This window comes from bacterium, assembly GCA_024742285.1.
GTDB lineage: Bacteria > Myxococcota_A > UBA9160 > UBA9160 > UBA4427 > UBA4427.
In genome coordinates this window covers 1-57,671 of sequence record JANSYR010000010.1, presented here as the reverse complement: position 1 = coordinate 57,671, position 57,671 = coordinate 1, and the positions used below count along the sequence as shown (strand labels likewise).

At 69.2% G+C, this 57,671-nt stretch carries 48 protein-coding genes (1 of these 48 running past the window's edge); 29 read left to right on the top strand and 19 right to left on the bottom strand.

Features of this window, described 5'->3' with window-relative positions; genetic code table 11:
- Positions 1–724 carry the beginning of a GMC family oxidoreductase gene (locus NXI30_18030; protein MCR9096128.1) on the bottom strand. Its footprint begins 932 nt before the window's first position, so the window shows 724 of its 1,656 coding nt (coding positions 1–724); it begins with the start codon at positions 722–724; the stop codon falls past the left edge of the window.
- 132 nt (positions 725–856) lie between these two features.
- On the opposite strand from NXI30_18030, the gene NXI30_18025 reads away from it, so the two are divergent.
- The gene (locus NXI30_18025; protein ID MCR9096127.1) at positions 857–2,818 is read left to right on the top strand and encodes a DUF3604 domain-containing protein; all 1,962 of its coding nucleotides are present in this window, start codon (positions 857–859) and stop codon (positions 2,816–2,818) included.
- Positions 2,819–2,831: 13 nt separating this feature from the next.
- Here the strand turns inward: NXI30_18025 and NXI30_18020 are convergent, their stop codons facing one another.
- Entirely contained in the window at positions 2,832–3,335 is a 504-nt protein-coding gene (locus tag NXI30_18020; protein MCR9096126.1) for a nuclear transport factor 2 family protein, read from the bottom strand.
- Between the two features lie 149 nt (positions 3,336–3,484).
- Between NXI30_18020 and NXI30_18015 the strand changes: the two genes are divergently transcribed.
- The 7 genes from NXI30_18015 to NXI30_17985 all read left to right on the top strand — a co-directional run bounded on the left by NXI30_18015 (position 3,485) and on the right by NXI30_17985 (position 11,529).
- A complete protein-coding gene (locus tag NXI30_18015; GenBank protein ID MCR9096125.1) occupies positions 3,485–4,297 on the top strand; it encodes an SDR family oxidoreductase in 813 nt (270 codons plus the stop codon).
- Positions 4,298–4,321: 24 nt separating this feature from the next.
- On the top strand, positions 4,322–5,032 hold the full coding sequence (locus tag NXI30_18010) for an SGNH/GDSL hydrolase family protein (GenBank protein MCR9096124.1): 711 nt from the start codon (positions 4,322–4,324) through the stop codon (positions 5,030–5,032).
- A gap of 256 nt (positions 5,033–5,288) precedes the next feature.
- Complete coding sequence (locus NXI30_18005) at positions 5,289–7,514, top strand: NADP-dependent isocitrate dehydrogenase (protein MCR9096123.1); 2,226 nt, start codon at positions 5,289–5,291, stop codon at positions 7,512–7,514.
- 46 nt (positions 7,515–7,560) lie between these two features.
- Positions 7,561–7,746, top strand: a complete 186-nt coding sequence (locus NXI30_18000; GenBank protein MCR9096122.1) for a LysR family transcriptional regulator — start codon at positions 7,561–7,563, stop codon at positions 7,744–7,746.
- 87 nt (positions 7,747–7,833) lie between these two features.
- Positions 7,834–8,493 carry a LysR substrate-binding domain-containing protein gene (locus NXI30_17995; protein ID MCR9096121.1) on the top strand — a complete coding sequence of 220 codons (660 nt, stop codon included), beginning with the start codon at positions 7,834–7,836 and terminating at the stop codon, positions 8,491–8,493.
- A 135-nt stretch (positions 8,494–8,628) separates the two neighbouring features.
- Entirely contained in the window at positions 8,629–9,684 is a 1,056-nt protein-coding gene (locus NXI30_17990; GenBank protein ID MCR9096120.1) for an alcohol dehydrogenase catalytic domain-containing protein, read from the top strand.
- Positions 9,685–9,846: 162 nt separating this feature from the next.
- Positions 9,847–11,529, top strand: coding sequence for a DEAD/DEAH box helicase family protein (locus tag NXI30_17985; protein ID MCR9096119.1), 1,683 nt, complete (start codon positions 9,847–9,849; stop codon positions 11,527–11,529).
- A 75-nt stretch (positions 11,530–11,604) separates the two neighbouring features.
- On the opposite strand, the gene NXI30_17980 is transcribed toward NXI30_17985, so the two are convergent.
- Entirely contained in the window at positions 11,605–12,783 is a 1,179-nt protein-coding gene (locus NXI30_17980) for an amidohydrolase (protein ID MCR9096118.1), read from the bottom strand.
- 145 nt (positions 12,784–12,928) lie between these two features.
- On the opposite strand from NXI30_17980, the gene NXI30_17975 reads away from it, so the two are divergent.
- Entirely contained in the window at positions 12,929–13,567 is a 639-nt protein-coding gene (locus NXI30_17975; GenBank protein ID MCR9096117.1) for a TetR/AcrR family transcriptional regulator, read from the top strand.
- A gap of 22 nt (positions 13,568–13,589) precedes the next feature.
- Here the strand turns inward: NXI30_17975 and NXI30_17970 are convergent, their stop codons facing one another.
- Positions 13,590–14,150 carry a CHRD domain-containing protein gene (locus tag NXI30_17970; protein ID MCR9096116.1) on the bottom strand — a complete coding sequence of 187 codons (561 nt, stop codon included), beginning with the start codon at positions 14,148–14,150 and terminating at the stop codon, positions 13,590–13,592.
- Positions 14,151–14,262: 112 nt separating this feature from the next.
- On the opposite strand from NXI30_17970, the gene NXI30_17965 reads away from it, so the two are divergent.
- The 3 genes from NXI30_17965 (at position 14,263) to NXI30_17955 (ending at position 17,311) form a co-directional block, all read left to right on the top strand.
- Positions 14,263–15,357, top strand: coding sequence for an aminoglycoside phosphotransferase family protein (locus tag NXI30_17965; protein ID MCR9096115.1), 1,095 nt, complete (start codon positions 14,263–14,265; stop codon positions 15,355–15,357).
- 52 nt (positions 15,358–15,409) lie between these two features.
- Complete coding sequence (locus tag NXI30_17960; protein ID MCR9096114.1) at positions 15,410–16,369, top strand: Rieske 2Fe-2S domain-containing protein; 960 nt, start codon at positions 15,410–15,412, stop codon at positions 16,367–16,369.
- A 129-nt stretch (positions 16,370–16,498) separates the two neighbouring features.
- Positions 16,499–17,311 carry a carboxymuconolactone decarboxylase family protein gene (locus tag NXI30_17955; protein MCR9096113.1) on the top strand — a complete coding sequence of 271 codons (813 nt, stop codon included), beginning with the start codon at positions 16,499–16,501 and terminating at the stop codon, positions 17,309–17,311.
- Between the two features lie 29 nt (positions 17,312–17,340).
- Here the strand turns inward: NXI30_17955 and NXI30_17950 are convergent, their stop codons facing one another.
- Both NXI30_17950 and NXI30_17945 read right to left on the bottom strand, forming a co-directional pair.
- Positions 17,341–18,687, bottom strand: coding sequence for a TIGR00366 family protein (locus NXI30_17950; protein MCR9096112.1), 1,347 nt, complete (start codon positions 18,685–18,687; stop codon positions 17,341–17,343).
- 63 nt (positions 18,688–18,750) lie between these two features.
- Complete coding sequence (locus NXI30_17945; protein ID MCR9096111.1) at positions 18,751–18,969, bottom strand: hypothetical protein; 219 nt, start codon at positions 18,967–18,969, stop codon at positions 18,751–18,753.
- A 151-nt stretch (positions 18,970–19,120) separates the two neighbouring features.
- On the opposite strand from NXI30_17945, the gene NXI30_17940 reads away from it, so the two are divergent.
- Positions 19,121–22,234, top strand: coding sequence for an AAA family ATPase (locus NXI30_17940; GenBank protein ID MCR9096110.1), 3,114 nt, complete (start codon positions 19,121–19,123; stop codon positions 22,232–22,234).
- A 10-nt stretch (positions 22,235–22,244) separates the two neighbouring features.
- Here the strand turns inward: NXI30_17940 and NXI30_17935 are convergent, their stop codons facing one another.
- Positions 22,245–26,363: a hypothetical protein gene (locus tag NXI30_17935; GenBank protein ID MCR9096109.1), complete on the bottom strand. Its 4,119-nt coding sequence runs from the start codon at positions 26,361–26,363 to the stop codon at positions 22,245–22,247.
- Between the two features lie 199 nt (positions 26,364–26,562).
- Between NXI30_17935 and NXI30_17930 the strand changes: the two genes are divergently transcribed.
- Positions 26,563–27,435 carry a DUF1295 domain-containing protein gene (locus NXI30_17930; GenBank protein MCR9096108.1) on the top strand — a complete coding sequence of 291 codons (873 nt, stop codon included), beginning with the start codon at positions 26,563–26,565 and terminating at the stop codon, positions 27,433–27,435.
- Positions 27,436–27,444: 9 nt separating this feature from the next.
- Here the strand turns inward: NXI30_17930 and NXI30_17925 are convergent, their stop codons facing one another.
- On the bottom strand, positions 27,445–28,320 hold the full coding sequence (locus NXI30_17925; GenBank protein ID MCR9096107.1) for an SDR family NAD(P)-dependent oxidoreductase: 876 nt from the start codon (positions 28,318–28,320) through the stop codon (positions 27,445–27,447).
- 143 nt (positions 28,321–28,463) lie between these two features.
- Here NXI30_17925 and NXI30_17920 point away from each other — a divergent pair, with 143 nt between their 5' ends.
- From NXI30_17920 to NXI30_17910, 3 genes are all read left to right on the top strand, one after another.
- Entirely contained in the window at positions 28,464–29,579 is a 1,116-nt protein-coding gene (locus NXI30_17920) for a MarR family transcriptional regulator (protein ID MCR9096106.1), read from the top strand.
- An 88-nt stretch (positions 29,580–29,667) separates the two neighbouring features.
- Positions 29,668–30,396, top strand: coding sequence for a sterol desaturase family protein (locus tag NXI30_17915; GenBank protein ID MCR9096105.1), 729 nt, complete (start codon positions 29,668–29,670; stop codon positions 30,394–30,396).
- 95 nt (positions 30,397–30,491) lie between these two features.
- Positions 30,492–31,421, top strand: a complete 930-nt coding sequence (locus NXI30_17910; protein ID MCR9096104.1) for an SDR family NAD(P)-dependent oxidoreductase — start codon at positions 30,492–30,494, stop codon at positions 31,419–31,421.
- A gap of 9 nt (positions 31,422–31,430) precedes the next feature.
- Here NXI30_17910 and NXI30_17905 read toward each other — a convergent pair whose 3' ends face one another.
- Both NXI30_17905 and NXI30_17900 read right to left on the bottom strand, forming a co-directional pair.
- On the bottom strand, positions 31,431–31,952 hold the full coding sequence (locus NXI30_17905; protein MCR9096103.1) for a nuclear transport factor 2 family protein: 522 nt from the start codon (positions 31,950–31,952) through the stop codon (positions 31,431–31,433).
- Positions 31,953–31,975: 23 nt separating this feature from the next.
- Positions 31,976–32,812, bottom strand: a complete 837-nt coding sequence (locus NXI30_17900; GenBank protein MCR9096102.1) for an SDR family oxidoreductase — start codon at positions 32,810–32,812, stop codon at positions 31,976–31,978.
- A 192-nt stretch (positions 32,813–33,004) separates the two neighbouring features.
- On the opposite strand from NXI30_17900, the gene NXI30_17895 reads away from it, so the two are divergent.
- From NXI30_17895 to NXI30_17885, 3 genes are all read left to right on the top strand, one after another.
- Positions 33,005–33,859 carry an SDR family NAD(P)-dependent oxidoreductase gene (locus tag NXI30_17895; protein MCR9096101.1) on the top strand — a complete coding sequence of 285 codons (855 nt, stop codon included), beginning with the start codon at positions 33,005–33,007 and terminating at the stop codon, positions 33,857–33,859.
- Positions 33,860–33,948: 89 nt separating this feature from the next.
- Positions 33,949–34,329, top strand: a complete 381-nt coding sequence (locus NXI30_17890; protein ID MCR9096100.1) for a hypothetical protein — start codon at positions 33,949–33,951, stop codon at positions 34,327–34,329.
- Positions 34,330–34,404: 75 nt separating this feature from the next.
- Positions 34,405–35,646 carry a putative sulfate exporter family transporter gene (locus NXI30_17885; protein MCR9096099.1) on the top strand — a complete coding sequence of 414 codons (1,242 nt, stop codon included), beginning with the start codon at positions 34,405–34,407 and terminating at the stop codon, positions 35,644–35,646.
- A 136-nt stretch (positions 35,647–35,782) separates the two neighbouring features.
- On the opposite strand, the gene NXI30_17880 is transcribed toward NXI30_17885, so the two are convergent.
- From NXI30_17880 to NXI30_17840, 9 genes are all read right to left on the bottom strand, one after another.
- Positions 35,783–37,264 (bottom strand): DEAD/DEAH box helicase, encoded by a 1,482-nt coding sequence (locus tag NXI30_17880; GenBank protein ID MCR9096098.1) that lies wholly within the window; start codon positions 37,262–37,264, stop codon positions 35,783–35,785.
- 343 nt (positions 37,265–37,607) lie between these two features.
- Positions 37,608–38,081, bottom strand: coding sequence for a hemerythrin domain-containing protein (locus NXI30_17875; protein ID MCR9096097.1), 474 nt, complete (start codon positions 38,079–38,081; stop codon positions 37,608–37,610).
- Positions 38,082–38,141: 60 nt separating this feature from the next.
- The gene (locus NXI30_17870; GenBank protein ID MCR9096096.1) at positions 38,142–39,302 is read right to left on the bottom strand and encodes a universal stress protein; all 1,161 of its coding nucleotides are present in this window, start codon (positions 39,300–39,302) and stop codon (positions 38,142–38,144) included.
- Positions 39,303–39,551: 249 nt separating this feature from the next.
- The gene (locus NXI30_17865) at positions 39,552–40,649 is read right to left on the bottom strand and encodes a PAS domain S-box protein (GenBank protein ID MCR9096095.1); all 1,098 of its coding nucleotides are present in this window, start codon (positions 40,647–40,649) and stop codon (positions 39,552–39,554) included.
- Between the two features lie 84 nt (positions 40,650–40,733).
- Positions 40,734–42,125: a sigma-54 dependent transcriptional regulator gene (locus tag NXI30_17860; GenBank protein MCR9096094.1), complete on the bottom strand. Its 1,392-nt coding sequence runs from the start codon at positions 42,123–42,125 to the stop codon at positions 40,734–40,736.
- A 280-nt stretch (positions 42,126–42,405) separates the two neighbouring features.
- Positions 42,406–43,662 (bottom strand): cytochrome P450, encoded by a 1,257-nt coding sequence (locus NXI30_17855; protein ID MCR9096093.1) that lies wholly within the window; start codon positions 43,660–43,662, stop codon positions 42,406–42,408.
- Positions 43,663–43,808: 146 nt separating this feature from the next.
- Positions 43,809–45,812: a DUF3604 domain-containing protein gene (locus NXI30_17850; protein ID MCR9096092.1), complete on the bottom strand. Its 2,004-nt coding sequence runs from the start codon at positions 45,810–45,812 to the stop codon at positions 43,809–43,811.
- A gap of 162 nt (positions 45,813–45,974) precedes the next feature.
- Positions 45,975–47,504, bottom strand: a complete 1,530-nt coding sequence (locus tag NXI30_17845) for a BCCT family transporter (GenBank protein MCR9096091.1) — start codon at positions 47,502–47,504, stop codon at positions 45,975–45,977.
- A gap of 35 nt (positions 47,505–47,539) precedes the next feature.
- Complete coding sequence (locus NXI30_17840) at positions 47,540–48,376, bottom strand: TIGR03619 family F420-dependent LLM class oxidoreductase (GenBank protein ID MCR9096090.1); 837 nt, start codon at positions 48,374–48,376, stop codon at positions 47,540–47,542.
- 205 nt (positions 48,377–48,581) lie between these two features.
- Here NXI30_17840 and NXI30_17835 point away from each other — a divergent pair, with 205 nt between their 5' ends.
- The 9 genes from NXI30_17835 to NXI30_17795 form a co-directional block, all read left to right on the top strand.
- A complete protein-coding gene (locus tag NXI30_17835; GenBank protein ID MCR9096089.1) occupies positions 48,582–50,405 on the top strand; it encodes an NAD(P)/FAD-dependent oxidoreductase in 1,824 nt (607 codons plus the stop codon).
- A gap of 37 nt (positions 50,406–50,442) precedes the next feature.
- Complete coding sequence (locus tag NXI30_17830) at positions 50,443–50,871, top strand: nuclear transport factor 2 family protein (GenBank protein MCR9096088.1); 429 nt, start codon at positions 50,443–50,445, stop codon at positions 50,869–50,871.
- The gene (locus NXI30_17825; protein ID MCR9096087.1) at positions 50,868–52,289 is read left to right on the top strand and encodes a VCBS repeat-containing protein; all 1,422 of its coding nucleotides are present in this window, start codon (positions 50,868–50,870) and stop codon (positions 52,287–52,289) included. Before NXI30_17830 ends, NXI30_17825 begins: the two co-directional genes overlap by 4 nt.
- A gap of 43 nt (positions 52,290–52,332) precedes the next feature.
- Positions 52,333–54,483, top strand: coding sequence for a PQQ-dependent dehydrogenase, methanol/ethanol family (locus NXI30_17820; GenBank protein MCR9096086.1), 2,151 nt, complete (start codon positions 52,333–52,335; stop codon positions 54,481–54,483).
- Complete coding sequence (locus NXI30_17815; GenBank protein ID MCR9096085.1) at positions 54,480–55,250, top strand: CoA pyrophosphatase; 771 nt, start codon at positions 54,480–54,482, stop codon at positions 55,248–55,250. Before NXI30_17820 ends, NXI30_17815 begins: the two co-directional genes overlap by 4 nt.
- Before the next feature lie 31 nt (positions 55,251–55,281).
- On the top strand, positions 55,282–55,491 hold the full coding sequence (locus NXI30_17810; protein MCR9096084.1) for a hypothetical protein: 210 nt from the start codon (positions 55,282–55,284) through the stop codon (positions 55,489–55,491).
- A 197-nt stretch (positions 55,492–55,688) separates the two neighbouring features.
- On the top strand, positions 55,689–56,123 hold the full coding sequence (locus NXI30_17805; GenBank protein ID MCR9096083.1) for an NfeD family protein: 435 nt from the start codon (positions 55,689–55,691) through the stop codon (positions 56,121–56,123).
- Positions 56,124–56,207: 84 nt separating this feature from the next.
- Entirely contained in the window at positions 56,208–57,185 is a 978-nt protein-coding gene (locus NXI30_17800; GenBank protein MCR9096082.1) for a paraslipin, read from the top strand.
- Between the two features lie 38 nt (positions 57,186–57,223).
- Positions 57,224–57,671: hypothetical protein (locus NXI30_17795; GenBank protein MCR9096081.1), on the top strand; the 448-nt coding region annotated here is incomplete at its 3' end.

The window sequence follows — 57,671 nt, the reverse complement described above, 5'->3', positions numbered from 1 at the left end:
TCGCCTCGATCCGCAGGTCGAGCTTCTTCGTTCGCTCCGCCCGAGGAAGGGAGACCGAGAGCGTCGTCGCCTTCGCGTGGATCGGGCAGCCGTAGGCCCGACACGCCCCGCCGTACATGCAACGCGGCCGGCCGCCGTAGGGCCGCGAATTGATCGCCTTCGGAACGGGGAAGGGGTGGTAGCCGAGCTTCTTCGCGCCCGCCGCGAACTTCTTCGCGGAGACCCGCTCGGGATGGCGCGGATTGGGGAGCGGCGTCTTCTGCGGCGCGCCGAAGGGGTTCATCGTGTGATCCCCGGCGACGCCGAAGTCCTGCTCCGCCTTCGTGTAGAAGGGCTCGAGCTCGTCGTAGCTGATCGGCCAGTCGGCGAGGTTGGCGCCGGCGAGCGGCCCTTCCTTCGAGAGCACCTCGAAATCGTCGGGTCGGAAACGCCAGGACCAGGCCGCCCAATGGGTCATCGTTCCGCCCACGCAGTGGGCGAGATGGCTGAATCGGCCGGTGATCGAATCGCTCTCCGCGTCGAACCGATAGGTCTCGAGCTGATGGGGCGAGAAGACCTGATCACGGATCACGTTCTTGAGCTCGTCGTCGTCGAAGTCGAGGGGGCCGACGCGCCCCCCTCGCTCCAGCGCGACCACCCGGAACCCGGCCGCCGTCAGCTGGTCGATCATGACCCCGCCCCCGGCGCCGGTCCCGATCACGCAGACATCGTATTCCTCGGCCACGCATTCCCTCCCGCCGGCACCCGCGGTGGCGCCGCGCCTCCGATCATCCCACGTCGATGGCACCGTGAAAAGTCGACGAATCCCCTACCATCGCGACCGCGCGTCGCCGCTGGCGCGCCTGGAGGCCCTCGCGTGCGAATCGTTTCCCCGATCCCTCTGGACGCCGTCGCGCGCGCCCTCCTGCTGGCCCTCGCCTGCGCCGCGCCGCCCGCCGCCGCGGACGACCCCGCCGTCCCGGACGAAGCCACCGCCCGATCCGCCGCCCCCGCGCCGCTGGCGCCGTACTCGACGCCTGCCCATGCGCCGATCCCCCGGACGCCGCTCTGGGGCGATACCCACCTCCACACCCGCCTCTCCCAGGATGCCTACAGCTTCGGTGTGACCCTCGACTCCGACGACGCCTACCGCTTCGCGAAGGGGGAGACCCTCGTCGCGACCCACGGCCAGAAGGCCCGCCTGGACCGACCGCTCGACTTCCTCGTGATCGCCGATCACGCCAACGGCCTGGGCTCGATGGACGCACTCGTCGCCGGCAACGAGAAGCTCCTCGCCAACGACCGGCTGAAGGAGTGGCGCCGCCTGCTGGTCGAGGTCGGCGGCGCGAAGGCGGGCCTCGCGATCTCCGAGGAGGGCCGAATGCAGGGCTGGCCCACCGAGCTGAACGATCCCGAGATCGTCGCTCCCGCCTGGAGCCAGGTCGTCGAGGCCGCCGAACGCCACAACGCGCCGGGCCGCTTCACCGCGTTCATCGGGTACGAGTGGACGTCCTGGCCCGGCGGCAGCAACCTGCACCGCGTCGTCGTCTATCGCGACGGCGCCGATCGTCTGAAGGACCGCCTCCCCTTCTCGGCGTTCATGAGCGACGACCCCGAGGACCTCTGGGCCGCGCTCGGGCGCTACGAGGCGGAGACCGGTGGGAAGGTCCTGGCGATTCCGCACAACGGCAACCTCTCGAACGGCCTGATGTTCCTCCCCGAAACCCGGGCGGGCGAGCCGATCGATGCCGACTACGCGAAGCGACGCGCGCGCTGGGAGCCGCTCGTCGAGGTCACCCAGATCAAGGGCGACGGCGAGACCCACCCCTTCCTCTCGCCGGACGACGAGTTCGCCGACTACGAGAGCTGGGACCTCGCGAACTTCGCCGGCGTGCCGAAGACCGACGACATGTTCCAGTACGAATACGCGCGCTCGGCGCTCCGGGTCGGCCTGCGACTCTACGGCGAGCTCGGCGTGAACCCCTTCCGCTTCGGCATGATCGGCTCGACGGATTCCCATACTGCGCTCGCAACCGCCGACGAAGCCAACTTCTTCGGCAAGCACAGCGCGGGGCAGGAGCCGAGCGCACGGCGCCCCACGAGCCCCGTCGGCCACTCCGGGGACATCACGATCATGGGCTGGCAGCAGGCCGCCTCGGGCTATGCCGCGGTCTGGGCGACGGAGAACACGCGCGAGGCGATCTGGGACGCGATGGCCCGGCGCGAGGTCTACGCGACCACGGGGCCGCGAATCACGCTGCGTTTCTTCGGGGGCTGGGCCTTCGGCGACGAGGACGCCGACGCCTCGGACCCCGCGCGGCTCGGCTACGCGAAGGGCGTGCCGATGGGCGGGGCGCTCGGCGAGAGGCCCCGCGGCAGCGTGCCCTCCTTCCTGATCGCCGCCCAGCGCGACCCGATCGGCGCGAACCTCGATCGTCTCCAGGTCGTGAAGGGATGGCGAGACGCGTCCGGCGAGACCCACGAGCGGGTCTACGACATCGACTGGTCGAAGAACGATCCGAATCGACGGGACCGTCGCCGCATCCGCCGAAACGGGAAGCTCGATCCGGTCGGCGACACCCGTGATCTCGCGAACGCGAGCTACACCAACGCCATCGGAGCGGCGGAGCTGTCGACGGTCTGGCGCGACCCGGACTTCGATCCCGCCGAGGCGGCCTTCTACTACGTCCGTGTCCTCGAGATTCCGACGCCGCGCTGGAGCGACTACGACGCAGCGGCCTTCGGCGCGGCGCTCCCCGACGAGGCGAAGGCGATCGTCAACCAGGACCGCGCCTACTCGTCGCCGATCTGGTACACGCCGCCGACCGAAGGCGGCTAGACGCGAGCCGGGGCTACCACGAGACGGGCGCGTCGTAGCCGACGACGCCGTCGAAGTGGACGGTGCCCTCGACGCCCACGTCCGAGAGCGTTCGCGCGAGAATCTTCCACTCGCCGTCGATGCGCCGCCATTCGTCGCGGTAGATCGCCGAGTGCTTCATCACGCTCTTCTCGCCGCTCGTCGTCTCCTGCATGTGCATCAGGTAGCCGTAGGTCGTCGACCAGGCTCGGTCGCCGCTCTCGTCGAAGCGCACCATCGGGTTGCACATGTTGTGTTGCGTACAGCGAAAGACCGACAGCTTGGTGAGCCAGGGCTTCATCTCGGTCCAGGGGCCCTTGCTGCCGCCGTCGGTGTCGTAGTGGATGACGGAGTCGGGCAGGAAGACGCCGTCGAGATCGTCGAAGCGGCGGTGGTCGATGCACCAGCCGTAGAAGAAGATCCGTTGCTGGATCTCGGCGAGATCGGCGGCCTGCTGCGGGGTGAAGCGGCCGGGGAGCTGAACGTCGGGGTGGCTCATGGCGAGGGGCGCCTCCTTTGCGATGCGTGGTCGAGCGAGGGTAACGGATCCGAGGGGCCACTCGGGAGGTCCCGGGCGACTCGCGCGAGCGAGGGCTAGTCTGGTTCGCCCGTCGGCGTCGCTCCGACGCCCCTCCGGAGGAGACCCCCATGAAGACGATCGCGATCACCGGCGCCGCCAGCGGGATCGGCGCGGCCACGGCCGCTCTGCTCGCCCGCGAAGGCCACAAGACCATCGGCATCGACCTGAACCCCGCCGAGGGCTGCAGCGAGTCCTTCACCGCCGATCTCGCGAGCCCGGATGGCCGTCAGGCCGCGATCGCCGGGATCCTCGAGCGATGCGACGGAAAGCTCGACGGCCTGGTGCCCTGCGCCGGACTCTCGGGCCTTCCGGATCGCCCGGGCAGCCTCCTCGTGAGCCTCAACTTCTTCGGCACGATCCAGCTGATCGAGGGCCTCCACGACGCCCTCGCCGCGAGCGGAGAGGCGTCGGTCGTCGGCCTCTGCTCGAACTCGACGACCACCGCGCCCAACCCGCCGATCGAGCTCGTCGAAGCGCTGATCGCGGGAGACGAGACGGCGGCCCGCGCGGTCGGCGACAAGACCGGCTCGATCGCGGCCTACCCGGCGACGAAGATGGCGCTGGCCCGCTGGCTGCGCGCCCGTGCGGTCAAGGAGGAGTGGATCGGGCGGGGCATCAACCTGAACGCGGTCGCGCCGGGCAAGACGATGACGGCGATGGTCGAAGAAGGAATGAACGACCCCATCCTGGGCCAACACATGGACAAGTTCCCGATGCCGATCGGTCGGAACGGGAAGCCGGAGGAGATCGCGGAGCTGATCGGCTTCCTGCTCTCCGACAAGGCACGCTTCATCGTGGGCTCGATCTTCTTCGTCGATGGCGGGACCGACGCCCTGCTCCGCGCCGACGACTTCCCGTCGCCCTGGATCATCCAGGGCTAGGCCGCGCGGTCGCGGAATCCTCCGATGCTCAAGAAGATCCTGCTCGCCGTGCTCGCGCTCGCTGTCCTCGTGGTCGGGGGTGGCGCCCTCTATCTCTTCGTGCGCGGCGACGCGATGAACGAGCCGGACTTCTGGGCGTCCGAGATCGAGGCCTTCGAAGCCGCGGATGCGACCGCCCCGCCCGAGCCCGGACGGATCCTCTTCACCGGCAGCTCGAGCATCCGTCTCTGGAAGACCCTCGAGCGGGACATGGCGCCGATGCAGGTCCTCAATCGAGGCTTCGGCGGCGCGCACATGTCCCACGTCGTCCACTTCGCCGACCGCGTGATCACGCCCTACGCGCCCCGCGCCCTCGTGATCTACGTCGGCGACAACGACATCGGCGCCGGCAAGACACCGGAGACGGTCGTCTCCGACTTCCAGGCGCTGGTCGCCCACGTCCGCGCCGACCAGCCCGCGCTGCCGATCTACTACATCACCATCAAACCCTCGCGGCTGCGCTGGGACCTGTGGCCTCTGATGGACGAGACGAACGATCGGATCGCGCGGATCGCGGACGCCGACCCGCGGATGACCGTGCTGGACATCGGCGCGCCGATGCTCGACGTCGGCGATGGAGACGCTCCGCCCGCCGATCTCTTCTGGATCGACGGGCTCCACCTCACCGAGAAGGGCTACGCCCTCTGGACCGAGGTCGTTCAGCCGCGGCTGCTCGCCGATCTCGGCGCCGGCTGACGCCGCGAGCCCGTCGGGCGCGGGTCTGGGCCGGTCCTCGCCCGGATGGTCCCGCGCCGCCAAGTGTTGTAGACACTCGGCGCCCGTTGCGGCGAGCCCCGCCCCGATCGCGCCGTCGATCGGATCGAGCGGAAGCAAAACGCCGTTCCAATCCTGATTCCATTCTTGAATCCGTGTCGACCCGACCAGCTGCAAGGCGGCGATTTCCCAGGGACTTTCCGATCCCCGGGGCGTCCGCCCGAGAGAGAGACCGAGCATGAGCCAGTCCCCGCCGATCATCTACACCTGGACCGACGAGGCCCCCGCCCTCGCGACCTACGCCTTCCTGCCCGTGATTCGGGCCTTCGCCGGCGCGACCGGGGTGCCCGTCGAGACCCGGGACATCTCCCTCGCCGGTCGGATCCTGGCGGTCTTCCCCGAGGCCCTCACCCCCGAGCAGCGCGAAGCGGACGGCCTCGCCGAACTCGGGGAGCTCGTGAAGACGCCCGAAGCCAACGTGATCAAGCTGCCGAACATCTCGGCCTCGATCCCGCAGATGAAGGCCGCGATCGCCGAGCTGCAGGGCAAGGGATACGCCCTCCCCGACTACCCGGACGAGCCGGCGAACGCCGACGAAGAGAAGATCAAGGCGACCTACGACTCCGTGAAGGGCTCCGCCGTGAACCCGGTCCTTCGCGAAGGCAACTCGGATCGCCGCGCGCCGAACGCGGTCAAGGAGTACGCCCGCCAGAACCCGCACCGCATGGGTGCCTGGGCCGCCGACTCCAAGACCCACGTGTCCACCATGAGCGACGGCGACTTCCGTCACAACGAGCAGTCCGTCACGATCGACGCGGCGACGAGCGTCTCGATCGTACACACCAGCTCCGACGGAGAGAAGACGGTACTCAAGGAGAACATCGAGCTGCTTCCCGGCGAGATCATGGACTCGACCCGGATGAGCAAGAAGGCGCTGGTCGCCTTTCTCGGCGAGCAGATCGACGACGCGAAGGCGAAGGGGATCCTCTTCTCGCTCCACATGAAGGCGACGATGATGAAGGTCTCCGACCCGATCATCTTCGGCCACGCCGTCAGGGCGTTCTACGCGCCGGTCTTCGCAAAGCACGGCGCGACCTTCGAGAAGCTCGGCGTCGACCCGAACCAGGGCTTCGGTGACGTCGAGTCGAAGATCGCGACGCTCCCGGATGCCGAGCGCGAGGCGATCGAAGCGGACATCAAGGCGTGTTATGCGGAGCGCCCCGCGATGGCGATGGTCAACTCCGACAAGGGGATCACGAACCTGCACGTCCCGTCGGACATCATCATCGACGCGTCGATGCCGCCGATGATCCGCGACTCGGGCGGTATGTGGAACCCGGACGGCGATCTGCAGGACTGCAAGGCCGTGATCCCGGACTCGAGCTACGCGGGCGTCTACCAGGCGGTCGTCGAGGACTGCCAGGCGAACGGCGCCTACGACCCGACGACGATGGGGACGGTTCCGAACGTCGGCCTGATGGCCCAGAAGGCCCAGGAATACGGCTCCCACGACAAGACCTTCGAGGTCGCGGCCGACGGCAAGATCGAGATCATCGACGCCGGCGGAGACGTCCTCATGTCCCACGACGTCGAGGAAGGCGACATCTGGCGTGCCTGCCAGGTGAAGGACGCCGCCGTCAAGGACTGGGTGAAGCTCGCCGTGACCCGCGCGCGCGCCACCGGCTGGCCGGCCGTTTTCTGGCTCGACGCGACGCGCGCCCACGACGCCCAGCTGATCAAGAAGATCGAGCAGTACCTGCCCGAGCACGACACGAGCGGGCTGCAGATCGAGATCATGACGCCGATCGACGCCACGCGATTCTCCGTCGAGCGCATCCGCCGCGGCGAGAACACGATCTCCGTCACGGGCAACGTCCTTCGCGACTACCTGACCGACCTCTTCCCGATCCTCGAGATCGGCACGTCGGCCAAGATGCTCTCGATCGTGCCCCTGATGAACGGCGGCGGCCTCTTCGAGACCGGCGCCGGCGGCTCGGCCCCGAAGCACGTGCAGCAGTTCGAGGAGGAGGGACACCTCCGCTGGGACTCGCTCGGCGAGTTCCTCGCGCTCGCGGCCTCGCTCGACCACCTCGGCGAGCACTTCGACAACGGCGCGGCGCGGCTGCTCGGCAAGACCCTCGACGCGGCCACGGCCCAGCTGCTCCTCAACGCGAAGGCCCCGTCCCGGAAGGTCCACGAGATCGACAACCGCGGCAGCCAGTTCTACCTCGCGATGTACTGGGCCCAGGCGGTCGCGGGACAGACCGAGGATCCGGAGCTCGCTACGCGCTTCGAGCCGATCGCGAAGGCCCTGGCCGACGCCGAGGACACGATCATGGGCGAGCTCAACGGTGCCCAGGGTCCGCCCCAGGACGTCGGCGGGTACTACCGCCCGGACTTCGACACGGCGACGGCGGCCATGCGACCGAGCGCGACGTTCAACGGGATCATCGACGGGATCTGACGCGGATCCACGAGCGACCCGGCGCCGGAGGGAGTATTCCTCCGGCATGCCGGAATCGTCCCGTAGCGAGGCGCCCTCCGACCGTGCTGCGGCGCCGACCGCGGAACTGGCGTCGCCGCAGGCGCTGCGCGCGTTCCTGGAGACCGCCGAGCGCGGCAGCTTCAAGGCGGCGTCGGGGGCCCTCGGCCTCTCGCCCTCGGCCCTGAGTCGACAGATCCAGTCCCTCGAATAACTGCTCGGCGAGCCCCTCTTCGAGCGGCTGAATCCTGGCCTCGCCCTCACCGCCGCGGGCGCGCGCATCCGACCGCGGGCGACCCGGATCCTCGCTGACCTCGCCGCGCTCGGACGCGCCGCCAGCGGTCGCGAGGGGCCGCTCCGTCTGAGCACCCTCGAATCGTTCAGCGCGAACTGGCTGGTCCCGAACCTCCCGGACTTTCACGCGCGCCATCCCGAGATCGAGATCGAGCTCGAAGCGACACTTCGCTATGCGGATCTCGAACGCGACGAGGCCGACGTCGCGATCCGCTTCGGCGTCGGTCCCTGGGGCGACCTCCACGCGGAACCGATCGTCGACCTCGCCTTCTTCCCGGTCTGCGCCCCGACCCTGCTCGAGGCCGATCCACCCTTCCGAACGGCTGGCGACGTGGCCCGTTTTCCCTGGATCCACGTCGAGCAGGTCCCGAACGCGTGGCGGGACTGGTGTCGACACGCCGGCTGCCGCGACCTGGCGCCTCCGAGCGAGCTCCACTTCGATCACGTGGGCATCGCCCTGAGCGCCGCCGCCTCCGGCCAGGGGATCGCCCTCTCGTCCCCCGTGCTCGCGGGCCCGGCCCTTGCTCGCGGGGAGCTCGTCGCCCCCCTCGACCTCGCCTGTCCGTCCCGCGCGACCTACTGCCTCGTGTGCAAGACGGAGGCCCTCGACGACCCTCGGATCACCGCCCTCCGCGACTGGCTGGTCGACGCGCTCGAGGCGGGCTGAGCCGGCACGCGCCGCGCTCTCCCCCCGCTTGCGCCGAACGCACGCGCCACGTTCCTCCCCCCGCTTGCGTCCCATGCACGCGCGCGTGCAGACTTCGCGTTTGCTCCCGGGCCGACTTCGCCGAAGACTGCCGGCATGCGACAGCTCTTCTGTACCGGACATCGACGACTCGAATGGCGCGAGCTTCCCGACCCCGCGCTCCGCACCGACGAGGACGCGATCGTGCGCCCGATCGCGGTGGCGCGCTGCGAGATCGACCTGCCCCTCGTTCATGGCGCCTTCGGCCTCGAGCGGCCCTTCACGCTCGGTCACGAGGCGATCGGCGAGATCGTCGAGCTGGGCGGCGCCGTCCAGGGCCTCGAGATCGGCGACCGGGTCGCCATCTCGTTCCAGGTCTCCTGCGGCCGCTGCGGCCCCTGCGTTCGGGGCCGCTCCGCGCTCTGCGACACGTACCCGACCCTCTCGGACTACGGAATGGAGCCGCTCTCGGGCCACGAGTACGGCGGCATGCTCGCGAGCCTCGCGTACGTGCCGCACGCCGAGGCGATGCTCACGCGGATCCCGTCGGACTGCGCTCCCGCCGCGCTGGCCAGCCTCCCGGACAACGTCCTCGACGGCTACCGGACCGTTCGCGACGGACTGACGCTCCAGCCGGAGGGCGACGTGCTCGTGGTGGAACACGGCTCCCCCGCGATCGCGCTCTACGCGGTCCAGTCGGCCTTCGCCCTCGGCGCGAAACGCGTGGTCCTGGCGGGACGCGACCCGGCGGCGATCGCCCTCGCGGAACGGCTCGGCGCGGAGGGCTGCGCCTGGTCCCCCGGCCAGCGGATCGGCCGCTTCCCGACGGTCTCCGACTGCGGCAACTCGCCGGAGGGCTTCGCCTACGCCGTCGATGCCGCGGCGCCGGGCGCAACACTCCATAGCGCGTCCTACATCCTGGGAGAGGCGAGTCCGCTGCCGCTCGGCAAGCTCTATACCCTCGGGCTCCGGCTCGAGATCGGTCGCGCCGACTCGGCCGCTCTCCTCCCCGAAGTGATGCGTCTCGTTTCCGCGGGGACGCTCTCGCCCGAGGAGGTCACGACGATCGAGGTGCCCTGGGAAGAGGCGGCGGACGCCTGGCTCGAGCCTGCGATCAAGCTCGTCGTGACCGACGACGAGGGCCGGACCCTTCGCGCGCCGACGGCGCGATGAGAGGACGCGCAGACACGGGCATGCCGCGTAGCCCTTCGCGCTCTTCCTCGACGATCGCCGCTGATCCGAAACGCGGATCGGTGCTAGGATGCGCGCCCCCGGATCGATGCGCGCGCTCGTCCCCCCCACGAAGGCGCTGCGCGAAGCGACTGAGCGAGAGAAGTGGCGGCGAAGATCCGCTTTCGCGCCTGGCAGAAAGAGGCGCTCGCCAAGCTCGAATCCCGTGTGCATTCGAGCTTCCTCGCCGTCGCGACCCCGGGTGCGGGCAAAACGACGTTCGCCCTCGGCGCCATTCGCCGGGCGCTCGTCCGACGCGAAGTCCGGCGCTGCGTCGTCGTCGTGCCGACCCAGCACCTGAAGCTGCAGTGGGCGCTCGCGGCCGAACGCTTCGACATCCATCTCGACCCCGAGTGGTCGTCGTCCGACGGGACCTTGCCCTCGGATGTCCATGGGGTGGCGGTGACCTACCAGCAGGTCGCAGCGAACCCGCTCGCGCTGCGACGGCTGGTCTCGCAGGCCTTCATCGTCCTCGACGAGGTCCACCACGCCGCCGATGCCCGCTCCTGGGGCGACGGCATCCGGCACGCCTTCGAAGGCGCCCCCGTCCGGCTCTGCCTCTCGGGCACCCCCTTCCGCTCCGACCAGAGCGCGATTCCCTTCGTCCGGTACGTCGGCGAGGAGGCCCACGCCGACTATGAATACGGCTATGGCGAGGCGCTACGCGACCGGAAGGTCGTTCGGCCCGTCTACTTTCCGCGGATCAACGGCCAGATGGAGTGGACGGCCCCGGACGGGTCGACCCACGCCGCGAGCTTCGACGATCCCGTCGGCCGGACCCGCGCGAGCCAGCGGCTGCGGGCGGCCCTCGACGTCGAGGGCGAATGGCTCCCCGCCGTCCTCGTGAAGGCCCACCGCCAGGTCATGCACCTGCGCCAGTCCGATCCCCGCGCCGCCGGCCTCGTGATCGCGATCGACCAGGATCACGCGCGCGGGATCGCGAAGCTGCTCACGGATCGCTGCGGCGTCCGCGCGACGATCGCGACCTCCGACGACCCTTCCGCCTCCCGGAAGATCGCCGACTTCACCGACGGGAGCGATCCCTGGATCGTGGCCGTGCGGATGGTCTCCGAGGGCGTCGACATCCCGCGCCTCAAGGTCGGGGTCTACGCGACCAACACGATCACCGACCTCTTCTTCCGACAGGCCGTCGGGCGCCTCGTTCGCACGACCGCGTCTGCGCGGCAACAACGCGCCTACATGTTCATCCCCGACGATCCACGCCTGCGCGCCTTCGCCGGGGGAATCGCCGAGCAGCGCCGCCACTCGCTCCGCAAGCCGGAGCGCCCCGACGACGAGCTCTTCGACGAGCCGCCCGAGGAACGGGCCGCGCCCGAGATGGACCAGATGTCGCTGTTCACGGTGATCAAGGCGGTGCCCCTCGACGAGCACGGCAACCCCCTCGACGAGAAGCCCCTGGAAGACCCGGAGGCAGAGGCGGCCCCCGCCCCGATCGACGAAGAGGAGTCGATCCCCGGCCTCGTGGGCGAGGACGACGACGCGCCGACGCCCGCTCCCTTCACCCTGACGGCCCAGGAGTTCGACGATCCGGTTCCGACCCCGGAGCCCAGCCCGATCGTGGCCCAGTCGCCGCGCTCGAAGAAGCGGCGGCTGCGGGAGCAGAACAGCGCGATCGTCCGCGCCCTCGTTCACAAGACACGGCTCGGTCACGCGCAGGTGAATGCCGAGCTGAACAAGCGCGTCGGGCTGAAGCGCGTGACGGAGGCGACCGTCGTGCAGCTGGAGAAGCGCCTCGAAGCGGCGCGACGCTGGCTCGAGCGGAGCTAGAACACGAAGAGGCCAGCCCCGTCGCCCTCGGAGGCGTCGGAGCTGGCCTCTGGTGTCAGGCGCGAATCGTCTGGATCAGACGACTGCCGGCTGGAGCAGCCCCATCGCGTTGTCCCGCATCACGAGCTGGACCTCGGCGTCGGAGTAGCCCTCGCAGTCGTGGATGAAGTCCGTCGGCTCCGCGAGCCCTTCGGCGTGGGGATAGTCCGAGCCGAAGAGCACGTGTTCCGCACCGATCAGCTGCTTCAGCTCGTCCAGGTCGTCCTCGTAGTAGGGCGCCACCCAGACGTTCCGCTTGAACTGCTCGACGGGATCGTTCTTGAAGAACATCGGCATCTGGCCGTAGACCTTCTTGAGACGCTTGATCAGTCCGCGAACCCACTGGCTGCCACACTCGACGGTCGCGACGCGCAGCTGCGGGTGGCGCGTGAACACGCCGTGGCAGGCCATCGCGGCCAGCTTGTCGGCGACCGGCTCCGCCGACATGGCGATCCGCAGCGGGTCGAAGTCGAAGGCCTTGAACGTGCCACCGACGCCGAACTGATCCGCGAACGCGTTGTAGCTCGCGTCACCCGAGTGGATGCCCAGCGTGAGGTTCGCCTCGGCCATGCGCGCCCAGAACCCGTCGTAGATCGGGTCGCCCGGCGAGCCGTGCTTCGTGCCGCGCACGCGGCCCGGCGTCTGCGAGATCATCTTGGCGCCGTTCGCGATCGCCCACTCGAGCTCTTCCTCGGCCCAGGCGGGATCGGCGAGCGGAATGTACGGCGCGGCGAAGATCCGGCCCTGGTAGTCGAAGCCCCAGTCCTCGAGCATCCAGCGATTGAACGCACGGAACGCGGCGCACATCGCCTCCGGATCGTCCTCGAGCGCGGCCTCCATCCCGACGGCCAGGGTCGGGAACAGCCAGCAGCCCTCGAGGCCCTGGGTATCGAGGAGCTTGATCCGCGCGTCGCGATCGCGATAGGCGGGGTTGATCGGGTCGAGCTCGCCGAAGAGCTCCACGATCCCCTTCCCTTCCGGGTTCCGACCGCGGAAGTACTCGTCGAGGATCCCCGGCTTCGCGACGGGATCGAAAGTCGGGTTCGGGATGAAGCTGTTGATCTTCCCGCCGACGAGCAGGCGCTTCCTTCCGTTGACGACCGCCCAGTCCATGCAGCGTCGCTTCATGCGGGGGTCGATGTGGCGGATGAACGCGTCTTCGTGCTCGTAGTAGTGATGGTCGGCGTCGAAGGCCTTGAAACTCAGGTCGGCCATGGGTCTGAATCCTCCAGAGGGTGGGTCCGGGCCCTCGGGTCCCGGCGAGCCCTATTCTGAACAATCACGCTTCAATATTCAATGAACTTCGGGTAGATTTTCTTCAAAGAGTATCTCGCGGCTCTCAGCCGCCGGAGAGGCCGCGATGTCCGCCCACCTGACGCAATCCCCGACCGACCCCGCCACACCCGCCCCGAGCCGGCGCCGGGAGGAGAGCGAACGCAAGCGTGCGCGGATCCTGGAGGCGGCCCAGGAATGCCTCGGCGAGCTCGGCTACGCCGGGGCGACGGTGACCGAGATCGCCCGACGCGCGGGAGTCTCGAACGGCCTTCTCTACCAGTTCTTCAAGAACAAGGAGGCGCTGATCGAGCAGGTCCTCGGGGCGATCGTGCGCGACTGGGTCCGGGCGATGGTTCCGCGGACGGAGGAGTCCGCGGCAGAGGCGCTCGAGGGCATGTTCCGACGCTCCGTGGAGTTCTGCCGGAGTCACCCGTTGCTGCCCGCGCTCTTGCGCGGCGACCCGGCGCTCCAGCTCGCCCGCATGGGATCCGCTGGACGCGACCGCGTGGGCCCGCACCGGGACCTCGTCGCTTCGATCCTCGTACGCGGAATCGAGGCCGCCGAGTTCCGGCGCGATCTCGACGTCTCTTCGACCGCCGACGTGATCTGCCAGCTGCAGTCGGACTATTCCGGCCGCGCCTATCGCAACGACGCCGACTTCCCGGACGATCCGCGCATCATCGACACGGCGATCGGGATGATCGTCTCCGCCGTTCGACGCTGAGCGGCGTCCACACCGCCGTCGGTCAGACTTCCCTCGCCCGCCGTCGCAACGCGAGCGAGCCGAGTCCGGTCAGCCCGATCGTGAAGACCAGCGCAGCCGGCCATCCGATCGAAGGCACCGCCGTCGGCGCGTCGACGAGCAGCTGTCCACGCAGCTCGCCGCCAGTGCACGTCGAGGAGTGCACGTTCAGATACCAGAGTTCGGAGAGCAGCTCCGTGCCGAAGCCCGCCGAGATCGTCGTCGAGTCCGTGTTCGGATTGACCGTCGTCGTTCCGACACGCACGCCCGCGCCGACGCCCGGCGCCGCCGGACCGTGGAAGTGCGCGGAGCTCGGGGATCCGAGCAGGTCACCATCGTCGTAGGCGGGCGCGTTGTCTCCGTACGTGTAGCTCCAGCTGAAGACGCCCGTGACGTCGTCGTAGGCCCACGTCCCCACGATTCGGGAGACGCTGCCGGCGCTACACGTCGCGGCCTGCGCCTCGTCGCCGTCGATCGTGCCGGTATGGACCGCGGCCGAGGCCGCCGAGGCTCCGAAAGCCAGGGCTGCGAGTACGCGAATCGAGATTCCTAGGGTTGTCCGCATGATGGGCCTCCACGGGTTCGATTCATCCTATCACCACAGAGCGCCAGGCTGGGCGAAAATCGCGAGCGCCCGACGCCTGATTCCCGTCGCGACACCTCGCTAGTCTTCTTCCATGTCTGCCCAAGCCCGCCTGCCCGAGACCCCCGCGGACGTGACCCCCGAGTGGCTCTCCGAGGCGCTCTCGGAGCGCTTCCCCGGAACGCGCGTGTGTTCCGTCGACGTGCTCGAGATCCATCACGGCACGAACTCGAACGCGAAGCTCGGCGTTCGCTACGACCAGGCCGAGGACCTGCCCGAGACGTTCTTCCTCAAGATGCTCCCCCTCGATCCCGAGCGCCGGAAGACGATCGTCGACACCGGGATGGGACGCCGTGAGGCGCTCTTCTACCGCCACCTCGCGGACACCGTCCCGATGCGCGTCCCGCGCCCCTACGTCGCGCGCCTCGACGAGCGCGACGGCAGCTTCGTGCTGCTGCTCGAGGATCTCGGACCGACGGCGTGCACCCTCGCCGACGTGACGACGGGGATCGAGGTCGATCAGGCGGCGGCGGCGATGGACGACTATGCGGCGCTCCACGTGCGCTTCGCCGACGAGGCGACGCGTCGCGCGAATGTGCCCTGGGTGGCGCCGATGGGCGGCGACAGCGACATGGGCATCTGGATGCTCCAGTACGGCCTCGACCACCACCGGGACAAGCTCCGCGACCCTTACGCCGAGATGGCGCACCTCTACATCGATCACCGATCGACCCTGGACGAGATCTGGATGCGCGGCCCGATCACCGTCCTCCAGGGCGACAGCCACATCGGCAATCTCTTCCTCGATCCGAACGGACGGGCAGGCGGGCGCGTGGGCTTCCTCGACTGGGGATTGATCCAACTCGGCACGCCGATGCGCGACGTCGGCTACTTCATCACGATGGCCCTCTCCCCCGAGAACCGGCGGGCGCACGAGCGGGACCTGATCCAGCGCTATCTCGACGCCCGCGCCGCCCTCGGCGCCGAGACCGGGTCCTTCGACGAGGCCTGGCTGCTCCACCGCGTCCACGCCGCCTACGCGGCGCCGGCTTCGTGCCCCCTGGTGATGTTCCCGGAGGACGAGCCGGAAGAGAACAAGCCGCTCTCCCGGAGCTTCCTCGAACGCTCCCAGTGCGTGATCGAAGACCTCGACCCGCGCGCCGCGCTCCGCGAATTCGCCGGTTTCTGATTCGTCCGGGCGCTACGTTTCCGGGACCCGAGACATCGACGAGGATTTCCCGATGGAGAACAAGGACCGAGGCGCGCCCGGCTTTCCCAACGGCTGGTACGCCGTCGCCTGGAGCAAGGACCTGGGCGTCGGCGACGTCCAGCGCATCCGCTACTTCGACAACGAGATGGTGCTCTTCCGCACGCGCTCCGGGAAGGCACGCGTCCTCGACGCCTACTGCCCCCATCTCGGGGCCCATCTCGCGGAAGGCGGGCGCGTCCAGGGCGAGTCGGTTCGCTGCCCCTTCCACGCCTGGGAGTTCGACGGCGAATCCGGCGCGTGCTCGAAGATCCCCTACTGCGCCCGGATCCCGGCCCGCGCGCGCGTTCGCGCCTGGGAGGTCCGCGAGCTCAATCACATGATCTACGTCTGGCACCACGCCGAAGGCAAGGCGCCCGACTGGGAAGTGCCGAAGTCGCCCCACTACGACGATCCGGACTGGTCCCCGGTCCGAACCTTCGAGATCGAGGTCCCGGTCCATCTCCAGGACATGGCCGAGAACAACCTCGACCCGGTCCACTTCCAGTACGTCCACAAGATGAGCGGCACCCCGGACACCGAGATCTCCTTCGAAGACGAGGGCCGCGTCCTCCACGCGGTCAGCTACAGCCAGCAGGAGACGCCGGTCGGGACCTTCGACATGCAGCTCGTTCGCGAGACCTATGGCCTGGGTCTCGGGACCGTCGAGAGCTCGGGCATCCCTGGTGTCGGCCTCTACATGTTCACGTCGACGAGCCCGATCGATCGCGACACGACGGTTTCGCGCTGGGCGCTCACGACGACGAACAACGCCGTCGACGTCGCAGGCGAAGAGTGGATGGACAACATCACGAAGGGCGTGTTCGACGACATGCGGATCTGGTCGAACAAGATCCACCGCGCCGAGCCCGTCCTCTGCGAAGCGGACACGCTCCTCGCCGAGTTCCGCCGCTGGGCGAAGCAGTTCTACTCGCCCGACCAGCTCGCCGGATAGCGTCTCGCGGGGCGAACGCCATTCACGCGATCTTGCGGGGACGACCGGCCGCGATAGCGTGACTCGCGTGACGAGCAAGCCTCGCTTCGACCGACGATCATGCCGGACGCGCGAGGCCGAGGAGGCCTCATGAGCGACCCCAAGACGCGAGCCGAACGCGGGCTCGATGCCCTCTCGACGATCGCCGGCTCGCCGGAAGCCGGGCAGGAGATCGCCGACTACTTCGAGAGCCGCGGCGCCCTCGGCAGCATCGCCCTGCGCACCGCGGCAGGCGAGGTCTGGATCCGCGACGCGATCTCCCGCCGCGACCGGAGCGCGATCGTGATCTCGGCCCTGACGGCGATGGCGCGCGAGTCCGAGCTGCGACAGCACGTCCACGGCGGCTTGAACCATGGTCTCCGCTACGACGAGGTCGACGAGATCCTGGTCCAGCTGAGCGCCTACGTCGGCATGCCCTGCTGTCTCTCCGCACAGAACGTCGTCGACGAGGTGATCGCCGAACGCGAGGACACCGAGCACCGCGAGGTGCCTCGCTCCCCCGCCTCTCTGATGGACGATGGCGAGCGGCGCGCCGCCGCGCTCGACGTCCTGACCACGATCGTCGGCGACCCGGACCTCGACAAGAAAGCGACGGAGCAGTCCATCCTCGACGGCTACGGCGACCTCGGGGACATCATGATGAACTACGCGTTCGGCGACGTCTGGTCCCGCCCCCAGCTCTCCCGCCGCGACCGCAGCCTCGTCGTGATCTCGGCGCTGACCGCGCTGAACATGAAGCACGAGCTCGAGATCCACATCGGCGTCGGCCTGAACCACGGTCTCACCCCCGCCGAGATCGAAGAGATCATGATCTCGCTGATCCCCTACGGCGGCTTTCCGCGCGTGATCGACGGGATGATCCTCGCCCGCAAGGTCTTCGGCGAACGCGGCGTCTCGGCCTAGCGCGCGCGGGCGATGGATGCGCCGGCTTCCTATCCGGCGCCCAGCAGGAGCAATCCACCGCCCAGACAAGCGAACGACGTCAGGAAGATGACGAAGCAGTATCCCATGATCGCGCGGGCATCGAGTCCGACGATCGCGAGGAGCGGCAGGGCCCAGAAGGGCTGGATCATGTTCGTCCACTGATCGCCGTACGCGACGCCCATCACCACGACGGCGTCCGCGACCCCGAGGCTCCGAGCCGCCTCGAGGAAGATGGGTCCCTGGACCGCCCACTGCCCGCCGCCCGACGGCACGAAGAAGTTCAGCACGCCGCCCGACACGAAGGCCCAGAAGCCGAGGGTCCGCTCCGTCGAGATCGCCACGAAGCCGTCCGAGAAGAGTCCGACCAGCTCGGTCTGCGTGATCAGGGCGACGACGGCGGCGTAGAGCGGGTATTGCAGGACGACGGGACCGAGGGTCCGACTCGCGTTCTCGATCAGACGCAGGTAGTGGATCGGGGACCGGGCGAGCAGGAGCCCCACCGCGACGAAGGACCAGTTCACCAGGTTCAGCGTGAGCGCGAAGCCCCGGTCCCGGAACCAGGTGTAGAGGAAGGCCGCGAAGAGCAGGCCGAGGGCGATCGACAGGCCCCGCGCGTGATCGAGCCGGTCACCGAGCGTCGGCGACGTGACTTCTTCCGGCGTCTCGAGGCCGGGCGCCTCCGCAGGGTCGAGTGCAACGATCGCGTCGTCGCCCGGTCCGAGGCGGCTGCAGACGAGCGCGACGGCCGTGAGGGTGAACGCGGCGAGCCCGAGGTTCCAGACCGTGAAGGTCGTCTCCGTCACGGGCAGCAGCCCCATGACGGATTCGAGAGTGTGGCCGGGCGTGGCGACCGCGAGGGGGGCCGTCCCCGAATAGCCCATGTGCCAGATCACGAACCCGCCGTAGGCGCTCGCGACGAGAAGCGGGAAGTGGAGCGCGAGTCCGCGCGCGGCGCCCTCCCGCGCGATCGAGACGGCGCCGAGGGCGCCGACGATCAGCCCGAGCGCCCCCGCGATCATGCTCGCGAGCCCGGCAAGCACGCAGATCAGGGCATAGGCCTGCGGTGCCGAACGCGGCCAGCGCGCGATCGCGTCGATCCCGCGCTTGACCGCGTCGGTGTGGGCCAGCGCGTGGGCCGCGACGAGGACGATGCAGATCTGCATCGCGAAACCGAGAAAGCCGGTGAGCCCGGTCCCCCAGAGCGCGAGCGCCTCCGCAGCCGTGGTGGGCGTCGCCCCGACGGCCATTGCGAAGGTCACGAAGGTCAAGCCGATCGCGAAGACGAACGGGTCCGGGTAGTAACGTTCCGAGAACGCGACGAAGGGTCCTGCGAGGCGATCGAGGCGGAGGCGCATGGCGCGGAAACCTAGCAGGGCCCGGGTCCCGGACGACCGCCGGACAGGACTCGTCCGCTCCGATCAGGAGCAACCCGCCCCCGAGACACCCCCCGCCGACACGAATGCGACGGAGCAGTCCCCCGCGATCCTGCACGCCTGCCGTCCCGCGAACGAGAGGAGCCGTACCGGCATCGCGAGCGTCGCGAACGAGAGGACGATCGCGAAGACGAAGGGATCGGGACGGAAGCGTTCGGCGAGGACGACGAAGGGACGTGCCAGACGATCGAGCGGGAGGTTCATCGACTTAAGCGTAGCTTCGTTCGCCGCTCCGACGGGAGGATCACGAGCGCGGGAGCGCGCCTAACTCCTTCGACCGCGATTCCGCTCGATCGGCGAATGCCGTCGGACCCCACGCTCTGCGGCGTGTTCTGGGTGATACACTCCGGATGCGATGAGTCGGGCGGGCGGGCAGTTCGAGCGCGGAAGGGACGGTGTCGACGAGCGTCGGCACATGACCGTGTTGTTCTCGGACCTCTGCGGCTCGACCCGCCTCGGTCACGCCATCGATCCCGAGGTCCTCGACGAGATCCTCGGCCACGTGAAGGAAGCGGCCTTCCGGACCATCGCCGATCACGGCGGAACCGTCGCCCAGTTCCACGGGGATGGCGTCCTCGCCGTCTTCGGGCATCCGGATCCCGGCGAAGACGACGTGCGTCGCGCGACCGAAGCGGCCCTCGATCTCCACGCGGCGATTCGCGACCTCGACGTCACGCACCTGACGCCGCGGGGCTTCGAGCTGCGCATGCACTCCGGGCTCGATGCGGGACTGGTGCTCGTGCGCGAAGGCGATGCGATCCTCGGCGCCCTCGAGCTCGTCGGGGACGCCCCGAACACCGCGGCGGGCCTGGCGAGCCGCGCCGGCGTCGACGAGATCCTCGCGAGTCGGACGGCGCTCGTCGGTCACCTCCCCTTCTTCGAGACCGCATCCGTTGCGCCCGTTTCGCTGAAGGGCATCGACGCCCCCGTCGAGGTCTACCGCGTGTCGGGAACCACCGGCATCACGCGACGCTGGGAGGCCAGCCAGCGACGCGGACTCACGCCCTTCATCGGACGCGAAGAAGCCCTCGACACGCTCGGCACCGCCTTCGCGGAAGCGCGACACGGTCGGCTTCGACGGGTCCTGGTCGTCGGCGACGCGGGGATCGGGAAGACGCGAACCGTCGAAGGCGCGCGCGAGTCGGGCGCTCGAACGCTCTCCGGCTACAGTGAACAGCAGGGCAGCATCGCCCCGCTCTGGCCCTTCCAGCAGATCATGCGCGAGGTCTTCGATCTCTCCGCCGATCCGAAGGCCTTCGTCGAGGCCGCCGACGTCGAGGACCGACTCGAGGCCCTCGGACTCGCGCCCCATGCGCTCGAGCTGCTGGCCCTGCTCTCGGTCCGACCGACCGGCCGCCATGGCGACCCGTCCGCCCGGGCCGAGGGCGGCGCGAAGGCTCTCGCCGCCTTCGCCGCGCTGCTGTCTGCGCTCGCGAAGACCGAGACGATCGTGCTCTTCCTCGACGACTGGCAGTGGTCGGACGACGCCTCGCGCGTGGCCGCGGGTGCGCTGCAGGCGATGCTCGCGAACGAGCCCCTCCTCTGGATCACCGCGACGCGCCCGACCGAGACGAGCGACGCGCCCCACGGCGACGAGCGGAGGATCGAGCTCGAGCCCTTTCGGGACGAAGAATCCGCCCGCGCGATCGACCTGCTCGCGCCCAGCGGGCTCGACCTCGACACCGCGGGACGGCTGCACGTCCGCTCCGGAGGGAACCCCCTCTTCCTCGAAGAGCTCTGCCGCAGCCTCCGGCCGCGGGACGAAGCCGGAATCGAGGCCGGTGACGTCCCGGCGACGCTCCACGGGCTGATCGAGGATCGTGTGCACTCGCTTCCGACGGAGCAGGCCGAGACACTCCGCGCCGCTGCGGTCATCGGGAACGTCGTGCCCTGTTGGCTGCTCGAGGGCCTGACCGGTCTCGCGGAAGGCGCCCCTCTCCTTTCCGACCTCGCGAACGCGGACCTGCTCCATCCCGGCGTCGTCGGCGGCACGCTCCGCTTCAAGCACGGCATCACCCGCGACGTCGTCTACCACTCGGTGCGCCTGGCCGACCGACGGCGATACCACGCGCGGGTTGCCGCAATCCTCGAGGGGAACCAGGACGGCGACGGGCCGGACGTTCCCCTCGAGAGCCTCGCCCATCACTACGAGGGCGCCGCCGACTTCGAGCGCGCGAGCCGCTACGCCGAGCGCGCCGGCGATCGCGCGTGGGCCACCGCCGCCCTCGACCGCACGCGCCTGCAGTACGGCAACGCCCTCGACGCCCTCGATCATCTCCCCGAGACGGAGGAGAACCAGCGGCGTTGGCTCTCGGTCAGCAAGCGCCGCGCCTTCGCGTGCGTCTTCAACCCGGCGCGCGAGCAGACCGAGATGCTCGCCCGCGCGGCCGAGATCGGCACGGCCCTGGGCGACCTGAGCGCGGTCGGTCACGCGCTCTTCTGGCGCGGCTTCATTCACTACTCCCTCGGCAACATGAGCGAGGCGCTCGAAGCCTACGACGAGGGCCTCGAGGTGGCCGAGCGCGCGGGCGACGAGAAGCTCGTCGCCCAGATCCGGGCGAACATCGGCGAGAGTCGAGCGGCGACCTGCGAGTACGAGGCGGCCGAGCGACTGCTCGACGAGTCGATCGAGGCGAAGCGCCGCCTCCACTCGGCAAACGGAGACGCACGCAACGGCAAGGAACGCTCACGCGCGCCTACTGGATCTGCCTACGCGCTCGCCTGCAAGGGCTTCATCGCCGCCGAGCGCGGCGACACACCGATGTCCGAGCAATGGTTCGGGGAAGCCCTCGAAGCCGTCGCCGGCACGGGTCATCCGGTCGCTGGATCCTGCCTCGCCTTCCAGGGAACCGCCCAGCTCCTGCTCGGGCGCTTCGAGCGGGCGCTCGAGATCGCGAAGGAAGTGCAAGCCGCCGGAGAGCGGATGAACGGCCCCTTCCTCTTCGGGCGCGGACGAACCGAAGGCTCCTTCGCGCGTTTCATGCTCGAGGGCGACCCGGAAGCGCTCGATACGCTGCGCCGAACCACGGACTGGCTCGAGGAAAAGGAGATCAAGCTCTACATCTCGCTCGCCTATGGCTGCCTCGCCGAGGCCTACGTCCGCGTCGAACGCCTCGATGTCGCCCGCCGCTTCGCGCAGCGCGCGCTCGAACGCGCCGAGCGACTCGATCCCCTCGGAGAAGGGATGGCGCTGCGCGTCCTCGCCCGGATCACCGCGCGCGAGACGCCGAACCAGCCCGATCGCGCCGACGCGTACCTCGATCGCGCGCTCCACGCGGCGGTGCAGAGGGGCTCTCGCCGCGAGTCCGCACTCACGATCGCGACCCAAGCCGAGATCCTCGCCCACCGCGGCGAACGTGATCTCGCAGGCAAGCGACTCGCGATCGCGCTTCCGGAGCTCGAAGGGATGGGCCTCGAGTGGTACGCCGCCGACGCGCGCCGCCTCGCGGAATCGCTCGAGCGCGGCTGAGCGGCCGACCCTAGGCGTCGTCTTCTCGCGGTTCCGGTTCCCCGCCCGAGGCGACGAACGCGTCCCACCTCGCCCGACGTTCCCGCACACGCGCCCGGGCCCGCTCGTGCCGCTCCGCCCGGGCCGCTTCATCGGCCCCCCTCGCGGCTTCCTCGCGCGCCCGCCGACGACCGGTGCGCGCCTCCAGGGCGTGCTCTCCGGCCTGGCGAAGCGCGGCCGCCATCACCGCCAGCCGATCGCTGCCCGTCTCCACCCGCTGCTTGTAGGGCGTGAAGGGCGTGAGTTCGAGCTTGAGCGGCGCGATCCGTCGAAGGTTCCCCTGTTGGGTGAGCGCGGCGAGGACGCCGAGGATCGTGCCCATGCCGATCGCCTTGCCCGGACAGGCGTGCAGCCCGGACTTCTCCCCTTCGTAGCCCCCGTTCGGCCGGGGATAGGCCCCGCCGAAGAGCAGGTCCCCGATCGGCATGTCGTCCTCGCCCGTCACCCGGGTCGAGTCGTGGGCCGCCGAGACCATGCCGAGCACGATCTTCGTGCCCGCCTCGACCCGCACGTCGTAGGCGTCCGGCGCCGGACCGTCCTTGCGATCCCCACGCGGGCGCGGCTTCTGCCGGAGCACTACGTCGCGAACCGGGAGGCGGTGCAACACGTAGGGGAAGGGCTGGATGCGCATCCCTTCTTCGACGTCGGCGAGCAAGAGCGGCGCGACGTCGTCCCAGGTGAGCTCGATCTCCGGATCCGGGAACGCCTGGAGCAACGTCAGCTGCCGTCGCCAGAGCGCCCGGTCCTTGATCCACTCGTTGAGCAGCGAAGTCAGGCTGCCACCGACCGGGCCGACGAAGCCGTGAATCGTCCCGAGCAGGATCCCGGCGCAGAACCGCGCGAATCCCCGCGCGGGAATCCCGGCGGAGATCAGCTCCGCCTTCGCGTCGAGGAGCGCCGCCAGGAGCGTGCCCTCGGGCCGCGGTGCGTCGCCGGCGAGGATCTCGGACACGAAGCGCGTCGCTCCCTCGAGGAGCTCGGTTCCCTTCTCCTGCCCGTCCTTCCGAACGAAGTCGGTCGGATTGGGCGAGAAGATGTAGCGGGCCGTGGACTTGAAGTTGTCGGGGTTGTGAGCCCGGGTCGGGGGCGGGGTCCCGAACTGCATGAGCTCGGGTCGGTGCGGGACCGGCAGGTCGAACCACTTCGTACACATGCGCGCGACCGTCTCGTCCACGAGCCGCCCCACGTCGACGACCGTGGTGTCCGGCGTCGGCGGGATGTCCTCGGCCATGGGGGCGCCCGCCCAGACCATCAGCTCGAGCACCGCGCGCGCCTCGGCGTAGGCGTGGTCGAAGGCGGCACGCTCGTCGATCCGCGAGATCCAGTCGTTCGCAAGGGTCGCCTCTCGCGCGTAACGATCACGGTCCACCACCGCCAGGAACCCGTCCTGCTGAACCCGCGCCGGCGCGTTCGCGTGGGCCGCCATCGCCTCCGGATTCGGGTCCATCCCCAGGTAGTGCTCACCGAGGGAGTCGCGCATGCGAGCCCAGTACCCGCTCACCGAGTAGTCGCGCGGATGCGCGAAGATCTTTCCGATCTGTTCCCGCGAGCCGACGAGCACGCCGTAGGGCGTTTCGAGACTCCCCCCGCGAGCCCGGATCGCCGCCCAGACCTTTCGGCTCGTCTCCCGCGCCGACAGATCCTCGAGCAGTGCCTTCCAGCGGAGCGCCATCACGAAGTACGCGCGCTCGGGATCCCGCGCGCGCTCGACCTCGAGCAGCGTTTCCATCCGGCCGATCACCGCCTCCCCTTCCCGGACATCCGCATCCGAGGCCCGATCCGCCAGTGCGAGCGCCTTCGCATCGACGCTCGTCAGCGACTCCAGCGCCGAGGGCGCCGGCGTGAAGAGATAGAGACCCCACTCGAGCTGGACGAGCGGCGTCGCGCCCAGATCGACCCGCGTGCCGTCGACCACCTTTCCGTCCTCGTCGAAGAGCGCGAAGTGCTTGTGCTGCCCCGGCTTCGGGAGCCCCATGAAGGGATCGCTCCGCAGCCCCACGACGCCGGACGAATTCGCCCCGGCGAGCCAGCGCTGCACGACCTCGAACTGATCGGCGAGGCTCGCATTGAAGCAGCTGAAGAGCATCCCGCGCGCTTCGCCTTCGGTCTCCGCCGAGAACTCGGAGCCGTAGGGCATGCCGCGCCGCGCGATCCGCGGGAGCGCAGGCCGCTGGCGGTTTCGCACGCGGTCCTTCCGGTGCCAGGGACCGTTCCGCGGGTTCGAGCGGCGGACGTGGGAATCCGGCGCGACCTCGTCCGCGCGACTGAGCGGCCCCTTACCGAATCCGTAACTGAGCAGGCGACCGACCTTCGACGGCTCGGCGTCGACGAGCGGATCGACCTCGTCCCCGAGTGGACGCCCCGACATCGAGCGCGCCAGCGGTCGGCCCATCATCGCCTCGGCGAGCTTGGGGAACGTCTGCGCGTGGCCGTCGATGATCTCGCAGAAGCGGCCCACGTCCTGGGAGAGCTTGCGGATCGCCTGGAAGCTGCCGTTGTGCAGGAACGCCGGCTTGCACTCCGCCTGGACGCCGTCCCTGTCGTCGCCGTAGCCGAGAAGCAGCTCGCCGAGGGCGATGCGATCCCGGGACGGCGTCCGCTCGTCGGCGAGGTACTCGACCGCCGGCTGGCTCACGCCGTCGAGGTAGCCGAAATGTTCCATGCCCCACGGCCTGCCCTCGGTCTCGGCGACGCCCACGTGCCGGGTGGGTTCGACGGCGAGGATCCGGACGCCGTGCCGCGCCTCGTCGCCGAAGCGCGCCGCGATCAGATCGTGGAGCGGGTGGGCCTCGGTGAAGAGATGATCGTCGCCTTCCGAGCAGCCCGCTCGCGTCTGGAGCTGGATCACGAAGTCGACGCTCGACATCCGGATCCGGAGCGCCTGCGGGGCGAGGTCGACGGGCCAGTTGCGCCGGGGAAGCGTCCAACGGCTCGGGTGGTTCACCCCGAGATCGCCGAGCCACCCGGCGCGCGCGTCCATGCCCTGCCGGAATTCGAAGGGCAGGTCTTCGAGATCCTCCTCGGGCAGGCCGAGTCGTTCGAGTCCGCGATACGTGAAGCCGAGATTGCACGTCACGTCTGGCGTGGCCTCGCCCTCCCGCGTGAGCTCGAGCTCGCGGAGGAATCGCTGTGCGAGCGGGAGATCGGTGATCTGCAGGAGCAGCGTGGCGCCGTGGGTCATCCCTTCGTACCCGGTCAGGATGTTGCCCTGCACATCGCCGGGCGGCGCCGGCGCCGTCCTCCGCTCGTCGCGCTTCGGAATCGGCGGCCACGGAACGGCGACCGGATCGATCGGTGCGCCTGAAGAAGAAGGTGCTCCGGGCGTCTCGTCCTGCTTGCGGATCCAGTCCATCTGCTGCGCGTGCACCCGGTGCTGGCCCGTCCCGAACGCCTCGTACTCGTCGAAGCGCGCCTCGATCCCGTCGATCACGGGCGAAAGGATCATCTGCGCCGTCCGACGCAGGAAGTTCTTCTCGTGCTCGGCCGGGAAGTAGGCGTCGAGGCCGTGAAGCTGGTGGAGTGCCTTGATCCCGCGACGCACGTCCTCGGGTCCCGCGGTCGGCGGCGGCGTTTCCGCCTGCCCCATCATCCGCTGGTGGAACGCCTCGAGCAGACGCACGTCCCGGGCCGTCGTTCCGGGCGAGTCCGCGAAGAAGAAGTCGGCCTCGACCTGATGCCCGCGCACCCACTCGGAGAAGCGCAGGTAGCCCCGGTCGGACGCGTGCGCGTTGTAGTCGACCGTGTGGCAGAAGATCACGTCGAGCAGCGGCCCGGCGCGTTCGGCGATCGCACGGATGTAGGGCTCCCAGGCGCCGTCGAAGGTCACGCCGAGCAGGAACTTCGTGTCGTTGTCGAGCAGCGCGAATCGGACGAAGTGGAGGAACTCGAGCGACTCGAGCGGACCGGGAAGGCGGCCGTCGACGCTCTCCTCGACCGCCGCGCGGCGGATTCCGTAGAGGGTCCGCAGCAGGATCCGCAGCCGCGTCCCATGGGTCATCGTCGCCCGGCTGTCGCAGAGCTCCGGCCGGACGTCCACCAGGACGGTCAGCTCGCTGACCGAGCCCATGTTCTTGCTGGGAATCATTCGCATGGGCGCTCTCCTCGATCACGACCGTGTGTCGTGTCTACCGCACCCGACGCGGGGGAGATGACGTCTGCTTTACACTTCCGCCCGGGGCCGATCGCCTCGCTGGCGCGCGGGACGGCTATGGTCCGCCGCGCCCGTTCGGGTCGGGGGCCGCCACGGCCCGTCGACCCGAAACCGACACCCCGCGCGAGAGGACGAGACCATGAAACCCGCGACCCGCCAGGCCTGGCTCGCCCTGCCCCTGATTCTGGCGATCGGCGCCGCCATCGCCTGGGCGGGCAGCGCCGGCCCCCCGGTCGCCCTCGGCCTCCCGCTCTTCGCCCTCTGTGGGCTCGGTGCCTTCGTCCTCAACTGGATCGTGTTCGCCCACGCCTTCTCGGCCCAGACCGAGCGCTACTACGATGCGACGGGGAGCCTGACCTACCTGACGCTCACGGGCGTCGCCCTCGCCCTGGGACCCCGGGATCCGCGGGCGCTTCTGATCGGCGGCTGCGTGATGCTCTGGGCGCTGCGCCTCGGCACCTTCCTCGTCCGACGGATCTCCGAGGACGGTGGCGACGGGCGGTTCGACGCGATCAAGCCCGACTTCGCTCGTTTCCTGATGGCCTGGACGCTGCAGGGGCTCTGGGTCTTCCTCACCCTCGCCTGCGGGCTGGTGGCGATGACGACCGCGGAGCCCGTCGCCCTCGGTCTGCCGGCGGGGATCGGCCTCGGCATGTGGGTCATCGGCTGGTCGATCGAAGTGATCGCGGACCAGCAGAAGCGCGTCTTCCGTCACGACGACGCCAACGACGGGCGCTTCATCACGACCGGCCTGTGGTCCTGGTCCCAGCACCCCAACTACTTCGGCGAGATCCTGCTCTGGGCGGGGATCGCGGTGGTCGCCTTGCCCACGCTCCAGGGCACGCAGCTCGCGACGCTGATCTCGCCGGTCTTCGTCTTCGTCCTGCTCACCCGGATCAGCGGGATCCCGCTCCTGCGCGCTCGCTCCGAGAAGCGCTGGGGGGACGATCCCGAGTTCGTCGCCTACCGCGCGCGCACGTCGCTCCTCGTCCCGCGACCCCCGCGCGCCTAGCGCTCTCCGCTAGCGCTTCGCGAAGTAGGGATCCATCACGCTCTTCGCGACCGGCGGCGCGGTCCGCGTCTCGATCGAGTGGTGCCGCGCCTTGATCGTGTCCCGGTAGTAGGCGTCGGTCTCGATCCAGAAGCGCCCTTCGACGACGGCGGCGAGCACGCGTTCGGCGACCGCATCCGGCGTCTGCGCGAGCTTCAGGAACTCGTCCACGTCTTCGCCGAGCTCGCCCATCGCGCCGGGCATCGACACGTTCGCGACCTCGTCCGCGAGCGCCTTGGGCCGGTTGCGCTCGGAGGTCCCGATGTTGGTCGCGACCATGCCCGGGCAGAGGCAGTGGGCGGTCACGTTGGAGCCCGTGTTGACGAGCTCCGCGTGGAGCGTCTCGGCGATCGAGACGACCGCGTGCTTCGACGCGTTGTAGGGGGCGAGCCAGGGATGGGAGGTCAGGCCGGCGACGGAAGCCGTCACGACGACGCAGCCCTCGTCCTGGGCCTTGAGGCCCGGAAGGAAGACGCGGATGCCATGGATCACCCCGTAGAGGTTGACGTCCAGGGTCCACTGCCAGTCGTTCGCCGAGAGCGCGTCCATCGGCACCGTCGGCGCAGATACGCCCGCGTTCAGGCAGACGACGTGGGCCGCGCCGAAGGCCTCGCGGGTCGCCTCGCCGAGATGGTCCATCGCAGCGGCGTCGCCCACGTCGGTCACGACCGGCAGGACGGTCGCGCCGAGGGATTCGACCCGGGCCGCAGCGGCCTTGAGGGCATCCTCCTCGATGTCCGCCAGGACGACGTTCATGCCCACCCGGCCGAAGCTCTCCGCGAAGGCGAGGCCCATACCGCTCGCGCTCCCGGTGATCACCGCCGTCCGCCCCTCGAAATCCTGCATCGCCCTCTCCTCGTTCGCGGCTCGCCGCCGGTCGGAACGGTCGCGCGGCGCAGGCGGGGGAGCCAGCCCGATTCCCTCAAGGGAATCTGCCAAACTTGTCAATCATTCTTGATTAATTACCCCTTCTCCTCTAGGGTTCCGCGATGGTCGAGCCCACCCCCCGCGCCCCGATCGGTGCCGCGAGCGCCCCGGTCCCGCCGCCGATGAGCGACGAGGTCTGGTCCCGCTACCGCTCGAACACGGCTCGCCACGTGATGGGCGTCGCGCGGGACTTCGAGAACCGCATGCTCGGCCGCCTCTCCTCGAGCGATGGCTACGCGAATCTCCGCCCGAGCTTCGGCCCCGTGCTCGCCCTCGTGGCCCAGCGCGCGCGACCGCTCGGCGCGCTGGCGGCGGCGCTCTCGATCTCGCCCCAGGCCGTCAGCCAACTGGTCAGCGCCTGCGAGAAGGCTGGCTACACCGAGCGCCGCGCCGACCCGAAGGACGGCCGCAACCGGGTGATCGACCTGACCGATCCGGGCCGCCGCCTGGTCTCCGACGCCAGCCGCCAGCTCCGGCTCCTCTCGGTGGAGTACGCCGAGCGGATCGGGGAAGACGCCATGGCGCGCTTCGAAGAGGCCGCCGCGCGGCTCCTCCGCGCCCTCTCGGACACGCCGGACGTGCTGCCGATCGCGGGACGGAACGCTTCGATCGGAACCCTCCCTCTCCTCTCGGTCGACGCCCAGCGCACGCTGATGGACGAAACCGCCGCGCGCGGACACGCCGGCCTGAAGATGTCCCACGCCCAGGTGCTGCCGCTGATCGGCCCTGAAGGCGCACGGGTCGCCGCCCTCGCCCGCGTGCAAGGGATCTCGCGCCAGGCGATCAGCGCGACCGCCCGCGAGCTCGAGGGCATGGGCTACCTGCGCCGCGAGCCCGACCCGCGCGATCGCCGGGGCGTCGTCTTCCTCCTCTCCGAAGCCGGCGAGACCCTGATCCGCGATTCGGTCTCGGCCCTCGACGCGCTGGACGAGCGCTATGCGGCGGCGATCGGCGCAAGGCGCTTCGGCGCGCTCCAGCGAGGGGCTCGCGCGCTCTACGAATCCCTCGGCCTCGAGCGCGAGGTCTTCGACGGCACGCCCCAGGACGGAGAGCCTCTCGAACGACTCGCGGAGCGCCTCCGCCGAGACCTCGGACACGACGCGGCCAGGCGCCTCGCGGCGCTGCTCGCCGAACCCACGAACCCCACCGCCGCGGAAGCGGCGCTGCACAACGGCTGAGAACCGACCGCTCCACGAGAGAAAGGCCCGGACACTCGTCTACGCCCAGCCCCACCCCAAGGCTCGCTTCGAGCCCAGGAGAACCCCGATGACCTACGACTGGCTCGCCGCCCTCACCTACATCGCCGTCCTCGTCGGCCTCACGATCGTCGGCAAGAAGCTCGTCTTCAGCATCCCCGTCATGGAGGAGATGCGCCTCGAGAACCGCGCCGCGGACAAGATCAAGATGGCCCGCGACAGCTTCCGGGACGGCATGAAGGCGAGCGAGAACATCGGCAAGTACACGAATCTCGGCTTCTTCGTGGCGGTCCTGCCCTTCAGCGTGAGCTTCGATTCGCGACCGCTCTGGCAGCACCTCCTCGAGATCGTGGCCGTCCTCGCGATCTTCGACTTCATGTACTACTGGACCCATCGCTCGCTCTTCCACGGCGACCTGCTCCGGAAGGTCCACGCCCTCCACCACCAGGCACGCAAGCCCACCTGGGCGGACTCCCTCTACGTCCATCCCCTCGAGACCTTCATCGGCCTCTGCCTCTTCCTCTTCTCGATCCCGATCGTGGCTCTGATCAGCGGCGGCGCGCTTCACGCGGTCTCCGCGGCGATCGCGACGCTGATCTTCACCCAGCTGAACACGATCAATCACACGTACACGCGGCTGCCGAAGGACAGCTGGTTCTTCCGGACGGTCGACTACATCACGGGCGTCCACCACGCGCACCACGTCGACATGAGCCACGGCAACTACGCGACGCTCACGATGTTCTACGACAAGCTCTTCGGGACCTTCGAGGAGCCGGTGAATCGCGAAGCGGCCTGAGCCGGGATCCCGCGCGTGGCAGCGCCCCGATTTCCATACCAACATCGTTCCTCCACCCACGATCCGACCCGGTCGGCAACGAGGAGCGAAGAACGATGAAGGACCTGCGCGACAAGGTCGCCGTAGTGACCGGCGGAAGCGGCGGAATCGGGATCGAGATCGGGCGCGCGATGCTCGCGAAGGGCATGAAGGTCGTCCTCGCCGACCTCCACCAGGCGGCCCTCGATGAGGCGACGCGCGACCTCGGATCCCCGGACGTCGTCGGCGAGAGCGTCGACGTGACGGACTTCGATGCCCTCTGCGCGCTCCGCGACCGGACCCTCGACCGATTCGGCGCTTGCCACGTGATCGTGAACAACGCGGCGGTCGGCGCCGGCGCGAAGGGCAGCGTCTGGGAGCACCACCTGAACGACTGGAAGTGGAGCCTCGACGTGAACGTGATGGGCGTGATCAACGGCATGAACGCATTCGTGCCGCTGCTCGTCGAGCAGGACGAGGGACACGTCGTGAACACCTCGTCGGGCAACGGCGCCTACTACCCGATCGCGAGCAGCGGGATCTATCCCGTGACCAAGGCGGCGGTCACGACGCTGACCGAATGCCTCTGGGGCCAGCTCCGCGAGATGGGCTCGAAAGTGAGCGCGTCGCTCCTGCTCCCCTCGAGTCCGACCCCGGGCGTGCTCGCCACGGGGATCTGGCGCGCCGGCGCGAATCGCCCCGACCGCTACCTGCGCAACGATCCGGACGACAACAATCCGCGCGACGCCCTCGAGGACTACAGGCAGCGCGCCGCCGCCGCCGGACAGGAGGTCGTGGAAGCCCCGCTCTCGGACGTGGCGGATCTGTGCCTGCGTGGGATCGAGGAAGATCTCTTCTGGGCGACCTACGCGCTCCCGCATCAGATGCAGAAGCTCGACGAGCGCTACGCGTCGATGAAGAACCTGACCCCGCCGGACTATCTGGTCGAGGTCAACCTGATGTCCGCCGGCGCGGAGGAACGCGAGGCCCAGAAGGGCGATGGCTGAAGCAAGGCTTCAGCCCTCCTTCGTCGCCTTCTGCGCGTCCACCGCCCACTGCGGTGCCTGCATCGTGTAGGGCATCTCCCGCCGGTCGAGCAGCTGGTTGATCACGCGGCGATAGCCGGTCTTCGAGATGCGCCACACGCCGTCTTCCTTGCGGTAGGCGTCGTCGTAGTAGACGAACATCTCGTCGACGAAGCCGCCCTTCTGGCTGTAGAAGTAGTGGTACATCGCCCAGACAGCCGTTGCACTCGTCTCGCTCTCGAGAGTGATCTCGGGCATCCCCGCCATCCAGTACGCCATGATCCCGGCGTTCGGGTCGTGGGACTCGATCAGGAACCCGAGCAGCTGGGCGCGATCCTCGAAGACGTACTTTCCGTCCGAGTAGGACGTGACGACGTCCTCGGTGAGCGTCTCCTTCAGCGCATCGTGGTCGTTGTCGGTCATCGCGCGGAAGTAGCGGTACTTGACCTTCTTGATCTCTTCGAGGTCTCGCAGCTCGGCGACCTGCGCCGCCAGGGTTTCGAGATCCGCCATGAAGCCTTCTCCTCTTCGCTCGGCTAGAGCATGTATCCGTCGCCGGAGGCGCGGACGGTCACGTCGCTGATCGACACGCCCCAGGGCTGGTCGATCGCGTAGACGATCTGATCGGCGAGCAGCTCCGGCGCCAGGGCGAAGTACTCGATCGCTTCGGGATCCGTGAGGTCCGTCGGCGGATCCTCGCCGAAGACCTGCCCCATCTTCGCCATGAATGCCTCGGCCCCGGCGCCCAGGATGCCCGAGAAGGCCGCCGGGTTGATCATGCCGGCGCCCAGATTCGTTCCCGGAACCCCGGTCGGACGGATCGTCGTGACCTTGATGCGGCCCTGGGACTCCTGCCGCAGCGCCTCGGAGAGGAATCGCACGGCCGCCTTCGTCGCGCCGTAGACCGCTGCTCCAGGGACCGGACCGTTGCCGTAGATCGACGACACGTTCACGACGTGCCCCCTGCCCTGCCGGGTCATCGCGTCGTGCACCGCGCAGATCCCGTTCAGCACGCCCTTCAGGTTGATGTCGATGCAACGATCCCAGGCCGCCGCCGCCTCGGCGTGATCCGTGAAGAACGCGAGCGGCATGACGCCGGCGTTGTTCAGCATGACGTCGATCGCCCCGAAGCGATCGAGGGCGGCGGCCGCGAGGGCCGCCATCGCCGCCCGATCCGTCACGTCCGCGACGACGCCGATCGCCTCCCCTCCTGCGGCCTCGACGCTCGCGACGGTCTCGTCGAGACCGGACCGGTCGACGTCGGAGGCCACGATCTTCGCGCCGCGCGCCGCGGTCTTCTGGGCGACGAGGCGGCCGAAGCCCCCGCCGGCGCCGGTGATCACGATGACGCGGCCTTCGAGATGATTCGCCATGAACGGGGAGACTCCGGATCGATCGGTCGCGGGCATCGCGGCCTGAGCCGGGACGATAGGACGGTCGAGGACTTCGCGACCGGAGCGGGAACGATAGAACGGTCGCGGGCATCGCGGCCGGGGCTCGAACGATAGAACGGTCACGGGCGCGTGGTAGCGTCGAGGTGAATCCATTCGCGAGGGAGTCGGGCGATGGGGGCAGGACAGAAGTCGGTCGTGATCACCGGGTGCTCCGTGGGCGCTGGCCGCGCGGCGGCCTTCCGGATGGCCCGCGCCGGTTGGCAGGTCTTCGCGGCGGTGCGCAAGCCGGAGGACGCCGCCGCCCTCGAGAAGGAAGCACCGGGCTCGCTCCGCGCCATCCTCTGCGACGTCCGCGAGCGCGATCAGGTCTTCGAGATGGCCCACGCAGTCCGAGCCGCCGTCGGCGAGGCCGGCCTCGACGGCCTCGTCTGCAACGCGGGCGTCGGCGCGAGCGGTCCGATCGAGTTCCTCGACCGGGACGAAATGGCGATTCCGGTCGAGGTCAATCTCTACGGGAGCATCCACTGTGCGCAGGCCTTCCTGCCGCTGCTCCGGAAGGCGAAGGGACGGATCGTCAACGTCACGTCGGGATCGGTCCTCTTCACGATGCCCCTGATGAGCACCTACCCCGCGTCGAAGATCGGGCTCGAGCTCCTGTCGCGGCAGCTCCAGGCGGAGGTCGCGCAGTTCGGCATCCACGTCTGCGTCCTCGACCCCGGCCACATCAAGACGCGCATGACCCAGACCGCCGGCGACGCGAGCGCGAAGGCCCGCACCAAGCTCCCCGCGGAGGCGGAGGCCCTCTACGGCGACATGCTCGACCGCATGTCGAGGCTCTCCGAGGACATGGAGGGCTCGGGCAAGGAGCCCGAGGAAGTCGCGGAGACCTACTACCGGGCGCTGACCGAGCCCCGTCCGCGTGATTTCTACACGGTCGGTCGGGACGCGAAGGGCCTGCGGATCGCTTCCCGACTCCTGCCGATGTGGGTCCGGAAGCGACTGGCCGACCGGATCATGCGGGGCTGACCCGCCCGTCGAGACCGGCGCCGACGCAGGTGCCATCGTCGGGCCCGACGCCTAGACTGCGCCGAATCGATTCGACGGGGAGGCGCACGATGGCGTTTCGGATTCTCGGTGGCCTGCTCGGGGCCTTCTTCTTCCTCCAGGGCCTCGGATGGATCATCGACGCGAAGGGCGCCGCGGAGGGGCTCGGGATGCCGCTCCTCGACGGTATGGCCCGCAGCACGCAGGTCGGTGACCTCACGGGGTTCTTTCTCTGCCTGGGCGGCTTCGGGCTCTGGGGCGCCTATCGCCAGGCGCCGACCTGGATCCGTGCGGCGGGCCTGCTCCTCTTCGGGGCGGCGTTCGGCCGGACCCTCGCCGCCGTGGTGTCCGGCGCCGACTTCGCGACGCAGTTCATCGCGATCGAAGTCGTGACGGGGAGCCTCTTCTTCCTCGCAGCGGCGAAGGTCGGCACGCCGGCCCCGTCGGAGTAGCGCGACCGACGCAGGCGGCGATCGACTATCGTATGCGCCGCGCGCGCAGGTAGAGGCCACGCGGAGAGGAGCCGCTTGGATCAGGTCCGTCCGAATCGATCCGCCGGTGATCCGTACTCGAATCCCGACCTCGTCCAGTACCTCGACTCGATGGAGGGCCTGCCGGACGTCCTCGGTCCGGGCGAAACCGAGGCCGAGCGGGAGCGCTGGGCGCCCTGGCAGCACTCGGGCAACGCGCTCTTCGCGCGCTTCGGCGAGATCCTTCCGGGCGTGGCCCTGGCGCTGGCGATCGCCGCCGTCGGCGGCGTGGTGTCGGACGCGTTCTCCGCGGCGCTCGGCTTCTCCGGCGCGCCGCTGAGCCCGATCCTGGTCGCGATCCTGCTCGGCCTCGCGATCCGCAACGGGGTCGGCCTGCCCGCGATCTTCGAATCGGGGCTGAGCCTGGCGCTCAAGCGCCTGCTCCGGATCGGCGTGGCGCTCCTCGGGATCCGCCTGAGCCTCGCCGCCGCCGGATCGATCGGGCTCGTCGCACTTCCGATCGTGATCGGATGCATCGCGACGGCGCTGCTCTTCGTGACCCGGATCGGTCGCGCGATCGATCTGCCGCCGCGACTCGCGACCCTGATCGCGGTCGGAACCGCGATCTGCGGCAACTCGGCGATCGTCGCCCTCGCACCGACGATCGAAGCGACCGACGACGAGGTCAGCTATGCGGTGGGGTGCGTGACGCTCTTCGGCCTCGTCGCGCTGATCCTCCACCCCTTCCTGGGCCACGCGCTCTTCGACGGGGACCCGACGCTCGTGGGACTCTTTCTCGGGACGGCGATCCACGACACCGCTCAGGTCGCGGGCGCCGGCCTCGTGTACGCGGAGCAGTTCGGCGCGCCGGACGCGCTCGACGCCGCCACGGTCACCAAGCTCCAGCGCAACATGTTCATGGTCGCGGTGATCCCGGCCATGGCGTTCGCGACGCGTCGGCGGCGCCCGGACACCTCGCTCGGCGAACAGCTGAAGGCGGCGATCCCGCTCTTCGTGTTCGGGTTCATCGCGATGAGCCTGCTCCGCACCCTCGGCGACGCCGGGGCGGAGCCCTTCTGGGGCCTCTTGACGAGCGCGTCCTGGGACGCCCTGATCGGCTGGACGACCGATCTCGCGAAGCTCCTGCTGACCGTCGCGATGGCTTCGGTCGGACTCGGCACGAGCTTCGCGCGACTCCGCGGCCTCGGCCTCCGGCCCCTGGCCGTGGGCCTGGTCGCGGCCGCGCTGGTCGGCGCGATGAGCTTCGTGCTCGTCTCGCTGATCGGCCCGTACGCCTAGCGCACCGGTCGAGCCTGTTTCACGCGGTCAGGCCTGTCTCCCGCGGTCAGGCCTGTTTCACGCGGTCAGGCCCGGGCCCACGCCGCGACGCGTGCCGATCCGGGGGACCGGCGCACGTCGCGCGTGAGGGAAGCGCTCAGGGCGCGGTGGGTCGGGCGTTCGGGCGTCCGCCGCGGCGGCGACGACCGCCGGCCTTCGGAGCGCCTTCGCGACCCGATCGCGCCTCGCTCTTGCCGGCGCCCCTGCGCGAGCGGTTCTTCGAAGCACCGCCCCGTCCGGAGCGACCGCCTTCCTTCGCACTCGCATTCGCGCCGGCGCGCTGTCCGTCCCGCGAGCCGGAATCCGCCCCGGGACGATTGCTGCGACGCCCCGCGCCGCCATGGCCGCCGTTCCGGGACCGCGAACCGCGACCCGCGCCGCCTCGCCCGTGGCCGCGACGTCCGGGGCTCTCGAGGGCCTCCTTCGAGACCTCGACCTCCGGCGTCTCGAAGCGGATGAGCTTCTCGCCGAGCATGCGTTCGGTGTCGCGGACCCAGCCGCGGTCCTCGCGCGTCACGAACGTGATCGCGCGACCGGAGGCCCCGGCCCGGCCGGTGCGGCCGATCCGGTGGGTGTAGGTCTCGGGCGTGTCCGGCGGATCGAAGTTCACGACGTAGTCGATGCCCGCGACGTCGATGCCCCGGGCCGCGATGTCCGTCGCGACGAGGATGTCGAAGCGCCCTTCCCGGAAGCCGCCCATCGCCTTCTGGCGCTGGCCCTGGGACATGTTGCCCTGGAGCGCGACGGCCCGGCGGCCCTGGCGGTCGAGCTTGTCGGCGAGGCGCTTGGCGCGGTGCTTCGTTCGCGTGAAGACGATCGCCGAGCCGCAGTCCTCGAAGGAGAGCAAGGCGTCGAGCAGCCCCTGCTTGCGCGTCGAATCCGTCTCGAAGAGACCGTGCTCGATCGCCTCTGCCGGCGCGCTCGGCGCCAGCTCGACGACGTGCGGATCGTCCAACAGATCGTTGGCGAGCTTGCGGACCTCTCGCGGCATCGTCGCCGAGAAGAGGAGGTTCTGCCGATCGTCGGGCAACGACTTCAGGATCCGACGCAGGTCCGGGAGGAAGCCCATGTCGAACATGTGATCGGCCTCGTCGAGCACGAGGGTGTCGATCCCGCGTACGTCGAGCTCGCGCTGCTGGATCAGGTCGAGCACGCGACCGGGGCAGCCGACGACGATCTCGGGATCGCGCCGGAGGGCGCGGAGCTGCTTGCCGATCGGCACGCCGCCGATCAGCGTCGTCGCCTGGACCTTCGCGAAGCGCGCGAGTTCCTCGATCTCCGCGTGGATCTGGATCGCGAGCTCACGGGTCGGGGCGAGGATCATCACGAGGGGGCCACGGCCGGGCTCCTCGATCAGTCGCTGGAGGATGGGAAGGGCGAACGCGGCGGTCTTGCCGGTGCCCGTCTGGGCGAGTCCCATGACGTCGCGGCCATCGAGACAGGCGGGAATGGTCTCCCGCTGGATCGGGCGGGGCGCCTCGAAGCCGGCGCGGGAGAGTCCCTTCTCGAGGGACGGGTGGAAGGAGAACTGGCCGAAGTCGTCGGCCGCGGAATCGGGTTGCGCGAGTGCGCTGGACAAAATGATACTCCGTCGTGGACGCCGCCCCCTTGGCGCGCGCGCACGACTCTTCTCGAACTCGATCCCCGACAACAGTGCAGGGATGGATGGGAGAAAAGGTCCGGTGTGATCTACCGACTAGGAGGGGCTCGCGTGTCGAATCGACGAATCCGCCGCAATGCGGACGGAGCGCGAACTGAGGTAGATCCTGCTGTTCACCGGTGGGGTCGGCGATCCTGTCCTCGAAGATTCGAGTCGTCGCCGCCCGGGCGGGGTTTCCCGCCGCCGCAGTATGTAGCTCTCCCTCGATCGGCCGTCCACTCACCGATCTTTAGCCGGCAAGTCCGGCCGGGCGAGCGCGCAGTCAGGAGGTCGGGTCGACCGCGACCATCGGCCCTTCGCCCACCCGCGCCATGAGCTCCTCTTCGCTCGCTTCGTGGCGGTCGAGGCGCCGGGCGAAGGCCTCGAGGGCGAACCGGGCGCCGGATCGGTCGCCCTTCCCCAGCTGCGCCTTGATGCCCTCGACCTCCTCCCGGAGCCGGTCGTGCTCGCGGATGAGCGTCGTGAGTCGTTCCCCGAGATCCGGTCGCAGGCCATGGAGGCGCGGGAAGGTCACGTCTTCCTCGAGGCTCATGTGTGCTTCGAGCGCGGTCTCGTAGAGCCGGAAGTCCTCGAGCGCCGCGGCGATGCCTTCCTTGTCGAGGGCGCTCTTCTGGAGGGTGTCGTAGACGTCGTGCGCGAACTCGTCCAGCCGCGCGTGCTGCCCCTCGATCCGACGTTCGTGGGATCGCATCCGAAGCCGCTCGCCGGCATCCCCGAGATTCGTGTCCGTCCCCATCGTCGATCCTCCTCGAACGTCGGGCGAGATGCCCTGGTCGTCTCTTCCCGCATTCCCGCCTCAGATGCCCGCGGCCGTGATCGACATCGCGAGGATGACGCCCAGCACGCCGGCCATCACGAGCGCGAAGAGTCGGTTCGCGAGATCCGCGGCTTCGAGAGGAACCCAGGTATCCTCGGCCTCGTGGGAAGCGCCCGCGGAGATCGGCACTTCTCCCACACCCCAGGCAGCAGTCACGGTCTCGACCCGCGCCGCGGTCCCCGAGACGGGCTCGACGGCTTCCGCCCAGGCCATCTCGACCTGGAGCGAGGGCTTCGGCGCCTCGGCCTCGACCGGCCGCTCGTGACCGGCGTCGACCAGCACATCGCAGGGCGCCTGGGACAGGACACGCTGCGCGACGCTTCCGAGCAGGAAGCGCTGGAGTCCGGAGTAGCCGCGCGTCCCGACGGCGACGACGTCGACGTTGGTCGCCTCGGCACGGCGGAGGATCTCTTCGGCGGGGACGCCGTAGACGATCTTCGACTTCGCGTGGACGCCCATGCCCCGCAATCGCCGGAGGACGCCCTCCATCCGCGACTCGGCGGCCTCGAGCATCTCTCCCTCGAAGTCGCTCGAGCCGGTCACCGCGTAGGGCGCCAGCAGGACCGAGGTCTCGCGAATCACGTGGAACACTTCGACCTCGGCGCCGAAGCGGCGGGCCCAGTCGGCGACGCCGGGCTCGAGGCCCCGCGCCTGATCGGAGAAGTCCGTCGCGAGCAGGACCGATCGCACGGGCGGTCCGTCGTCGGCGACCGCGGGCTCGCCCCGAACGACGAGGACCGGCTTCGCCGCCCACCGGACGACCCGCGCTGCGACGCTCCCCAGCAGGAAGCGGTCGATCCCCCGTCGGCCATGGGAGCCCATGACGATCAGGGAGACGTCCTCGTCCTCGGCGGCATCGCGAATGGCGCGCGCGGGGTCCGCCTCCTCGAAGGCCGTCGAGAGACCGCCCCGGCCGTCGTCGTAGGTTCCGGCGAACGCCGCCAGGCGCAGCTTGGCGTCGCGTCGCAGCTCCTCGGTGAGCTTCTCTGCCAGACGGGCGTCGAGGCCGTCGTTCGGCGGAGGGCAGGCGTGGAGGAGCCTCATGCGGGCACCGGTGGCGCGCGCGATGGCCCGCGCGCGGAGCACGGCCGCACGCGATGCCTCGGAAAAATCGACGGGGACCAGGATCGTTCTCGCCATGCTCGCCTCCCGGACCGCGTTGCACGACCGGCGGTCCTGCCCCACGCAACGCAAGTGGCGTGCCGGACGGCGGCAGCGTCTACCGCGCCTCAGGGAGCCCCACGGGCGCGATCGGGACATCCCGCCACATCTCGGTGACGAGTCGCCTCGGGGTGCGCGAATCCGCTCACAGGGCCGTGCGTCAGCCTTCGCGGAGCCTCAGCCCTGACAGAGCCTCAGCCCTGATGGAGCCTCAGCCCCGACAGAGCCTCAGCCCTGACGATGAAGGACCTCGGCCTGATCACGCGGCGGGAAGCGCAGGAGGAAGCGCGTGCCCTGCCCGACCTCGCTCTCGACGCCGATCGTTCCATGGTGGGCGAGCACGATCGAGCGGCAGACGACGAGGCCCAGTCCGGTCCCTTCCCCGCGCCCCTTCGTCGTCTGGAAGGGTTCGAAGACCCGGTCGAGCATCCCTTCCTCGATCCCCTCCCCGGTGTCGCGGAGCGCGATCTCGATCCAGCCGTCCTCGCCGGTCGCGACCGACACCGAGAGCTTGCCGCCGCCGGACATCGCGTCCGCGGCGTTCACGATCAGATTCAGGAAGGTCTGCTCGAGCCGATCCTTGTCGCCGAGGATCTCGCCGCGGTCCGGGTAGCTGCGTTCGACGTCGACGCCCCGGGACCGGAGCTTCTCCCGGAAGAAGTCGAGAGCGTGATCCATCACGTCGGCGGCCAGGATCGGAGCTCGGATCATCTCGTGCGGACGCGCGATGTTGAGGAGGGTCTCGATCAGGTTCGTCACGCGCCGCACCTGCTCCGAGATGATCTCCGCGCGACGACGATCCTTCTCGTTGGACAGCGAGTCCTTGAGCATGTCCGCGTAGCCGAGGATCACGTTCATCGGCGTGCCGATGTCGTGGGCGATCCCGGCGGTGAGGAGCGAGAGCGAGGCGAGCTGCTCGGCGGAGCGTGCGCGCTCCTCCGCGAGGTGGAGCGCGGACAGGTCGCGGACGATCCCGGTGAAGACGCGCGCGTCCCGATGCCGGCCCTCGCTGACGGCAAGGTAGAGCGGAAACTCGGTGCCGTCCTTGTGGAGACCCGAAACCTCGCGCCCTCGGCCGATGATCTGCGCTTCGCCCGTCTCGATGTACCGAGCGACGTAGGTCCCGTGCTCCTCGCGATGGGGCGACGGCATGAGCATCGTCACCGGCGAGCCGATCATCTCTTCCCGGTCGTAGCCGAAGATGTGGACGGCGGCCTGGTTCACCGACTCGATCGTGCCGGCCTCGTCCATCGAGATGATGCCGTCGACGGCGGACTCGAGGATCGACTCCAGGCGATCGGCAGTTTCGCGGGCTTCTCTGTCCATCACGTCGAAACGCTAGGCACGATCCGAGGGATGTACAGTGCGGACGGCGAAATACCGCCCGACCCCGGACGAGGGGGCGACGATTCAGCTCGCCTGGCGCTCCGGGGAGGCGTCCTGCCCTCGCGCCCGCCGCTCCTCGCGGCGATAGAGCGTTCGCCGATTGACTCCGAGCACCCGGGCCGCCTCGCTCTTTCGCCCGTCCGTCGCCTCGAGCACGGCCTCCACGTAGAGGTCGCCGAGCTCGGACAGGGAGAGCCTGCGCTGCTGCGCGAGCTGGGTGATCGCTTCCTCGAGACTGCCGTCGCCCTGGACCGGGTCGTCGGGAATCAGGATGTCGCTCGCGTGGATCTCGTTCCCATCGGCCAGGGCGAGACTCCGCTCCAGGCAGTTCTGGAGCTCGCGGGCGTTTCCCGGCCACGGCGAACGGCAGAGCTTGCGCATCGCGTTCTCCGACAGCGTGCACGGCGCTCCCTCCGACAATCGCGCCACGAAGGCCTGCGCGAGCGGCGGGATGTCCTCGGGGCGCTCGCGAAGCGGCGGGATGTGGATCGGGATCACGTTCAGCCGGTAGAAGAGGTCTTCGCGGAAGAGCCCCTCCGCGATGTCCGCACGCAGGTCGCGATTCGTCGCGGACACGAGCCGGACGTCGACCTTGATGGACTGGGTCCCGCCGACGGGGCGGATCTCCTGGTCCTGGATCACGCGCAGGAGCTTGCCCTGGAGCGTCGGCGACATGTCCCCGATCTCGTCGAGGAAGAGCGTGCCCCCGTTGGCGGCTTCGAAGAGCCCCTTCTTGTTCGAGTTCGCGCCCGTGAACGCGCCGCGCACGTGGCCGAAGAGTTCGCTCTCGAGGAGCCCTTCCGGCATGGCCGTGCAGTTGATCGGAACGAAGGGGCCCTCCGCGCGAGCGCCCGACATGTGGACCGTGCGCGCGACCACCTCCTTGCCCGTTCCACTCTCGCCCGTGATCAGGACGTTGCTGCGATTGCTCGCGATCTTGCGGATCAGCGCGTAGATCTCGTTCATCGCCAGACTCTTCCCGACCAGATCCCCGAACGATGCGGTCCGCTCCGCCGCGGCGCGCAGTCGCTTGTTCTCGTCGACGAGCGCGCGATTCTCGAGGGCGCGTTCGAGGGTCAGCAGCAGGCGCTCCGCCTGGAAGGGCTTGGTGACGAAGTCGTGTGCGCCCAGCCGCATCGCCTCGACCGCCGTGTCGACCGAGCCGAAGCTGGTCATCAGCACGACCGGGGTCGACGGGTGACGTTCGCGCAACGCGCCGAGCAACCCGAGCCCGTCCATCCCCGGCATCTGCAGGTCCGTCACGACGCAGCCGAAATCGGGCTCGGACGCGGCCCGCTCGAGCGCCTCCTCGGCGGACGCCGCCACGACCACGGGGTGGCCGTGGCTGGAGAGCATCTCTTCGACCATCTCGCGCATGACGGGGTCGTCGTCTACCACCAGGACTTTTCGAATCACGCCCACTCCCCTTCGCGCTGCCGGGCGCACCGCACTGCCCACCTACGAGCGACAAATGCAGACGAATGCAGGTGGCGTGCCCACTATGCTGCTCCTGAGGCCACTCTCCCCCTCGGTTTCGTGCCATTTTGACACAGAACGAGGCGAATTGGCGCGATTCCGAGGGCCATGCGACGCGGAGCTGGATGAGGACCTCGCGCCGCCCTGACGGCGTGGAGCCGGCGAACGAGCGCGAGACCGACGCGTTTCGCGCGACCGGGCGGGCGCGCTCCCACCGGGTCTAGGCCGCGTGCGGTCGCAGCCGATAGCGGATCGGCAGGTGCTTGAGTCCGGGAACGAGGTTGGAGGCGGTGCGCTCCGCCTCCCCGACCTGCTCGACGTGCTCCACCCGCGAGACGAACTCGCGGAACATCGACTGCTGGGTCTTCCGCGCGAGGTGCGCGCCGAGGCAGAAGTGCTCCCCGATCCCGAAGGCGAGATGCGGATTCGGATGGCGGTCGATCCGGAACGTGTTCGGCGCCTCGAAGACGTCCTCGTCCCGGTTCGCCGAGGCGTAGTACATGATCAGCCGGTCGCCGGCTCTCATCTGCCGCCCGCCGATCTCGATGTCCTCGGCGACGGTCCGGGCCATCGTGTTGACCGGCGTCACGTAGCGCAGAATCTCCTCGACCCCGGACTTCGTGTAGGCGGCCGGGTCCGACTTCCACTTTGCCAGCTGATCCGGATGGTCGAGCAGCGCCTTCATCCCGCCGGTCAGTCCGCCGCGGGTCGTCTCGTGACCGGCGATGAACATCACCAGGCAGTAGCCCATCGTGTCGATCTCGTTCATCGGCTCGCCGTCGACCCGCGCGTTCGCGAAGAGCGACACGAGGTCGTCCTGCGGCGTCTTGCGCCGGTCTTCCAGGATCTCGTGGAAGTACGCGCCGAAGTCCATCGCGGCGGCCATGACCGATTCCCGCGCGGTCATGCCCGGTCGCTGGAACTCGGGATCGTCGCGGCCGAAGATCTCGTTGGTCGTCTTCAGGACGAAGGGCTCGTCTTCTTCTGGCGCGCCGAGGATCCTGCAGATGACCGCGAGCGGGTGGAGCGAGGCGACGTCGGTGACCCAGTCGGCCTCCCCCTCCTCTCCGAGCGCGTCGACGAGTCGGACGGCGACCTGTTCGATCATCGCGTCCCAACGGCCGAGACTGCGCGGCGTGAAGAAGCGGCTCGCGACGGCGCGGTACTTCCGATGGTCCGGGTTGTCCATCTCGATGATGGTCCGCATCTTCATTCCGGCCTCGTCGCGGTCGAGACCCTCGAGACGATCGAAGCTGATCCCATCCTTGTTGAGGAAGGACTGCGGGTTCTTCGAGATCTGCACGATGTCCGCGTAGCGCGTCACGGCCCAGAAAGGCGGCCAGCCCTCGGGCTCGAAGCGCTCGATCGGCGCGGTCTGGCGAAGCTTCGCCCACTCGACGTGCGGGTAGCCGCGTTCGGCATAGCTGTCGGGCTCGACCAGGTGAAGCGATTCGATGAGTTCGGCAGCAGCGGCCATCGGGCGGTCTCCTCGAGGAAGGCAGGGCGAGCGATTCGCGCGAACCCCGGGCACCGGCCCGCAACGCGCGTACTTCGCACTCTAGTGCAGCGCCCCATGACGCGGAACGCCCGCCCCGACGCGCTTCGCAGACGGGGCGCGTTGGTTCACCCGGCCTCGGGCGTGTACCAGATGGGCGAGGTCCAGGCCCGCTCCTGCTGGACGTCTTGCATCAGGTCGTCGTCGCAGCCGGCGGGCCGATCGTCCTCGGGCAGACCGAGGCATTGCCAGGCGTGATACCGGCAGCTCGGGTTCTCGACCACGCGCGCGTAGTAGACGGCCCGGCGCGCGGGGTCGAAGTCCGGGTCGCGCCATACGCCACAGAGCGCGTCGTGACCGGGCCCGCGCGGCGCACAGGTGGCCGGATCGACGTCGGCGTCATTGGGACCCCCCGCAACGTCGACCACCTGCTCGTGAACGAGGCCCTCGTCGTCGACCCAGCCCTTCACGACCTGGAGCCGCTGCAGGAGCCCGCCCGGCGCACCGGCGGTCCCGGGATCGCGGCTGGCCGTGACCACGAAGGTCGGACCGCCGTCGTCGACCCGCGGCGGCAGATCGCCGCCCATGGGTACGGCCAGCACGCCGCGAGCGAGCACTTCGCCGACGACGTCGGCGCGCCGGCACAGGCCCGCCTGCAACCCCCACCCGCCATAGAAGCGCGGCTCGATCCGCGGCCCGCTGGTCCCGAAGACCTCCTTGCGTTGCATCGCATCGAAGATCGCGTCGCGGGCGTTCTCCTCGGCCCAGACGCCGATCAACCCGCCCGGCCCGTTCGCGTAGTTGCCCATGCCGCCGTCGCCTGGTCGCAGACGCGCCTCGGGCGTCCCGTCGGCGATCCCGAGGTGGCCGGGCCAGCTGCGCTCCTCGACGCCGCCCGGCATCGCGTTGTGGGTGTCCGTGCTCGCCATCAGGCCGAACTTGAACGGATTGACCCCGATCCGCGCTTCCTCCGCGAGCCCGTCGGCGAGCGCATATCGAACGTAGCTCCGGCGGGAGAGACAGTTCGGACCGAGATGGGGAATCGAATCCTGCAGGAAGCCGTCGTAGCACTCGCGCGGCGGCTCGTCGCCATTGCGGTAGCGGAACGCGCTGTTCTCGAACTTCTCGAAGTCACAGAGCGCATCGTCCACGCCGATCACGCCGGGCAGGCCTCGCCGACATTCGGAGTCGCCCTTGTGCTGCATGATCTCGACGATCGGCTCGACCTTGATCCGGAGCCGAGCGCGGGCCGCCTCCTCCTCGATGGAGTGTGCACCCGGGTAATCGATGTTGAACATCCGACCGTTGCTGATGTTCGAGTTGTGCGGAATGGCGATCGCCTCGCAGCCGGTCGCGGATTCGTTGCACCGGGCGTCGAGGAGCGACCAGAGCTCCCATTCGCGCTGGACGTCCATGTAGCTGATCGGGCGCTTCGGGACGGCGCTCCCCCGGAAGATCACGTTGCGGTGGAGGTTCGAGCCGAGCCGGAAGGAGCTGTATTCGTAGGCGATGAACGTCGTCCGCTCGCAGGCGGAGCTCGTATCGTTCCACTGCTCCGCGGCGGCGACCGTCTCGGCCCAGCCCTTCTCGAGCGCCTCCGCACATCGCGCTCCGTCCTCGCCGCAGATTTCCTCTTCCCGCGATGGGAGCGGGTGCATGATCTTGAAGCCGAGGGGGGAGTCGGTCGGCGCGGTCGCGTCCCGGATCGACTTGCACATTTCGGTGTAGTAGGCGGGAGAGATCTCGTCGGTACACAGGAGCTGCTCGCCGAAGAACTCGGCGTGGTCGGTCACCGCCGCGAAGTCGAGCGGTCGATCGATCCGAACGATCCGCGTCCCCATTCCGTTCTCGTCGTTCGGCGGGAGCTTGGTCTCGCCGCCGAAGGCGTAGCGATAGGCGCCATCCGGCCGGACCTGGAGATCGTAGTTCCAGGCATCCGACGAGAGCATCGTATGGACGTGGAGATCGCCCCAGAGCGCGAGCTTCCGCTCGTCGCGGTGGGCGCAGGCCTCCCGGGTCGGCGCCTCCACCCCCTCCGGCACGGCGAAGCGCTCGGGGGCCGGAGCCTCGCTTCCGCAGGCGGACACGCTGGCCGCCAGGAATCCGAGTCCAATCGCCTTCAGTCGATTCACGCCCTTCCCTCCGCGGCCCGGCCCGGACCGAACGCCTCGCGACGCGCGGCGGAGCGTAGGCGAACCCCGATCCGGCACAAATGATCGCGAGGGTCTCGCAGACGCCCGAGCCCCCACGCGGGCGATCCGCGTCGAGCGCCTCGACGAAGCGATGCCCTGCGATCAGACGCGACCGCGCAGGACCCTCAGGAGAAGCAGCCCCGCCGCGCCGAGCTGCACGAGGGCCAGCGGGAGACCGATCACGATCGACGCCGCCTGCAGCGCCGTGAGTCCACCGACGACCAGCAGGATCGCGGCGACCGCCGCCACGGCGAGGCCCCAGAAGACCTTGGCCGCCGGCACGCCCGCCGTCCCCATCAGCTCGCACAGGACCAACGTCGCGGAGTCGAGACTCGTGATCAGCCACGTGAAGAGCAGGAAGGCCGCGACGGCGACGAGCGCAGTCGCCCAAGGGCCCGACGCGAGCTGCTCGATCACCGCGACGAGACCGAGGGCGTAGTCGATCTCGACGGCTCGGGAGATCGCGCCCGAGGCAGCGCGATCCTCGAGCAGCGCCGTGCCCCCGAAGAGCCCCATCCAGACGAGCGTGGCCGCGGTGGGCAGCAGAGTGACGCCCACGACCAGCTCGCGAATCGTCCGGCCGCGAGAGATCCGGACGATGAAGAGCGAGACGAAGGGCGTCCATGCGAGCCACCAGGCCCAGTAGAAGATCGTCCAGTCCGCCTGCCAGGCGCGATCCGCCGTCGACTCACCGACGAAGAGGCCGAGTGCGGGCGCCGTCGACGCATAGTCGACGAAGCTCGAACCGATCAACGCCAGCACGTCCGCGGTCGGCCCGAGCAGCAGGAAGCCGAACATCAATCCGAGACTCACCCACGCATTCAGCGTCGAGAGCCAGCGGATCCCGCGTGCGACCCCCGAGAGCGCCGATGCGATTCCGAGTCCGGCGACGACGGCGATGATCCCGACCTGGACACGGACGTCGAGAGGCGCTTCCGCGCCGCCGCCGAAGAGTCCCGCCAGGGTGGCGTTCATGCTGCTCGCCGAGAGGCCGATCGACGTCGCGACGCCGCACACGGTGCCGAAGATCGCGAGCAGGTCGAGCGCCGAGCCCGAAGCCCCTCGCGCACCGACGCCGTTCCGGGTCGCCCCCAGGATCTCGCGGAACCGGAGCGCGGCGCCATCGCGGTGGACCGGAATCGCGATCGCGAGGGCGGCCAGAACGTAGAATCCCCACCCGTGAAGCCCCCAGTGGAACATCGTGACCCGGAGGCCGACACGCGCTGCCTCGTCGCCAGAAGCGCCGTCCTCGAGGAACGGATTCGCCGCCGCGTGCAGGAGGGGCTCCGCCGTCGCCCAGTAGAGGAGGCCCGAGGCGAGGCCGGCGGAGAAGAGCATCGCGAGCCAGGCCCCGGTCCCGAACTCGGGCCCCTCGTCGTCGGGGCTCAGGCGAAGACGACCGACCGGATGGAGGGCGATGATCGCGAGCACGACGAGCGAGACGTTCGCCGAGACGACGAAGAGCACGTCGGCGCCGGAGATCACGGCGTCCCGCGCCGCCAGGAGCACGGACCGTGCCCGATCGAGGAACACGAGGGCGACCACGACGACCAGAGAGATCCCGGCGACCGCGCTCCGGGCCGTCGCGTTCGGCAGGCCGATTCGCGACAGGAACTCGTCGGCGTCGGGCATGGATCGAACCTAGCAGCCTCGCGCCTTCGCGCAGATCACCGCCCCGAGAGCATCGCCTCGGCGAATCGATCGATCTCGTCGCGCATCGCGGTCACGTCGGCGGTGCCCAGGCCGACGACGAGCTCGCTCACCCCCGCTTCGGCGTATTCGGCGACGGTCCCTGGGTGGACCCGACTCATGTCGACGCGCACCGAGACCCGTTCGGCGACCTCCGGGCGCCCGGCGGACGCAGCCTCCTCGCGCAGGAAGTCCATGCGGTTCCGCACGCCCTCGGGCGAGAGCATCAGCGGATGCCAACCGTCTCCCCGTTGCGCGACGCGACGCATCGAAGCCCGCTTGTTCCCACCCACGAGGATCCGCGGTCGTGGTCGTTGCAGGGGCTTCGGCGAGGAGATCACGTCCTCGAAGGAGAAGTGCTCGCCCGCGAAGCTCGCCTCGTCCCGGGTCCAGAGGAGATCCATCACGTCGAGGAACTCGTCCGCGAAGCGCCCCCGCCCCTTGTACGGGACGCCCATCGCTTCGTTCTCGTCGGGCAGGCTCCCGACGCCGACCCCGACCACCAGTCGACCGCCCGAGAGGTGGTCGAGGGTCGCGAGCTCGCGCGCCAGCACCATCGGATGGAGATAGGGGAGCACGAGCACGCTCGTCCCGAGCCGCGCGTGATCGGTCCTGGACGCGAGCCACGTCAGCAGGACGAGGGCGTCATGGTAGGGACGCGTGCCGAGACGCTCGCGGACGTAGCCCGCGTTGATCACATGGTGGTTCACCCAGAGCGAATCGAAGCCCGCGATCTCGGCGTGGACGCCGATCGAGACCACGTCGTAGGGATCCTCGACACCGACGTGGTTCGGCAGGACGAACCCGAACTCCATGCCCCTCCCCTCCCCTCGCCGATCGCGGCGGCTCGGGGCGAGGATACCGGGCTTTCCGAGCCTTCGACGCGGCGACGCCGACGAACCCCGGAGTCTCGGAAAAGCCCCGAACGATGGGTTACACCCTGACGAGCGCCGAACGGCACACGCCCCGCGTGCGGTCCGCCCGAGTCTCTGCCGGCGGGACCGCGAGAGAGACGATCCGATGAGCTCCGCCGAGAACCTGACCAGTCTGCCCGAGGACTTCGATGCCGACGCGATGCGCGAGCGCTACCTGAAGGAGCGCGACAAGCGGATCCGGGCCGAAGGCAACGAGCAGTACGTGAACGTCGAGGGCCGCTTCGCCCGCTACCTCGACGACCCCTACGTCGGCGAAGCGACGCCGCGTGAGCCGTGCATGGACGAGTGCGAAGTGGTCGTGATCGGCGGGGGCTTCGGCGGCCTTCAGACCAGCGCCCGCCTCGTCCAGTCGGGGATCGAGGACGTGCGGATCATCGAGGCGGGCGGCGACTTCGGCGGGACCTGGTACTGGAACCGCTATCCCGGCGCCCAGTGCGACATCGAGTCCTACATCTACCTGCCGCTCCTCGAGGAGCTCGACTACCTGCCGCGCGAGAAGTACTCGTTCGCGAAGGAGATCCTCGCCCACGCGGGCGCGATCGGGCGCCACTTCGGGCTCTACGAGAAGACGTTCTTCCAGACGAAGGTCGAGGCGCTGCGATGGGACGACGAGGCGCAGCGCTGGATCGTCTCGACGAGCCGGGGCGACCGTCTGCGCGCGCGCTTCGTGACGATGTCGACCGGCCCGCTCAATCGGCCGAAGCTCCCGGGCATCCCCGGGCTCGAGGACTTCGAAGGGCACACGTTCCACACGAGTCGCTGGGACTACGACTACAGCGGAGGGACCGCGGAGGGAAACCTCGAGGGCCTCGCCGACAAGCGCGTCGCGATCGTCGGGACGGGTGCGACCGCGATCCAGTGCGTCCCGCACGTGGGAGCCGCGGCCCAGCAGCTCTACGTCTTCCAGCGAACGCCCTCGACCGTCGACGTCCGCGGCAATGCGCCGACCGACGAAGCCTGGGCGAGCTCCCTCGAGGCGGGCTGGCACAAGCACCGGATGGAGAGCTTCAACAACCTCGTCACGGGCGTTCCGCAACCGGAAGACCTCGTGAACGACGGCTGGACCGACCTGATCGGCAAGACCGTGAATCTCGCCACGCGGGCGGCACAAGCCGACGGCGGCGCGAACCTCGACCTCCCTGCCCTGCTCGAGACCGCGAACTTCGAGAAGATGGAGGAGATCCGCGCCCGCGTGGACGCGTTCGTCGACGACCCCGAGACCGCGGAGAAGCTGAAGCCCTACTACAAGATGTTCTGCAAGCGGCCCTGCTTCAACGACGACTACCTGCCGACCTTCAACCGTCCGAACGTCGAACTCGTCGACACCGACGGCAAGGGCGTCGACCGGATCACCGCGAAGGGCCTCGTCGTCGACGACAAGGAATACGAGGTCGACTGCATCATCTTCGCGACCGGCTTCGAGGTCGGGACGGAGTACAGCCGTCGTGCGGGCTACGAGACCGTCGGCCGCGGAGGACGCACGCTCACCGAGCACTGGAAGGACGGCGTACGCACCTTCCATGGCATGCACGCCCACGGCTTCCCGAACTGCTTCATTCTGAGCCAGACGCAGGGCGGCTTCACGGCGAACTTCCCCCACATGCTGGAAGAGCTCTCCACCCACGTGACGCAGCTGATCGAGCACGCCCGCTCGAACGGACATTCGACGATCGAGGCGACGCCCGCGGCCGAAGCGGCCTGGGTCGGTGAGATCATCGAGAAGTCGATGAGCGGCGTCGGCGTGATCGGGAGCCCCGACTGCACGCCGGGCTACTACAACAACGAAGGCCACGACAACCCGCTGGCCCAGCAGAACTCGCCCTACGGCGGGGGCTCGATCCAGTTCTTCGAGAAGCTCGCGAAGTGGCGGGAGAACGGCGGGTTCGAAGGTCTGGTGTTCAGCAGCTAGCCTCGCGCAATCCGAAAACCCCGAGGAGACGCCATCCATGCCTACTTTCGACCGCGCTGAAGTCGAAGCCGCCTATCACCACTTCGTGGAGGTCGGAGACTCGGGCGACTGGAACGCCTGGGCCGACCTCCACAGCGAGGACGGCGTCTGGGTCGAACGCCACCTGGGCACCTTCCAGGGGCGCGAAGCGATCCGCAAGGCGATCCTCGAGGTGATGAAGCCCGTCCCGATGATGGTCTTTCCGGTCGATTGGCACGTGATCGAGGGCAACCGCGTGGTCTACTACCCGTGGCAGGTGATGCCCGACCCGAAGGGTGGCGACGAGGTCTACCGCTTCGGCTGCGTCACGATCCTCGAGTACGCCGGGGACGGGCTCTTCTCCCGCCAGGAGGACCTCTACAACCCGCGCGAGGGACAGGACGTGATCAAGCGCTGGATGGAGGCGGGCGGGAAGCTCGCCGAGTGACCCCGCGGAGGGCAATCGCGCTCGTCCTCTTCCAGGTCGTCGTGCTCGGCTGCGCGCGTGACGAGCGCGGCGTCGGAGATCGTCTCACCGAAGCCCGCGCGGAAGACGGCCGCTTCATCTCTTGGGTCGAGCATCGGATCGACGATTCGGCCCTCGCCGAAACGCGGCTCCGCGGCGCGGACGGGCTCGCGATCGGCGACCTCGACGGAGACGGTTTCGACGACCTGGTCGTGGTCCACGAGGACAGCGACCACCTGCGCCTCTCCTTCGGCACCGGCGATCCGAACGACTGGCACTCGGTCACGCTGGCCGAAGGCGCCCTCGTGGCCGAGGTCGAGGACCCCGCCCTCGCCGACCTCGACGCGGACGGCGATCTCGACCTCGTCGTCGCCTGCGAAGACGCCCACCTCGCGTACTTCGAGAATCCCGGCGGCGCGCAGGCGCGGCGCGCTGCCGCCTGGCGATCGGTGATCCCGACCGCGACACGCGATCGCGGATCCTGGATCCGAGTGTACGCGGCGAACCTCGACGACGACCCCGAGCTCGAGGTCGTCGCGACCAACAAGTCCATCCCGATGCCCAGCGGCAAGGGCTCGATGGACGTGGCGAGCTCTCCCGTTTCGATCTTCGAGCTCGACGGCGACCCGGCCGATCCCGACGCGTGGCGGGAATCGCCCCTCGCCGAGTACGTCGTTCCGGTGAACGCGCGTCCCGTCGACCTCGACGCCGACGGCGACCTCGACGTGCTCGCGGGCTCCCGGGGCGAGTCCCGCATGGTCGTCCACGAGAACCGCGAGGACGGCTGGGTGACCTGGCCGATCGCCGTCGCGAACCCCCAACCGATCCGCTGGCTCGGCCTTCCCAAGGGCCTCTCCGGATTCGAGCTGGCCTTCGCCGACCTGAACGCCGACGGCCGACTCGACATCGCCGTCAACGACACGGTCTGGAGCATCGTCTGGCTGGAGCAACCGGAGCGACTCGACGCGCCCTGGACTGCGCATCGCATCGGCTGGGCCCTGCCCGATTCGCCCAACGCCCTCACCCTCGTGGACGTCGACGGCGACGGTCGCCTCGATCTCTTCTCCGGCGGCTACAGCGAAGACCCGCGCGAGACGGAGACCCCCGACCCGGGCTTCCTCCATCGCGGCGCCGGCATCTGGTGGTTCGAGCAACCGGCGGACGCCACCGAAGCGTGGATGCGCCACGACGTATCCCGTCGCGTGCGCGGGATGTACGACGTGTTCGTGCCCCGCGATCTCGACGGGGACGGCCTCGTCGACTTCCTGGGGACCCGCGGCAACAGCGGCGACCTCGACGGCGTGTTCTGGCTGCAGCAGCGCCGAACCGAGGCTCCCGTTGCCGTCTTCCGAAGCGCCTGGAAGACCGACAGTCGGCAGCTCCCTCCCTTCGCGCGCTAGCATCGGCCGACTTCGCGCCTCGGCGCGCCGATTGGAGAAGACCATGCCCGTGCCCGTGCTCCGTCTCGCTCTGCCCGCCCTGCTCGTTGCCGCCTGCGCGCTCGCCTGCCTCCCGGGCGGCCCGAGGGAGGAAGCCGGCCCCGCGAAGCCCAGCGCGGCGGCGGCGGTCGGGAGCGCGCGCCTCCTCGCCGCCGACAGCGAGCCCGGCAGCTGGATGAGCTACGGCCGGACCTACTCGGAACAGCGCTTCAGTCCCCTCGACACGATCGATACCCAGAACGTGTCCGACCTCGGCCTCGCCTGGTCCTTCGATCTCGAGACGGAGCGAGGAATCGAAGCGACGTCCATCGTGGTCGACGGTGTGATGTACGCGACCTCCGCCTGGTCGATCGTCCACGCGCTCGACGCGCGCACGGGCGAGAAGCTCTGGACCTACGACCCGCAGGTCGCCAAGGACAAGCAGAAGCACGCCTGCTGCGACGTGGTCAACCGCGGGGTCGCGGTCTGGGAGGGTCGCGTCTACTTCGGCGCGCTCGACGGTCGTCTGATCGCCCTCGACGCGGCAACCGGCCAGGTCGAATGGTCGGTCGCGACGGTGGACCCGGCGCTCCCCTACACCATCACCGGCGCCCCGCGCGTGATCCGCGGCAAGGTCCTGATCGGGAATGGCGGCGCCGAGTACGGCGTCCGCGGATTCATCTCCGCCTACGATGCCGCGACCGGCGAGCTGGCCTGGCGCTTCTACACGGTCCCCGGAAACCCCGCGAAGGGCTTCGAGAACGACGCGATGGAGATGGCCGCGAAGACCTGGAACGGCGAGTGGTGGGCGCTCGGGGGCGGCGGCGGAACGGTCTGGGACGCGATGGCCCACGATCCCGATCTCGACCTCCTCTACATCGGCGTCGGCAACGGCACGCCCTGGAACCAGGCGATCCGCTCTCCGGGCGGGGGCGACAACCTCTTCCTCTCGTCAATCGTCGCACTCCGGCCCGACACCGGCGAATACGTCTGGCACTACCAGACCACGCCCGGCGAGACCTGGGACTACACCGCGACCCAGCACATCATCCTCGCGGAGCTCGAGATCGACGGCCGCGACCGCAAGGTCCTGATGCAGGCGCCGAAGAACGGCTTCTTCTACGTCCTCGATCGCGAGACGGGCGAGCTCCTGTCGGCCGAGAAGTTCATGGGCGCGACCTGGGCGAGTCACGTCGACATGGAGACCGGCCGCCCCGTCGAGACCGAGAACGCGCGCTACGGCGACGGGCCCCAGCTCACCTGGCCGTCCTATCTCGGCGGTCACAACTGGCACCCCATGTCCTTCAACCCCGAGACCGGGCTCGTCTACATCCCGGTCCTCGACTTCCCGGCGAACTACGGGCATCCGGACGAGTTCGGCTTCGAGTACCGCCCCGGCGCCCCGAACCTCGGGATCGACGGCATCACGGGGTCGCTCCCCGACGACCAGGCCGAGCGCGACGCCCTCGGCGCCCTCGTGAAGGGACGGCTGCTCGCCTGGGATCCGGTCCAGCAGAAGGAAGCGTGGCGGGTCGAACACCCGGGGACCTGGAACGGAGGAACGCTCACGACCGCTGGCAATCTCGTCTTCCAGGGCACGTCGAACGGCGAGCTCGTCGCCTTCCGGGCGAACGACGGCGAACGGCTCTGGTCCTTCCCGACGCAGACCGGCGTCGTCGCGCCGGCGATGACCTACGAGCTCGACGGAGAGCAGTACGTCTCGGTCAACGTCGGCTGGGGCGGCGCCTTCGCGCTGGTCTTCGGCGAGTACGTGCGCTCGGAGAGCATGCCGAACGTGAGCCGCGTCCTGACGTTCAAGCTCGGAGCGGACGGCGCCCTGCCCGAGGTCGAGTGGCAGAAGCGCGTGGCCTTCGATCCGCCGGTGCAGACGGCCTCGCCCGAGACGATCCGCAAGGGGTACTCGATCTACCAGGACGTCTGTCTCGGCTGCCACGGCTTGAACGCGGTCTCCGGTCTCTTGATCCCGGACCTGCGCGGCTCCGCCTATCTCCACGACCAGACGGCCTTCGACAGCGTCGTGCTGGGTGGCGCGCTCCGACAGAACGGCATGGCGGCCTTCGGCGAGCAGCTCGACGCCGAGGAGAGCGCAGCGATCCGGGCCTACGTGATCCAGCAGGCCTGGCGTGGAAAGGCGCTCGCCGAAACGGCCCCATGAGCTCGACCGACCGCTCCCCCATGCCCTCGCAGGCCCGCATGTCGAACCCGACCATCGACGAGGAGCAGCGTCGCCGCTTCGACGCCGCCGAGAAGCTCCGAATCCACGAGTCTGCGCTCGTGCGGCCGGCGCTCCGTCCGACGGAGGAGAGTCTGCGCGCCCACTTCGCGGGACCGGTCGGACGGGCGGCTCGGGAGCTCGAGAACCCGCACCTCGAACCCCGGGTGAGCCTCGAGGATCGCGCGAAGGCGACCCCCGCCTCGGTCCTGCTCGCGGTCGTGTTGCGGGAAGCGGAACCCACGTTGATCGTGACTCAGCGCCATCACGGGATCTCCTTCCCGGGCCATTGGGTCTTTCCCGGCGGGCGCGCGGATCACGGCGACGCGACGCCGATCGAGACGGCGATCCGCGAAGCCGAGGAGGAGATCGGGCTCGATCCCGATCGCGTCGAGGTCCTCGGATGCCTCGGTGACTACGTGAGCCACAGCGGCTTCCGGGTCGTCCCGACGATCGCGCTGGTTCGCCCCCCGATCGATCTCCGGCCCCACCCGGGCGAGGTCGAGACGATCGCCGAAGTGCCGCTCTCCGCGCTCACCAATCCCGCCCACTACTTCCTCTTCCGCTTTGCGGACCGCCAGGACCGGGCCCACTTCGCCCTCGACTTCCCCGACGACGCCGAACGCGAGGGCCTGATGTTGACCGGGGTCACGGTCTCGATCGCCATCGGCTTCTACGGCGAGCTGCTGCGCGGTCAGGGACTCGTGTAACCCGCTCGGGACGGAAATCGTAGTCTCCCGCATGATCGATCCTCCCCGCGTGAACCCCGTCGGCGTGACCGAAATCCCCGACGGCTTCGTGCGCACGCCACGAAGGCACCCGTTCGCGGTGCGGTGCTTCGCCGCCGTCCTCGCGCTCGTGTTCGTCGCGGTCGTGCTGGGAACCGGCGCGGCAAGCCTCGCGACCTGGTGCCTGACGAGCGACGCGGGAAGCCCGTTCCCCTTCCGATAGCCCGCCCCCATTCCGCACGAGGCGGGAGCGACGGACGAGGTCCGACGGGAGGCCTGAACGAGCGCTTCTCGAGCCTGCCTTCGAGACGATCCGACGCTCGCCGCCCCAAGAGTGACCCGCCTGGTCCGAACGGAGGATCGGACGGTCGAGACGGATCTGTTATGTTCCTCGCGCGTCCCCTTCCGAGGAGTCGAGTCATGCCCTGGTGGGGCTGGATCACAGTCGGTGCGCTCCTGCTCGTCGCCGAGATCGCGATCGTCGATCTCGAGTTCTACCTCGTCTTTCTCGGCGCCTCCGCCCTTCTGACCGGACTCGTGATGCTCGGCGGGGCCACTCTCCCGATCTGGGGCCAGTGGCTCCTCTTCGCGGCGCTCGCGACGGCCTCCTTCGGTTTCTTCCGCAAGGCGCTCTACACGCGACTGCGCCCGCCGCCGGACGGAGAGATCCGCGAAGGCCTGGCCGGTGATCGCGGGGTCGCGAGCGAAGCCATCGCAGCGGGCGCTCGCGGCTCGATCATGCTGCGGGGCGCGACATGGACCGCTCGAAACGTCGGCGACGCACCGATCCAGGAAGGCGGCGCCTGCGTCGTCGAGCGGACCGAGGGCCTCGTCGTCGACGTTCGCGCCGAGTAGCCGCTCCGCTTCCGGGACTCCGAAGCCCCCGATACCCTCGAAGCCCTCGACGCACCCGCCCTCTCGAGACAGGAGACCACCGTCATGGAGCTCTTCACCATCGCCATCATCGGCGTCGTCCTCCTCGCGATCGTGGTGATCGCCAAGACCGCGACGATCGTTCCACAGCAGCACGCCTATGTGATCGAGAACCTCGGCAAGTACAGCCGGACCCTCCGGGCCGGCTTCCACATCCTCGTTCCGTTCATCGAGCGGATCGCCTACAAGCACTCCCTCAAGGAGATGGCGATCGACATCCCGGAGCAGATCTGCATCACGAAGGACAACGTGCAGGTCGGCGTCGACGGTGTGCTGTACATGCAGATCCTCGACCCCGAGCGAGCCTCCTACGGGATCCAGGACTACATCTTCGCGATCGTCCAGCTCGCCCAGACGACCCTCCGCAGCGAGATCGGCAAGATCGATCTCGACCGCACCTTCGAGGAGCGCGCCCTGATCAACGGGAACGTCGTGAGCGAAGTCGACGTCGCGAGCGATCCCTGGGGCGTGAAGGTCCTCCGCTACGAGATCCGGAACATCAATCCTCCCGCCGACGTGATCGAGGCGATGGAGAAGCAGATGCGCGCGGAGCGCGAGAAGCGCGCGGTCGTGCTCGAGTCGGAGGGCGTTCGCGACGCGGAGATCAACCGCGCCGAAGGCCAGAAACAGAAGGTGATCAAGGAGTCCGAGGCGAAGCGCGAGCAGCAGATCAACGAGGCGCAGGGCGAGGCGGCGGCGATCGAAGCCGTCGCGACCGCGACCGCGAGCGGACTGCGCGAGGTCGCCTCGGCGGTCGAGGCGCCCGGAGGCCACGAGGCGATGCAGCTCCGCGTCGCCGAGCAGTACGTCGCGCAGTTCGGCGAGCTCGCGAAGGAGGCCAACAGCCTGGTGATCCCCGCGAATCTGAGCGACATCGCCTCGATGCTCGCGATGGCGACCAAGATCGTGAAGGACGACGACGGACCGGAGCCGCCTCGAGCACCGGAGCCGATGCCCATTCGGCCCGTCGACCGCGCCGACTGAGACGTGGACCGTAGTCTGCACCCGGCACGCATCCTGCGATGTCGGTCTGCATGCCGACGCTGCACGTCCCTCGCCGCCCACCTTACTGCCCCAACCCCGACTGTGATTTCCATGCAGATCCGACCGGTTGGCGCTTTCAGAAGAAGGGCTTCTACGAACGAGAGGCCCGGCCGCGCCGGATCCAGCGGTACCGCTGTACCGACTGCGGCCGCTACTTCAGTTCACAGACATTCTCCCCGTCCTACTGGTTGAGGCGAGGCGATCTCCTCGAGGACGTGTTTCACCTCCTGGTGAGCTGTGCCGGCTTCCGCCAGATCGCCCGGGCCAAGCGCGTCTCGCACTCGACCGTTCGCCGGCTCAGCGATCGGTTGGGCCGACATTGCCTTCTGTTCCACGAGTCCATGAGACCGAGAACGTGCCCGCAAGAGCCGCTGGTCCTGGACGGCTTCCGGACTTTCGAGCACAGCCAGTACTGGCCGCTGGACC

Excerpts from the sequence above, each read along its gene's own strand:
- NXI30_17900 (MCR9096102.1), bottom strand. The coding sequence starts at position 32,812 with ATGGCGAATCATCTCGAAGGCCGCGTCATCGTGATCACCGGCGCCGGC.
- NXI30_17895 (MCR9096101.1), top strand. The coding sequence starts at position 33,005 with ATGGGGGCAGGACAGAAGTCGGTCGTGATCACCGGGTGCTCCGTGGGC.
- NXI30_17855 (MCR9096093.1), bottom strand. The coding sequence starts at position 43,662 with ATGGCCGCTGCTGCCGAACTCATCGAATCGCTTCACCTGGTCGAGCCC.
- NXI30_17980 (MCR9096118.1), bottom strand. The coding sequence starts at position 12,783 with ATGGCCGACCTGAGTTTCAAGGCCTTCGACGCCGACCATCACTACTAC.
- NXI30_18010 (MCR9096124.1), top strand. The coding sequence starts at position 4,322 with ATGCTCAAGAAGATCCTGCTCGCCGTGCTCGCGCTCGCTGTCCTCGTG.
- NXI30_17910 (MCR9096104.1), top strand. The coding sequence starts at position 30,492 with ATGAAGGACCTGCGCGACAAGGTCGCCGTAGTGACCGGCGGAAGCGGC.
- NXI30_17920 (MCR9096106.1), top strand. The coding sequence starts at position 28,464 with ATGGTCGAGCCCACCCCCCGCGCCCCGATCGGTGCCGCGAGCGCCCCG.
- NXI30_17975 (MCR9096117.1), top strand. The coding sequence starts at position 12,929 with ATGTCCGCCCACCTGACGCAATCCCCGACCGACCCCGCCACACCCGCC.
- NXI30_17840 (MCR9096090.1), bottom strand. The coding sequence starts at position 48,376 with ATGGAGTTCGGGTTCGTCCTGCCGAACCACGTCGGTGTCGAGGATCCC.
- NXI30_17875 (MCR9096097.1), bottom strand. The coding sequence starts at position 38,081 with ATGGGGACGGACACGAATCTCGGGGATGCCGGCGAGCGGCTTCGGATG.
- NXI30_18000 (MCR9096122.1), top strand. The coding sequence starts at position 7,561 with ATGCCGGAATCGTCCCGTAGCGAGGCGCCCTCCGACCGTGCTGCGGCG.
- NXI30_17815 (MCR9096085.1), top strand. The coding sequence starts at position 54,480 with ATGAGCTCGACCGACCGCTCCCCCATGCCCTCGCAGGCCCGCATGTCG.
- NXI30_17915 (MCR9096105.1), top strand. The coding sequence starts at position 29,668 with ATGACCTACGACTGGCTCGCCGCCCTCACCTACATCGCCGTCCTCGTC.
- NXI30_17925 (MCR9096107.1), bottom strand. The coding sequence starts at position 28,320 with ATGCAGGATTTCGAGGGGCGGACGGCGGTGATCACCGGGAGCGCGAGC.
- NXI30_17940 (MCR9096110.1), top strand. The coding sequence starts at position 19,121 with ATGAGTCGGGCGGGCGGGCAGTTCGAGCGCGGAAGGGACGGTGTCGAC.
- NXI30_17830 (MCR9096088.1), top strand. The coding sequence starts at position 50,443 with ATGCCTACTTTCGACCGCGCTGAAGTCGAAGCCGCCTATCACCACTTC.
- NXI30_18005 (MCR9096123.1), top strand. The coding sequence starts at position 5,289 with ATGAGCCAGTCCCCGCCGATCATCTACACCTGGACCGACGAGGCCCCC.
- NXI30_17935 (MCR9096109.1), bottom strand. The coding sequence starts at position 26,363 with ATGCGAATGATTCCCAGCAAGAACATGGGCTCGGTCAGCGAGCTGACC.
- NXI30_17960 (MCR9096114.1), top strand. The coding sequence starts at position 15,410 with ATGGAGAACAAGGACCGAGGCGCGCCCGGCTTTCCCAACGGCTGGTAC.
- NXI30_17970 (MCR9096116.1), bottom strand. The coding sequence starts at position 14,150 with ATGCGGACAACCCTAGGAATCTCGATTCGCGTACTCGCAGCCCTGGCT.
- NXI30_17800 (MCR9096082.1), top strand. The coding sequence starts at position 56,208 with ATGGAGCTCTTCACCATCGCCATCATCGGCGTCGTCCTCCTCGCGATC.
- NXI30_17805 (MCR9096083.1), top strand. The coding sequence starts at position 55,689 with ATGCCCTGGTGGGGCTGGATCACAGTCGGTGCGCTCCTGCTCGTCGCC.
- NXI30_17835 (MCR9096089.1), top strand. The coding sequence starts at position 48,582 with ATGAGCTCCGCCGAGAACCTGACCAGTCTGCCCGAGGACTTCGATGCC.
- NXI30_17945 (MCR9096111.1), bottom strand. The coding sequence starts at position 18,969 with ATGAACCTCCCGCTCGATCGTCTGGCACGTCCCTTCGTCGTCCTCGCC.
- NXI30_17820 (MCR9096086.1), top strand. The coding sequence starts at position 52,333 with ATGCCCGTGCCCGTGCTCCGTCTCGCTCTGCCCGCCCTGCTCGTTGCC.
- NXI30_17865 (MCR9096095.1), bottom strand. The coding sequence starts at position 40,649 with ATGGACAGAGAAGCCCGCGAAACTGCCGATCGCCTGGAGTCGATCCTC.
- NXI30_17890 (MCR9096100.1), top strand. The coding sequence starts at position 33,949 with ATGGCGTTTCGGATTCTCGGTGGCCTGCTCGGGGCCTTCTTCTTCCTC.
- NXI30_17810 (MCR9096084.1), top strand. The coding sequence starts at position 55,282 with ATGATCGATCCTCCCCGCGTGAACCCCGTCGGCGTGACCGAAATCCCC.
- NXI30_17870 (MCR9096096.1), bottom strand. The coding sequence starts at position 39,302 with ATGGCGAGAACGATCCTGGTCCCCGTCGATTTTTCCGAGGCATCGCGT.
- NXI30_18020 (MCR9096126.1), bottom strand. The coding sequence starts at position 3,335 with ATGAGCCACCCCGACGTTCAGCTCCCCGGCCGCTTCACCCCGCAGCAG.
- NXI30_17930 (MCR9096108.1), top strand. The coding sequence starts at position 26,563 with ATGAAACCCGCGACCCGCCAGGCCTGGCTCGCCCTGCCCCTGATTCTG.
- NXI30_17990 (MCR9096120.1), top strand. The coding sequence starts at position 8,629 with ATGCGACAGCTCTTCTGTACCGGACATCGACGACTCGAATGGCGCGAG.
- NXI30_17965 (MCR9096115.1), top strand. The coding sequence starts at position 14,263 with ATGTCTGCCCAAGCCCGCCTGCCCGAGACCCCCGCGGACGTGACCCCC.
- NXI30_17845 (MCR9096091.1), bottom strand. The coding sequence starts at position 47,504 with ATGCCCGACGCCGACGAGTTCCTGTCGCGAATCGGCCTGCCGAACGCG.
- NXI30_18015 (MCR9096125.1), top strand. The coding sequence starts at position 3,485 with ATGAAGACGATCGCGATCACCGGCGCCGCCAGCGGGATCGGCGCGGCC.
- NXI30_17955 (MCR9096113.1), top strand. The coding sequence starts at position 16,499 with ATGAGCGACCCCAAGACGCGAGCCGAACGCGGGCTCGATGCCCTCTCG.
- NXI30_17950 (MCR9096112.1), bottom strand. The coding sequence starts at position 18,687 with ATGCGCCTCCGCCTCGATCGCCTCGCAGGACCCTTCGTCGCGTTCTCG.
- NXI30_17905 (MCR9096103.1), bottom strand. The coding sequence starts at position 31,952 with ATGGCGGATCTCGAAACCCTGGCGGCGCAGGTCGCCGAGCTGCGAGAC.